The sequence below is a fragment of the Microbacterium sp. SORGH_AS_0505 genome, assembly GCF_030818715.1.
Lineage (GTDB): Bacteria > Actinomycetota > Actinomycetes > Actinomycetales > Microbacteriaceae > Microbacterium.
This window is the reverse complement of record NZ_JAUTAT010000001.1, coordinates 393,694-449,883: the sequence shown is the minus strand read 5'-3', so window position 1 is coordinate 449,883 and position 56,190 is coordinate 393,694. Positions and strand designations below refer to the sequence as shown.

Genomic DNA, 56,190 nt, shown 5'->3' with positions numbered 1-56,190 from the left:
GGACGGAAGCCTAGTGCGCACCTGGTTCTGTCAAGGCCTGTGCCTCTTCTCCCGGGCTCGCCTTGACTCGGCGCATGTCCTCCCTGTGGAAGCAGCATCCGTCCGAGACCGCCGGCACCCCGTTCGACCCCGATGCGCGTCACGATGTCGTCGTGATCGGCGCCGGCCTCACCGGCCTGGCGACGGCGTACGAACTGGCGCGGTCCGGGGTCGACGTCGCCCTCCTCGAGCGCGGCGGTGTCGGCGAGCTGGCCTCGGGGTCCAACACGGGCAAGGTGTCGCTCCTGCAGGGCACGACGCTCTCGTCGCTGCGGTCGGGGCACCCGGCATCCCTCGTCCGCGCCTACGTCGACGCCAACCGCGACGGCTTCGCGTGGATGACGGATACCGCAGAGCGGCTCGGTGTCCCGCTCACCTCGCGGACCGCCTACACCTACGCCCAGGCCGGCGAGGGACGGCGTTCCGTTGCGCAGGAATACGAGGCGGCCCGCGAGGCAGGGCTCGCCGTACGTCTCGTCGGCGAGGACGAGCTGCGCGCCGCGGCCGTGCCCATGACGGCCGCCGTCGCGCTAGACGATCAGCGGGCGATCGATCCGATGCGGATGCTCGCGGCGCTCGCCGACGCGTTCGTCGCCGCCGGCGGCACGCTCCACCTGGGCGTCGAGGTCAGTGGCGTGAAGGTCTTCCCCGAGCCGCGCGTCGAGACCGACCAGGGGACGGTGTTCGCGTCGCGGGTCGTGGTGGCCACCGGCATCCCGATCCTCGATCGCGGCCTCTACTGGGCCAAGGTGAGCGGGATGCGGTCGGCCTGCGTCTCGTTCACCCTCACCGCGCCGCTGCCGGACGGCATGTACCTCTCGGCCGACGAGCCGACGCGCTCGGTGCGCACGGTCCTCCCCGAGGACGGCCCGGCGGACGTCGCGCAGATCGTCGTCGGAGGCGCGGGCCACCCCGTCGGGCGTGCCGAGTCGGAGCGGGCGATGCTCGACGAGCTGTCTCGCTGGGCGCAGCAGACGCTGCCGGTGGGGGAGGAGACCCACCGCTGGTCGGCGCAGGACTACACGTCCCACAACCGGATCCCCTTCATCGGCACCATGCCGCGGTCGCTCGGACGGGTCCGCTTCGCGACGGGCTACGCGAAGTGGGGGCTCACGAACGCGCCGGCGGCGGCGCTGCGCATCGTCAGCGAGCTGCGCGGCGAGAAGATGAGCGAACGTCCGCGGTGGATGACGCAGATCGGCACTCGTCTCACGATGCCGGCGGACATCGCTCAGGGCGCTCTCGAGAACGCGAAGGTCGGCCTCGCCGCGGCGAAGGGGTGGGCGGGAGCGGAGACCGAGGCCGTTCCCGTGCCGCAGCCCGCCGAGGGAGAGGGTGTCGTCGCGCAGCGGGCGGGCCGTCCGGTCGCCATCTCGACCACCGGCGGCGAGACGCGCGCCGTGAGCGCCGTCTGCCCGCACCTCGGCGGCATCCTGGAGTGGAACGACCTCGAATGCACGTGGGACTGCCCCCTGCACGCGTCGCGGTTCACGGCATCCGGCGAACGCATCGAAGGTCCCGCGACACGAGGGCTTCGGCCGGTCGACTGAGTCAGGATGCCGCAGCGATGACACCGGTGATGATGAGGGTGACGAGCGTCGTCCACAGCACGATCGCGGTGCCCTGCCAGAAGAGGACGGTACGAGTGGGGACGCCCGTCCCTTTCAACGCCGCCGCCGTGAACTGCGTCGGGAGGATGAGGGGGCCCAGCAGGCTCACGCCCGGCGTCCCGTACCGGTGGTAGGCCTTCTGGAACTTCTCTGAACGCGCCGACAGTGCTTTCTCGGGAGCTCCGGCGCGGGTGGTGACCGCGCTCCGGACGCGAGCGGTCGCGAGCACGACGATCGCGACGCAGAGGAAGTTGCCCGCGGCGCCGGCGACGGCGGCGATGACGGGGTGGATGCCGCCGACGATGCCGATCGCGGCGGCACCCTCTCCCTCGATGAAGGGGACGGCGCCGGCGAGGGCGACGACCAGCGGCTGGACGAGATCGGGCATCTGCGCCACCAGGTCCTGGAAGCCGGCGACGAGATCGGAGACGGGGTTCGACATGATGTCCTCTCGGGAGTGGCGACCGGATCTCGTATCGCCGTGACCCCAGTCCACCGGCTGGGGCCCGAGCGCGGCAGTGCTTCCCCGTCACTCATCGGCGGGAGGTTCGGCGGGCCGAGGGGTGACATTCGTCATGGTCGTACTGTGGCCGTGTGAGCACGCCCGTCCCCACCCCGACGCAGACCGCGGCCTCGCTCGCGCGCGGCGTGACGGCGACTGGGTGGTACATCGCCACCTCGATGGTGTTCTTCCTGCTCGGGACCGTCGCCGTGTGGGGGCTCGTGGTCCTCATCGCCCGCGAGGGATGGCGCAACCCCGTCACCCTCCTCGTCTACGTCGTCTCGGCGGTGGTCGTCGTGGTGGCCACGGTTCTGCTCCTCACCCGCTATCGCCGCGACGGCGACCTCGACGACAGCGACCGCCCTTCCTGGCGACGCCGGTTCCTCTCCCTCCCGGTCATCGCGGCGGTCCTCGCCTCCATCGCGCTCGGCGTGGTGGCGGGCTCGGCGCTCCTCGGCGCCGCTCTCGTCGGCGCCACCCTCTGCCTCGTCCGCTGGGGCCCCGGCATCCGGTGGCGCGGTGTCGTGCTGCTGGAGATCGCCCTCGTCGCGCTCTGGCTGCTCGAGCAGGCGGGGCCGATGCCGCGGAGCGACGCGTTCGTGCTCGTGTTCTTCGCCGTCGTCCTCCCGATGACGCAGGCGCTGTCGCTCTGGTCGTGGGACGTCGTGCTCGAACTCGATCGCGCCCGCCGCACCGAGGCGCGCCTCGCCGCCGTGCAGGAGCGGCTCCGCCTCGCCGGCGAGCTCCACGACCTGCAGGGGCACCACCTGCAGGTGATCGCCCTGCAGCTCGAACTCGCCGAGCGCATGATCGAACGCGATCCGGATGCCGCCGCCCGCCAGATCGCGCTCGCGCGGACCTCGGTCGACGAGGCCCGCGACGGCACGCGCGCGCTCGCCGGACGCTTCCGCGGAGTGCCGCTCCCGGACGAGCTCGCCAACGCGGCAGACCTGCTGCGGGCAGCCGGCCTGGCGGTCACGCTCGACGTCGCCGGGGACGCGGCATCCGCTCCCGCCGACCTGCTGGGACCGGTGATCCGTGAGTGCACGACCAACGTGCTCAAGCACGGCGGTGGTGCTTGGGCGAGGCTCGGGCTCGAGCGGGTCGGCGACGTCTGGCGTCTCACGATGGCCAACGACCCCGGACCCGGATCGACGATCGGCTCGGGCGCGGGACTCGAGGGCATCGCGCACCGCATCGGGGTGGCCGGCGGCGACGTCGCCTCGAGTCGCGACGACGCATCATTCACGCTCGTCGTGACGGTGCCGGCAGACGGGAGTGCCGCATGATCCGCGTGCTGATCGCCGACGATGAGGACATGATCCGGACGGCGCTGGCCACCCTCCTCGCGCTCGAGGACGATCTCGAGGTCGTCGCCGAGTGCCCCGATGGCGAGACGGCCGTCGCCCGCGCTCTCGAGCTGCGCCCCGATGTCTGCCTGCTCGATCTCGAGATGCCGGGGATCGACGGCGTCGAGGCGGCCGCCCGCATCCGCAAGCGCATCCCGGCTCGATGCGTCGTCGTCACCCGGCACGCCCGCCCCGGAGTCCTGCGCCGCGCGCTGAGCGCCGGTGTCGACGGCTTCGTCCCGAAGACCCGGCCCGCCGGCGACGTCGCCGCGGTGATTCGCGAGGTCGCGGCGGGACGTCGCTACGTCGACCCCGAGATCGCCGCCGACGCGCTCAGCGACGAGCGTTCGCCGCTGACCGACCGCGAGCTCGACGTGCTGCGCGCCGGAGCTCGCGGCGAGACGATCGCCGACATCGCCGCATCCCTCCATCTCTCGGCCGGCACTGTCCGCAACCACGTGTCGTCGATCCTCGGCAAGCTCGGGCTCGCGACGCGTCAGCAGGCGGCGATCACGGCGCGCGAACGCGGCTGGATCTGACGGATGCCCCGCGACGAAACCCCGCACGAAGAAGGCCTGTCCGGCGGCAACGCCAGCGGCGCCGTCGTCCGCATCGGCGACACCGTCCGGAAGCCCTGGGCGGCCTCGACGCCGAGCGTCACCGCCTTCGTCGCCGCCCTGCGCGCCGGCGGTGTGGATGCGCCGGAGCCGCGGGGACGCGACGACGCGGGACGCCAGGTGATCGAGTTCGTCCCCGGCGACATCGCGATCGAGCGAGGGACGATGGCTCCCGCCAAGCTCCGCCGCGTGGGCGCCATGGTGCGGGAGATCCATGACGCGAGCGCCGGCTACGTCGCCCCGGAGGGCAGCGTGTGGGAGACCGCGATCGCCGCGCCCGGGACCGACCTCGTCTGCCACAACGACCTGGCGCCTTGGAATCTCGTGGTGGGGGAGCGGTGGGTCTTCATCGACTGGGATGCCGCGGCCCCCAGCACGCGCCTCTGGGACCTCGCCTACGCGGCGCAGTCCTTCGCGCTGAACGACACGTCGGCGGCACCGGTCGATGCCGCCCGCGGGCTGGCCGCTTTCGCCGACGGATACGGTGCCGATGCGGCGCTTCGGCGCGCGCTGCCCGCCGCGATGGCCGAGCGCACCGCCGCGATGCACGAGATGCTCCGCCGCTCCCACGCAACCGGAACCGAGCCCTGGGCGTCGATGTTCCTGGAGGGGCACGGCGACCACTGGCGGCTGGTCACCGAGTACGTCGAGCGCCATCGCGAGGTCTGGGTCGCCGCGCTGCGGGAGTGAGCCGCCCCTATCGAACGAGGGGATCGGGGCGCGGGGCACTCAGGCGCGGGTAGTAGGCTTTTCGACCGGGCGATCTCTCGACATCGAGATAATTCCGCGCCCGTCACCCCCACCGTCGCCCAGCGAAGGATTGCAGTGGACCTTTACGAGTACCAGGCACGAGACCTGTTCGAGAAGTACGAGGTGCCGGTGCTCGCCGGCATCATCGCCGACACCCCTGAGGAGGCGAAGGCGGCTGCCGAGAAGATCGGCGGTGTCGTCGTCGTCAAGGCTCAGGTCAAGACCGGAGGTCGCGGCAAGGCCGGCGGCGTCAAGGTCGCCAAGACTCCCGACGAGGCCTACGCGGCAGCTGAGGCCATCATCGGCCTCGACATCAAGGGCCACGTCGTCCAGCGCGTCATGGTCGCCCAGGGCGCCGACATCGCCGAGGAGTTCTACTTCTCCGTGCTGCTGGACCGCTCGAATCGCTCCTACCTGAGCCTCTGCTCGGTCGAGGGCGGCATGGAGATCGAAGAGCTCGCCGTCGAGCGTCCCGAGGCGCTCGCGCGCATCGAGGTCGACCCGCTGCAGGGCATCGACAAGGCCAAGGCCGTCGAGATCGCGAAGGCCGCGAACTTCCCCGAGGACCTCGTCGAGAAGGTCTCGGACGTGTTCGTCAAGCTCTACGACGTCTACAAGGGCGAGGGCGCGACCCTCGTCGAGGTGAACCCGCTCGTCCGCACGGGCGCCGGTGACATCGTCGCCCTCGACGGCAAGGTCTCGCTCGACGAGAACGCCAGCGAGGTCCGCCACCCCGAGCACGAACAGCTCGAGGACAAGGGCGCCGCCGATCCGCTCGAGGCGAAGGCGAAGGCATCCGGCCTCAACTACGTCAAGCTCGACGGTCAGGTCGGCATCATCGGCAACGGCGCGGGCCTCGTCATGTCGACGCTCGACGTCGTCGCGTACGCCGGTGAGAACCACGGCGGCGTCACGCCCGCCAACTTCCTCGACATCGGCGGCGGCGCGAACGCGCAGGTCATGGCCTCCGGCCTTGACGTCATCCTCGGCGACGAGCAGGTCAAGAGCGTCTTCGTCAACGTCTTCGGCGGCATCACGTCGTGCGTCGCGGTCGCCGAAGGCATCGTCAAGGCCCTCGAGATCCTCGGCGACGCGGCCACGAAGCCGCTCGTCGTCCGCCTCGACGGCAACCAGGTCGAAGAGGGTCGTGCGATCCTCGCCGAGGCCAACCACCCGCTCGTCACGCTCGCCGCCGGTATGGACGAGGGCGCCGACAAGGCCGCCGAGCTGGCGAACGCCTGAGACGCGCCGAGACTACCGAGACACAGGGACAACAGACATGTCTATCTACCTCAACAAGGACTCCAAGGTCATCGTCCAGGGCATCACGGGCGGTGAGGGCACCAAGCACACCGCCCTCATGCTGAAGGCCGGAACGAACGTCGTCGGCGGCGTCAACGCCCGCAAGGCCGGCACGACCGTCACCCACGAGAAGCCGCACGAGGGCGAGGTCGAACTCCCCGTCTTCGGCTCGGTCGCCGAGGCCATCGAGAAGACCGGCGCCGATGTCTCCATCGCGTTCGTGCCGCCCGCCTTCACGAAGGACGCGATGATCGAGGCGATCGACGCCGAGATCCCGTTGCTCGTCGTCATCACCGAGGGCGTCCCCGTCGGCGACACCGCCGAGGCCTGGGCCTACGCCAAGAGCAAGGGCAACAAGACCCGCATCATCGGTCCGAACTGCCCCGGCATCATCACCCCCGGTGAGGCGCTCGTGGGAATCACTCCCGCGAACATCACCGGCAAGGGCCCGATCGGCCTCGTCTCGAAGTCGGGCACCCTGACCTACCAGATGATGTTCGAGCTCCGTGACCTCGGCTTCTCGACCGCCATCGGCATCGGCGGCGACCCGGTCATCGGCACGACGCACATCGACGCCCTCGAGGCGTTCGAGGCCGACCCCGAGACCAAGGCGATCGTCATGATCGGCGAGATCGGCGGCGACGCCGAAGAGCGCGCGGCCGACTACATCAAGGCGCACGTGACGAAGCCGGTCGTCGGCTACGTCGCCGGCTTCACCGCCCCCGAGGGCAAGACCATGGGCCACGCCGGCGCCATCGTCTCGGGCTCGGCGGGCACCGCGCAGGCCAAGAAGGAGGCCCTCGAGGCCGCCGGCGTGAAGGTCGGGAAGACCCCGTCCGAGACCGCCGACCTGATGCGCGCCATCATCGAGGCGCTTTAAGTCAGACAGAACGAAGGGGCGGATGCCGAGGCATCCGCCCCTTCGTCGTTCCCGCACCCCGCCGCAACGACCGAGGTCCCGATCGGGCCGGGAACGCGCGAGGCATCTCCGGCCCGATCGGGACCTCGGGGTTTCCGCGGGGCTCAGGCGCCGACGAGCGCCTCGATCGGTCCGCGGGCGAAGTAGATCACGAAGCCGGCGGCGACGACCCACAGCAGCCAGTGGACCTGCTTGGCCTTGCCGGCGAAGACGTTCACGACGACCCAGCTGATGAAGCCCGCTCCGATGCCGTTGGCGATCGAGTAGGTCAGCGGCATGACCGTCGCGGTCAGGAACACCGGCAGCAGGACGCTGAAGTCCGACAGGTCGATGTTCTTGATCTGCGCGAGCATGAGGGCGCCGACGAGCACGAGGGCCGCTGCCGCGACGTACCCGGGGACGATCGAGGTGAGCGGCGTGAAGAACATCGCCAGGAGGAACAGGACACCCGTCACGACGTTCGCGAGGCCGGTACGAGCGCCCTCGCCGATGCCCGAACCCGACTCGACGAACACGGTCGCCGACGACGACGAGGTCGCACCACCGGCGATCGCGCCGACGCCCTCCACGATGAGCGCCGACTTGATGCGCGGGAAGTCGCCCTTGTCGTTCGCGAGGCCGGACTCCTTCGCGAGGCCCGTCATGGTGCCCATCGCATCGAAGAAGTTCGAGAACACGAGCGTGAAGACGATCATGACGACCGACACGATGCCGATCTTCGCCCAGTCGAAGCCGAAGTCGATCTTGCCGACGAGCCCGAAGTCCGGGAGGGCGACGATCTGCAGCCCGCTGACCTGGAGGCCGAGGGCGGTCGGCCAGATCGCGTTGACGATGTAGCTGATGACCGTGCCGCCGACGAGTCCGATGAGCAGTGCGCCCTTGACGCGGAGGGCCATCAGGATGCCGGAGAGGAAGAGCGTGACGACGAACATGACCGTGCTGATCGTCGTGATCGAGCCGCCGACGCCGAGGTCCAGCGGAGGGGACGCGTTGCCCGTCGCGGTGACGAAGCCGGCGTTGACGAAGCCGATGAAGGCGATGAAGAGGCCGATGCCTACTGTGATCGCGAGCTTCAGCTGCACGGGCACGGCATCGAAGATCATCTTCCGCAGGCCCGTCGCGGCGAGCAGCACGATGATCAGACCGTTGATCACGACGAGCGCCATGGCCTCGCCCCACGTGACCTGGCCGACGACCGAGAAGGCGAGGAACGCGTTGATGCCGAGTCCTGCGGCGAACGCGAACGGCAGGCGCGTGACGAGTCCGAAGAGAATCGTCATGACACCGGCGGTCAGGGCCGTCGAGGTCGCCACGGCGGTGTTGCTGAGGGTCACACCGTCGACGTCGGGGGTCGACAGGATGATCGGGTTGAGGATGACGATGTAGGCCATCGTCACGAAGGTGACGATGCCGCCGCGGACCTCCGTGCCGACGGTCGAGCCGCGGCCGGTGATGTCGAAGTAGCGGTCGAGGAAGGAGGGGGATGCCGGGGCTGCGGCACCGCGCGTGGCGCGGGAAGTCGTGCTGTTCACCCTCCGAGGGTAGTGGGTCGTCGCGCGCCCGGTGGGCGGCGCGTATCCTCGCGGCATGCACCGCATCTTCGGCACGCCCTTCGCCGCGGTCTATCCCCTCTACCTGGCGAAGGTGGAGCGCAAGGGGAGGACGAAGACCGAGCTCGACGCGGTCGTGACGTGGCTCACCGGATTCGACGACGACGCCATCGCCGCGCAGGTGGCGACGGGGGCGACCTTTGCAGAGTTCTTCGAGGCGGCGGACCTCAATCCCGCGGTGTCGATGATCACCGGTGTCGTGTGCGGAGTCCGCGTCGAGGACATCGAGGACCCCCTCATGCGCCGCATCCGGTATCTCGACAAACTCGTCGACGAACTGGCCAAAGGCACCTCGCTCGAGAAGGTGCTGCGGAGCTGACGCCGCGCCCGGTGCGGGAGCAGGGTTCGCAGGCTCGCCGCGGGTAAGGTCGGTTCGTTGTGAATCGCCTGCTCGTCTCCCTCCTCGCTGCCGTCGACGCCCTCGTGACCGTCGCGGTCGGCGTCGGTGTCGTCCTCGCGCCCGTCACGCTCGTGTGGGTGTTCGGGATCGGCGGGGATGCCGATTGGGCGGCGCTCTGGCCCGCCGCGGCGACGATCTGGCAGCTGGGACACTTCGCCCCCGTAGCCGTAGCGCTCCCGGCGGAACTGGTCGCTCTCGCGGGCCTCCCGGCGAAGGGGGCCGACTTCACGGTCTCGCTCGCGCCGACCGCGTTGGCCGTCATCACGGCCTTCTCGGCGTGGCGCTCCGGCGCTCGCGCTGCACGAGCCGGAGCGTGGCTGACGGGGGTGCTCGCCGGAACGGTCGCGGTCGCGGTCCTGTCGACGATCATCGCCCTCACCGGTCGCGCCGACGTCGCCGCCGTCGACCTCCTCGCGGCGGTCGCCGGTCCCGCGCTGGTCTTCGCGGTGCCCGCGGTGCTGGGGGCGATCGTGCGAGCGTGGAGCGACGGCGACGACGGGCTCGTCGACGCACTGTCGGAACGCCTTCCCGACGACGTGCAGAACGCCGTCGACGCCGGTGTCAGAGGTGTCGCGATCGCGGTCGCGGTGATCGTCGGTCTCGGCGCCGTCATCCTCGCCGTCCTCTTCTTCATCCGGGGCGGCGAGGTCATCGCGCTGACGCAGGCGGCGCAGACCGACCTCGTCGGTGTGGTCGTCCTCGCGCTCGGCAGCATCCTCTACCTGCCCACGCTCGTCCTCTGGTTCGCGGGGTTCGCGGTCGGGCCGGGGTTCGCGATCGGAACCGGCACGGCGGTGTCGCCGGCGGGAACGAGCCTGGGTGTCGTGCCCGGCATCCCGGTCCTCGGCGTCCTCCCCGACTCGACGTCGCCGTGGCTGCTGCTGCTGGCTCTGGTCGTGGTGGGTGCCGGTGCTCTCGCCGGTGCGGTGGCACGCGGATCGCTGCTGGTGGGTTCGCCGACGGATGCCGAGCCGCTGCGGCCGCGCCTCGTCGCCCTCACGGTGCTCGTCCTCGGAGCGGGTCTCGTCGTCGCGGTGCTCTCGTGGGCCGCACAGGGCGCGATCGGACCGGGACGCCTCGCGCAGGTAGGACCCGAGCCGTGGTCGATCGCCCTGCTCGCCGCTGTCGAGATCGGTGTCGGAGCCGCCGTGGTGCTCTTCTCTCCGCGGGGCGAGGACTCCCTCGATCGGGAAGGACGCCACGCCGACGCGGATGAAGCGGACTCGGACCGAGAGCCGGCGGCGCCCGCAGCGGCGGCATCCCGTCGTGAGCCGGCCGGCCAGGCGTCGCCCGATGAGTTCCCCACGGCCCCGCTAGACTGAGCCGGTGCTCACGGTCGCCGTCCTCATCTCGGGCACGGGATCCAATCTGCGTGCTCTTCTCGACGCCGCGAACGAGCCCGGTTTCCCCGCCCGCGTGATCGTCGTCGGCGCCGACCGGCAGGCCGACGGCTTCGCTCACGCCGAGGCGTACGGCATCCCGACCTTCATGGTCCCGTTCCAGGAGTTCGAGACCCGAGAGGCATGGGGCGGGGAGATGCTCGCCCACCTCGACGTGTGGCAGCCGGATCTCGTCGTGCTGAGCGGCCTCATGCGATTGCTCCCTGCCGCAGTCGTCGCCGCCTGGGCGCCCCGTCTGATCAACACGCACCCCGCGTACCTGCCGGAGTTCCCCGGCGCGCACGGCGTCCGCGACGCGCTCGCGGCCGGTGCCGCGCAGACCGGTGCGAGCGTCATCGTCGTGGACGACGGCGTGGACACCGGGCCGATCCTCGCGCAGGAGCGTGTTCCGGTCCTCCCCGAGGACACCGAGCACACCCTCCACGAGCGCATCAAGCCGGTGGAGCGCCGCCTGCTCATCGACGTCGTCCGCCGCATCGCGACGGGCGAGCTCGCCCTCACCCCCTGAACCGACACCGAACGCCCCCGACCCGAGGAGTTCCGCCATGGCCGGCCCGCAGATCGACCCGTCCCTCTACCGTGCACGCGATGTCGTGCCCGTCCGCCGCGCGCTCGTCTCGGTGAGCGATAAGACCGGACTCCTCGAGCTCGGTCAGGCGCTCGCCGCCGCCGACGTCGAGATCGTCTCGACGGGCGGTTCGGCGGCGATGCTGCGCGACGCCGGCATCGCGGTGAAGGACGTGTCCGAGGTCACGGGCTTCCCCGAGTCGCTCGGCGGCCGCGTGAAGACGCTCCACCCCGGCGTGCACGCAGGGCTCCTGGCCGACCTCCGCCTCGAGGACCACGAGACGCAGCTGGGCGAACTCGGCATCCTGCCGTTCGAACTCGTCGTCGTGAACCTGTACCCGTTCGTCGAGACGGTGGCATCCGGCGCCCAGGGCGACGCGGTCGTCGAGCAGATCGACATCGGCGGTCCCGCCATGGTCCGCGCGTCGGCGAAGAACTTCGCCAACGTCGCCATCGCCGTCTCGCCCGAGTCGTACCCGGCGATCGTCGACGCGCTCGGCCAGGGCGGCACGACCCTCGTCCAGCGCCGCGAGCTCGCCGCCCGCGCGTTCGCCCACACGGCTGCGTACGACCGTGCCGTCGCGGCCTGGTTCGCCGAGGAGACGCTCGAGGGCGACGGCGATCTGCCGCAGCACCTGACGATCAAGGCCGAGCGCCTCGCGACGCTCCGCTACGGCGAGAACTCGCACCAGCGCGCAGCGATCTACACGCGCGTCGGAGGTCACGGCATCGCGCAGGCGACGCAGCTGCAGGGCAAGGAGATGTCCTACAACAACTACGTCGACGCGGATGCCGCACTCCGGGCCGCGTTCGACCTCGTCAAGCCGGCTGTCGCCATCATCAAGCACGCCAACCCGTGCGGCATCGCGATCGGTGCGCCCCAGGCGCTCGACGCGATCGCGTCGGCACACCTGCGTGCGCACGAGTGCGACCCCGTGTCGGCCTTCGGCGGCGTCATCGCGGCCAACCGGACCGTGACGCTCAAGATGGCCGAGAACCTCCGCGACATCTTCACCGAGGTGATCGTCGCGCCCGACTTCGAGCCCGAGGCGCTCGAGGTGTTCCGACTCAAGAAGAACCTGCGCGTCCTGCAGCTCCCCGCCGACTGGCGCCAGGAGCCCATGGACGTGCGCCTGGTCTCGGGCGGACTGCTGCTGCAGGATGCCGACCGGTTCCCCAACGAGATCGAATCGCTCGTGGATTCGTGGCAGCTCGTCTCGGGCGAGCGCCCCGCCGACAGCGAGCTCGAGAACCTCTCGTTCGCGTGGAAGAGCTGCCGCGCGGTCAAGTCCAACGCGATCGTCCTCGCGAAGAACTCGGCGACAGTCGGGATCGGCATGGGTCAGGTCAACCGCGTCGACTCGTGCCGTCTCGCGGTCGAGCGCGCCGGTGACCGCGCCGCCGGCTCGGTCGCGGCATCCGATGCGTTCTTCCCGTTCGCCGACGGACCGCAGGTGCTGCTGGATGCCGGGATCACGACGATCATCCAGCCGGGCGGATCCGTGCGCGACCAGGAGGTCATCGACGCCGCACACGCCGCGGGTGTGACGATGTACTTCACGGGCGAGCGTCACTTCTTCCACTGAGCCGTCGCGGATCGATCGCATGAGCACCCCCGGCGTCACCGGAGCCGACTGGCTTGCCGGTGGCGCCGGCATCGGTCACGAGAGCATGCTCGCGATCGGCGCCCGGATCGTGACGGCGGCCGAGACGCTGCTGGTTCCTCCCGCAGCGCCGCCCGTGAGCGACGTGCTGTGCGACGGCGTTCCCGTCCTCTCCCGCGGTGAGGCGTGGGTCGTCCCGCTGGCGTGGCGGCGACCGACGCTAGGGCCGGCGGGGGACGAGCACCGCCGCCGTGCCGGCGAGCTGTGGCGCGGCATCCGTGTCGACTGCGAGTTCCGCCACGGCAACGGGCTGTCGGTCGATCTCGAGAGCGCATCTCCGAACGCCTACGTCGCCGCGCTGCTCGCCCAGGGCGCCCGCCGCGCCGACTGGTGGGGCTCGGACCGGAAGGCGCTGGTCCTGGTGACCCAGGGGGAGCCCGTGACGGCGTCCGCGCTGCACGTCGTCCCGCTCGGATGGGTGTCGCAGGTATCGCCGTCGCGGCGGATCCGCGCCGTCGACCTGTCCTGGGAGCCGGCGTCGGGATGACCCAGCATTGGCGGAGAAGACCCCCGCGGTCAAGGGGGAGTTCTCCCTTCAACGCGCATTCCTCCAACCGTTAGTCTCGATGCCGGGGATTCGAGGAGGTTCGATCAGGTGATCTGGGAGATCGAGGATGGTCCGCGCGCCATCGAGGGGCTCGACGAACGCGGTCGCCCGCGTCCCGAGTACGCCGCGGGGCTGGGGCTCGTGCCCGCACCGATCGGACGACGCATCCTCGCGATGGTCATCGAGGCGATGTTCATCGGGCTGCTGCAGCTGCCCATGCTCCTCGTCGCGCTCCCCGCGATCATCGGCGCCGTGGGAACGGCGGACCCCGCCGACGCCATCTTCGGACGACCGGATGCCGTCTGGATCGTCGTCTCCTTCGTCGTCCCCTACGCGCTGACGACCGTCTTCCTCCTCGTGCAGCTGATCCTCCTCGGCCGTCGCGGCGTCACTCTCGGCAAGGCCTTCACGGGCCTCCGAGCCGTCAACGTCAAGACGCTCGAACGTCCTCGGTTCTGGCGCGGAGCGGTCGTGCGCTATCTGGTCCAGGTCGCGAGCCTCCTCGTCCCGGTGATCGGGGCACTGCTGGTCGTCGCGCTCTCTCCGCTCTTCGATCCCGACCGTCGGCGCCGAGGATGGCCCGACCTCGCGGCGCAGACCTACCTCGTCGACATCCGCAAAGGCCTGAACCCGTACGACGCGAAGCGGATGCGCATCGCTCGGAAGACCCTCGCCACCGACCTCCGGGACGAGAAGGCTTCGCTGCCCTCGCTCGCGACCCCCGTCAGCGGTCCGGCGACCGACGTCTACATCCCCGTCGCACGCAACCGCGGCGGCGTCCTCGGCGCGCCGAAGGAACGGGCTGGGGGCGGCGAGCGGCCCGCCGCCGAGGAGGGGCCCTTCGCGCCCATCCAGGAGTCGCCGTTCGCCGTGGACTCCGCCCCCGCAGCGGCGCAGCCGACGCGGGAACCGGTCGCGCTCGCGCGGCAGGCAGCGGAGCCGCCGGCACCGGTCGCGTCGCCCGGACCGGCCGTTTCGCCGGCACCGGAGCCCGCCTCGGCGCCGCAGCCCATCCCGCGACCCGAGCCGATCGAGGAATCCGCGACACCCTCGTCGTCGGTAGCTCCCGCAGAGACCCTGCTTCCCGGCGCGACCTCGTCGACGTGGTCCGCCCCGGACCTGATGCCCTCGGCTGATGCCGCACCGACGGCATCCCTCGTCCTCGATTCGGGTGAGCAGCTCGATGTTCCCGCCACGGGCGCGGTCCTCGGCCGCGCGCCGTCCGTCGCCGGAGCGGATGCCGGTGCGGCACCGCTCCCGGTGGCCGACTCGACCAAGTCCGTCTCGAAGACCCACGTCGCGCTCCGGTGGGTCGACGGCGCCCTCGTCGCCGTCGACCTCGGGTCGACGAACGGCAGCGGCGTCATCCGCGACGGAGCCGAGACCGAGCTCGACGCCGGCGTCCCCGCGACACTCCGCTCCGGCGACACCCTGCGATTCGGCGACCGGCACGCGTCGGTCCGCCTCACCTGATCTCCGGCCGATGAGGACCCCCCGATGAGACTGAAACTCACCCTGCAGCGTCGCGACTCCCGGACGATCGACGTCGTGGTCACGGCGGATACGACGGCGACCGTGCAGGACGTCGCCCGCCGGATCATCGAGACCGATCCGGCTCGGGAGAACATCGCCGGTCCCGACGACATCGTCACCCTGACCGTCGCGCCGCCGACGTCGAACGACCACGTCCTCCTCGACCCGGGCACCCTCATCAGCGATGCGGCAGTCGGGTCGGGCTTCATCGCCACCGTCGTCAACCTGGGGCCCGATCACGTCCCGAACCGCGGGGGCGGCGGTCCCGCCGCGGCCATCCTCCACATCGTCGGGGGCCCCCTCGCCGGGCGCGAGATCCCTCTGCCCAAGGGGCATTTCACGATCGGGCGCGCCGCGGGCGCCGACATCGTCCTCGACGAGCCGCTCGTCTCGAAGCGGCACGCCCGCATCGAGGTGGGCTCCGGCGGCGTCGAGCTCGTCGACCTCAACTCCGCCAACGGCATCGTGGTCGACGGCGGGCTCGTCCCGCGCCTGAACGTCATCCCCGGTCAGCGATTCACCCTCGGCGACTCGGACCTCGTCGTCCAGCTCGTGCCCGACTTCGCCCCGGTGGAGAAGGACCCCGTGCTCGAGCGCGGCGGCGCGCTGCTGTTCAACCGGAGCCCGCGCGTCGAGCCGCGCTACGTCGGTGAGGAGCTCCCCGAGCCGCGCATGCCGAAGGAGCCGATGTCGCGGCTGTTCCCCTGGCCCATGCTGGTGGCGCCGATCCTCCTCGGCGTCACGATGTACTTCGTCTTCAACCGTCCGCAGGCCCTGTTCATCGTCGCGATGACGCCGATGATGATGCTCGGCAACTTCATCTCGCAGCGCACGCAGATCGGTCAGCGTACCAAGAAGGAGGGGGAGGTCTTCGAGCGTGGGTTCGAGGAGCTCGAAGAGACCCTCTACCGCGAGCGGCCCCGTGAGCGCGAGGTGCGCAACGCCGAGGTCCCGCCCGTCGCGGTCGTGTTCGAAGAGGCCATGAAGCTCGGCGGGATGCTGTGGACCCGCCGACCCGAGCACTGGAACTTCCTCTCGGTCCGTCTCGGCAGCTGCGTGGCGCCGTCCCGAACCACGATCAAGCGCGCCGATGCACCCGAGGCCCTGCAGGAGTACGTCGAGCGCGTCGATCGCCTGCGCGATCGGTACCGCATGATCGACGACGTCCCCGTCCTCGAATCGCTGCAGAGCGTCGGCGTCATCGGCGTCGCCGGCCCTGATCGCGAAGCAGGAGACGCCCTGCGCGGCATCTGCACGCAGCTGTTCGGGCTGCACTCGCCGAACGAGCTCGTCGCCGTCGCGCTCACCGAGCCCGAGTGGGCGAAGCAGCTCGACTGGCTGACCTGGCTTCCTCACACGTCGAGTGAACGCAGCCCGTTCCGCGACATGCCGCTGTCCGATTCGGCGTCGACCGGCAACGCCCTGCTGTCGGGGCTGGAAGAACTCGTCATGCGTCGCTCCCGCGCCGCGAGCGCACCGCGGTTGCCGTACGACGACGACTGGGATCCGATGCGTTTCGGCACCGACGTCCGTCGCGCCGCCGAAGAGGCGACGTTCCCCGGCCAGACCGCTGTCCTCGTCATCGTCACGGCCGATGCTCCGGTCGACCGCGCGCGGCTCACCCAGGTGCTCGAGCGCGGCGCCGACGTCGGCGTCTACGGGCTCTTCGTCGCGCCCGTCGTCGAAGCACTGCCGGCCGTCTGCCGCAGCTTCGTCGACGTCTCCCGCGGGCTCGACGAGGCCCACGTCGGCGTCGTCCGCAGCGGTGAGGACTACACCCCGGCCAAGGTCGAGGGGGTCTCCAACGACCTGATGCGCGTGCTCGCGAAGCGTCTCGCACCCGTCGTGGACTCCAGCACCGTCATCGAGGACTCGTCGGACATCCCGAACTCGGTCATGTTCCTGTCCCTGGTCGGGAACGAGACCGCGGCCGACCCCGCGTTCGCGATCGAGCGGTGGCGCGAGAACAACACCATCATCGACCGATCCGGCGCGACGCTGCCCCGGCTGAAGAAGGCGGGCAACCTCCGCGCCATCGTCGGCCAGGGCGCCACGGACGCGATGACGCTCGACCTCCGCACGCAGGGCCCGCACGCCCTCGTGGGTGGAACGACCGGTGCCGGCAAGTCCGAGTTCCTGCAGGCGTGGGTCCTCGGGATGGCCGCGGCCCACAGCCCCGACCGGGTCACATTCCTCTTCGTCGACTACAAGGGCGGGTCGGCGTTCGCCGACTGCGTCGAGCTGCCGCACTGCGTCGGTCTCGTCACCGACCTCAGCCCCCACCTCGTCCGACGCGCGCTCACGAGCCTTCGGGCCGAGCTCCACTACCGCGAGCACCTCTTCAACCGGAAGAAGGCCAAGGACCTCCTCGAACTCGAGAAGCGTCGCGACCCCGACACCCCGCCTGCGCTCGTCCTCGTCATCGACGAGTTCGCCGCGCTCGCGGGCGAGGTTCCGGAGTTCGTCGACGGCGTCGTCGACATCGCCCAGCGCGGTCGCTCCCTCGGCATCCACCTCATCATGGCCACGCAGCGTCCTGCGGGTGTCATCAAAGACAACCTGCGCGCGAACACGAACCTCCGCGTGGCGCTCCGTATGGCCGACGAATCCGACTCGAAGGACGTCGTCGACGATCCGGTGGCGGCGAGCTTCCCGCCCTCGATCCCCGGTCGCGGTATCGCGAAGACGGGACCGGGACGCCTCATCCCGTTCCAGTCGGCGTACGCGGGCGGCTGGACGACCGATGAGGTCGTCGCCGCGGACGTGTCGGTCGCCGAGCTCCGGTTCGGTTCCATCCAGAAGTGGGAGTTGGAGGATGCCGGCGAGAGCGACTCCCACGACGTCGATCCCGGCCCCAACGACCAGAAGCGCATCGTCTCGACCCTCATCGCCGCCTCGAACCAGGCCGGTATCCCGGCGCCGCGCCGACCGTGGCTCGATGACCTGCCGACGAACGTCGACATCCGCGAGCTGGCGGGCGGCAGTCGCGGGGCGATCCTGCTCGGCAAGGCGGACATCCCGGAGCGCCAGCTCCAGGAGGCGGTCTACTTCGAGCCCGACCGCGACGGCTCGCTGCTCGTCTACGGCACCAGCGGATCCGGCAAGTCGACCGTGCTCCGCACCATCGCGATCTCGGCGGCCATGGGACGCCGGACGGAGAACGTCGAGGTCTACGGCCTCGACTTCGGTTCCGGTTCGCTGAAGAGCCTGGAAGCCCTCCCGCACGTCGGGTCGATCATCCCGGGCGACGACAGCGAGCGCGTCCAGCGCATCATGCGCTCGCTCGGCGCGGTCCTCGACGATCGCGGCAAGCGGTTCAGCGCCGCCAACGCCTCGAGCATCGCGGAGTACCGCGAGATCACGGGGCGCGACGAGGCGCGCATCGTGCTGCTGCTGGACGGTCTGCCCCAGTTCCGGGCGGAGTGGGAGTCGACGACGGCGCGGATGCCGTTCTACCAGGCGTTCATGCGGATCCTCGGCGAGGGCCGCCCGCTGGGCGTCCACGTCGTGGCCACCGCGGACCGGTCGGGTTCGGTGCCGACAGCCGTCAGCTCGAACGTGTCGCGTCGCGTCATCCTCCGTCTGTCGGATGCCAACGCGTACGCGCTGCTGAACGCCCCCAAGGACGTCCTCGACGAGCGGTCCGAACCGGGCCGGGCGATCGTCGACGGCATGGAGACCCAGATCGCCGTCCTCGGCGGGACGCCGAACGTCGCCGAGCAGACCAAGCTCCTCGACCAGCTCGCGCAGGAGCTGCGTGCGCGCGGTGCCCGCGAGGTTCCCGAGATCGGCGCGCTCCCGACGCGACTGGATGCCGCCGACCTCCCGGACCGCATCGGCGAGTTCCCTGCGCTCGGCGTCGCCGAGGACACCCTCGCGGCACGCGAGTTCGACCCGGTGGGCACCTTCATCGTCGCCGGGCCGCCGCAGGCGGGTAAGACGACGGCGCTGAAGTCGCTCATCCTCTCGATGACGCGGCTCGACCCCTCGATCAAGCTGTTCCACTTCGGCGGGCGGCGCGCGCAGCTCAAGGAGTTCGCCCCGTGGATGCGGACCGCGACGACTCCCGACGACGCGAAGGAGCTCGCGACGGAACTGGCGGAACTGGTCCTGGACGAGACGCTCGGCCAGCGGCTCATGATCGTCATCGAGGACGTCCCGCAGTTCGCGGACTCGCCGGCGGAACGCCCGCTGAAGGCGCTCTTCCAGGCGATCAACCGCAGCGACCATCTGCTCATCGGCGATGCCGACGTCAACCAGGTCACGAGCGGGTTCGGCCTCATCGGAGACTTCAAGGGCGGCAGGAAGGGCATCATCCTCAAGCCCGACGCCTTCGACGGCGACGCCGTCTTCAAGGTGCCGTTCCCGAAGATCAAGCGGGCCGACTTCCCGGCCGGGCGCGGCATGTTCGTGCAGGCGGGTCGCGCCGTCGTCGTGCAGATGCCGCTCGTGGAAGCGACGGCTCTTCCGGCGGTCGAACCGGTGAATTCGTGAGGCGGGCGGCGGCGGCCGTCGAGGTCGCCGCCGCCCGCTCCCACCTCAGCGTCGAAGGGCCTGACGCAGCGCTGACGGCTGAGGCGCCGCGAAGAAGGCTGCGGCGACGAACCCGTCGAACAGCGACAGCATGAGGTTCTCGATGTCTCCGAGCGGAGTGGCCAGGCGTACGACGAGAAGCTGCTTCGTCTCGGGCACGGGGATCCAGTAGTCCGCGCTCAGCCGGCGTGTCCCGTGCACGTCTTCGTCCGGCCCCGCGTCCTCCACGCGGTGCGTGCGCAGCGCCGGTACCCCTGGCCCGCTCACCTCGACCGACGAGGCGTGCGCCTCGGGATCGAGGCGGGCCAGCGCCTCTGTCAGGACACCGAGGACGGTCCGAGGTTCGGTGCCGACGGCCGGGCTCATCCGCAGATCGGAAGGCTCGAAGACCAGGAGGGTCACGGGCAGCGGTGTCCCCGGGGTGATCTCGTGAGCGAGCATCAGGGCGCGGATGTCTCCGGCCGCGCCTGCCGCAACGGCCTCGTGGAGCCGCCGGCGCACCATGGCTCGTTCGGTCGCGCGGTCGTCGGTCGGCCCGACGGCGTCGCGGGCGATCGCCGCGATCGACGCCGTCGTCGATGCTTCGGTCGAGAGATCGACCGAGAACCAGCGACCCGGGAGGCGGAAGCGCAGTTCGCTGCCGGTCATTCGGGAGCGGTCCACGCGCCGTACCGCGCCGACATGTCGAACAGGCTCACGCCGCCCTGGCCGGCATTCGTGAAGCCCATCGGTTCGAGGTCCGCCGCCGCGTCTCGCAGGTCCACAGGTTCCGGCTCGCCGTCGCCGGCGACGCCAGCGACGAGCGCGATCGCATTGGGCTCCCAGGGCAGAGCGCGCCAGATGGCCTGCGCTGCGGCATCCAATTCGTCAGCGGTGAACGGTTCCGCCGAGTCGACCATCAGCGTCGCACTGAAGCGTTGGCCGAGGCCATTGCGGGACTGGCTCAGGCCCTCCACGCCGACGATGCGGGGGACCGCCGCCGAGAGTGCGGGGGTCAGGTTTCCGTACTCCGCCACGGGAGCCTCCTCAGTGGTCGTCCCGGGTGCGGGTGGGGATGCCGTGATCGCGCATCCCGTCAGGCTGATGGCCAGAAGCGTCCCCAGCAGGGCCGCCGCTGCTGCGGGGGATCGGCGCCGCATCCGTCTCATCGGTCACTCGTTCCATCGGTAGTAGGACACATCGGTGTAGCCATCTTCGTTGAAGAAGCTCCCCAGCTCAGGGTGGGCGGCCTGGATGTCGGCGAGGTGATCCTGATACGTGGACGAATACTTCTCCGCGTTGTGGGCTCCTACGTCGACGCCGAGGATCGGATCGGGATTCGGCGGGTCCACGCGGATGCTGGTCCAGTTCGGTCCGTGCTCGGTGCCGAGATCCCCGGTGACGATGTCGAGGTTCGGCACGGGATCCCCGTTGTGCTGCACCGAGACGACGTCCACCGAATCGGGGATCGGCATGTGATCGATGGGAGCGCCCGATGCAACCACGGCCTGCCAGTTGTAGTCGGTGTTGTAGGCGGCGAGATGACCGGCCATGATGCCGCCCTGGCTGAAGCCGACGAGCATGACAGGATCGTCCGGGCCGATGCCCTCCTGCGCCATCGCCTCGAGGACCGCGCGCTCGTACTGCGTCTGCAGCGCAGGAGTCAGCATGAGGGCGAGGTTGCTGTCGAGATCGTTCACGGCGCCCTGGTCGCCGAACCGGGACAGCCATTCCTGCGTGCTCGGGAGGGTCACGGTGTACTGCCAGCCGTCGGGACCCAGGACCTTCGTGATCCGGATGACCGATTCCTCCTCACCGCCGAGCGTGTCGACCTCGGCCGTCCCGTCGAGGACGGTCTGCATCGTCGGGGGATCGGTCCGGTTCAGGGGGTCATCGGCATAGGGGTCCGTCGGCGTCACCGTCGGAGTGGGCTTGGTGACGTCCGAGAAGATGCTGACCAGCAGGAAGGCGGCCATGAGGCCGACGACCACGGCGGCGATGATCAGTCCGATTGTGCCGAAGATCGACCCGATCGCGAGGATGAGGAGGAAGACGAGCAGGACGCCGAGGATCGCGACGATCGTGGCGAGGATCCGCTTCAGGAGCGCCACGACGTCGGCCAGGAAATCGGTGATCCACTCGCCGATACCGGCGAGCCAATCCCCGATGTCCGCGAACACATCGCCGACCCGGTCCCAGAACCCCTCGTTGGTCGCGTCGATGGCGTCGTCGATGCGACGGATCGCCTCCTCGGCGGCATCCATCATGTCCTGTCGTGCCGCCTCGATCCGCGCTCGTGCACCGTCGACGGCGGACTGCGCCGTCTCCGCCGCTCGGCGAGCCCCGGGAAGCTGATCCGTCAGCGAGGGCGGCGGGTCATCGGCGGCATCGACGCGATCGGACAGGGACCTCACGGCGTTGTCCGCCCGTGTCTGCTCCTCGAGTGCGTCGTCGAGGTCGTCCTGAGCTCGTTCGGCCGCATCGTGAGCCGCCGTCAGGGCGACGGCGTACTCGGTGACCGCCGACGCCGTGCCGGAGTACCGGGGATGGATGCGCTCGAGGTCCGAGGCGATCTGTTCGTTCTGGTCGCGCAACGCCTGTACGGCCTGCCCCTGGTCGTCGTCGACGATGCCGCGCATCTCGTTCACGACGGTGAGGATCACCTCGGCCGACGCCGTCAGACGGGCGGCGCGCGTCGTCAGCAGGTCGGGATCGCCGGGAAGCACCGTCACGGCTGACCTCCGTCCTCTGCCATCGTGCGGTCGAGGTCACGGAACGTGTCGACGATCGCCTGCATGAAGTCCGCCTGGGAACGAAGGCCTTCGCGGAGGTCCTCGCGGGCGATGTCCCATTTCCCGCCGAAGTCCTCGATCTTGTCGGCGAGTCCGCCGTGCCCGGTGAGCGAGCCCAAGTCATCCGCGAAGGACTCCGCGTCGTCGAACGTTGTGGCGAGCCCGCGTGCGCTCGCGGCGGCCGACTCGAGTCGGTCGAGGTCCATCCTGACGTCGGTCATGCGTGGCGTCTCCATCCCCTGTGTGAACGCCAGACTATGGGCGCGGTCATTCCCGGGTCCATGGGTCGTTCTCCCCATCGGTCGACATGCATGTGGTGTTTGTCAAGTGGGGACCTCTCCCCATTGGTCAATCGGTTGGTGTTTGGTTGACTCTTGGTGTCGGCCCGGGGTGGGTCGGTTTCTTCGATGTGTGGAGGTGTGGACGATGGCCGATTTCGGTGCGTCTTATGCAGAGATGGAGCAGGTGGCGTCGTCGCTGTCGCAGGCTCGTGATGACATTCAGGGTCAGTTGGACTCGCTGAAGTCGCAGGTCGACACTCTTCTGGGTGAGGACTTCAAGACGCAGCACGCGTCGGGCAAGTTCGGTGAGGGTTACGGGGAGCTGACGACGGGTCTGAAGACCGCGACCGATGGCATCAACGACATGTCCGAGGCTCTGCTGGGCATGATGCGCGCGATCCAGGACCTCGACCAGCAGCTCGCCGGCGGCTGAGTTCAGAGCATCTCGATGGGGCGGGCGCAGATGCTCGCCCCATCGTCTCGCCATCAGATCGACCCATGGAGGGAGCACCGTGAGCGTCAAAGTCAGTTATGCAGAGCTCGGTGAGTTGCAGACGCAGCTCACCAGCATCATCGGCGAGTTCGAGAGTGCCGGCGCGCGGCGCCGTGATCTCGAAGGCGCGGTCGGTAGCCCGTATGGGAAGAACGATCTCAAAGATGTCGCCCACGACTTCGAGGGCCGCTGGGATGACCGGCGGAAGCGGCTCATGGAGAGCTGCAAAGCCGTCGCGGACCAGGTCAAGGGTCTGGTCGAGGGCTTCCAGGAATTCGATGTCGAAGCCGGCAGCCGCACCGAGGAGCGATGATGAGTGTCCTTCCCTATATGCCCTCAGAGACCCCGAAGGGCAACAACCTGATCGGTGAGCTCGACGGCGACCCCACGGAGGTCAAGACGCGGGGCCAGCAGATCGTCGACCTCGGAAATCAGATGGCGGACGCCTGGGCGCTCATCGAACGTCTCGTCGCAGACGGAGCGGAGATGGAGGGCAACGCCGTCGAGAAGCTGCGCGAGGTCAGCGGCGAGGTCAGCAGTGACCTCTCGCAAGCGGCGTCGCTCTACGCCGCCGTGGGACCGCACATTCAGACGTACGGAGGTGCGCTCGAGGACTCGAAGGCGACCATCGACCCCATCGTGAGCCGCCTGCGGAACCTGTGGGACGAGTACTACGAGCTGTCCCGTGACGCCGACACTGCGGCGGGGGCCGTACCTCGCAAGCCCGACGACGACGCGGACGCCGATGAGCAGTCGGCGTACAACGACGCGAACACGCACGCTCAGTCCGTGCAGGGGCAGGCCGACGCGAAGAAGGGCGAGTGGGATGCCGCCGCCGGTGAGTACGACGATGCGTGGGACACCTGGCACGATGCATTCACCACCGCGGCGGCGAACATTCGCGAGGGCGTCAGCGGGAAGATCGAGGATTCGACGTCCGATGACATCAGGGGCGCCCTCGAGTTCCTCTCGAACGTGCTCGCGGTGGCCGGAATCGTCCTCGCCGTCCTGGCGGTCGTCATCGGTGGCCCGATCATCGCAGCCCTCGCGGCCATCGTCGCGGTGGCGACGCTGGTCGTGGCGCTCACCCGGAAGCTGGCGTACAACGACGGAAGCTGGGTCGACGTCGCCTTCGGCGTCATCGGAGTCGTCCCCTTCCTGGGGCCCGCTGCCAAGGGCATCCGCGGCCTCACGCAGGCGGGAGGCGGCCAAGCACTCCTGACCTCGTTCGGCGACGATGCCGTGAGACTCTTCGGTGTCGGCCGGGGCGGTATGAGCAACTACCTCTCCGGTCTGAACGGCCTACGCGGTGCGACCTTCGTGGACCGCGCCGCCGACTTCTCGGCCGGGTTGCTGACAGGGCGGAACATCGCCGGGTGGGGGAGTATGGGCTCCGGTGCGGGTGCCGCCGTGGACACGATGGCGACCGTCTGGTCTGCTCAGCTCTCTCTGGTCGGTCAGATTCGCGATACCGCCAACGGAGCCTTCGCTGGCGCGTTCGACCCCGACCAGAATCCGTTCTCATGACTAAGGTTTCGTTTCATGCCCATGACAGACTGAGCCGATGAGCGATCTTCGCGCGGAATTGGTCGGTGCCGGAGGCGTGGCGATACCCCGCTATCGGATGCTGCTGCCCCCCGGCTGGCAGGGCTACGACGTTGACATGGAGACCGAACGCGAGTTGGTGGCGGCGGCGCGCGAACGGCTCGCAGGGGCGGGGAGACCCGACCTCGCCGGTCGTCTCGGGGCGCAGGTGGGCGACGCGCTTCGGTCGCTGCGGTCGCAGAACGCCTTCGCCTATGCCTTCGCAGGTGAGTCGTCACCGACGTGGGCCCTCGGCGCCGCGAGTCTGGTCGGCATCAAACGCGTCGCGAGCCCCGAGGTGCCCCTGGACGCCATCGTCGAGGATGCCATCCGCAACCGGGGCGCGGCCGCTCTCGGAGATGACCACCGGATCGTCCGCTGGACGGAGAGTAGTCCCGTCGTTCTCGACGGCGTCCGCGCCGTCTCGTTCCTCGTGCACTATCTGATCGCCATACCCGGGTCGCGGCGCACGCAGGCCGTGCAGTGGACGGCGACCGTCGCCCACGCCGAAGACCTCGCCGAGGACGATCCCGTGCTCCAGGCGTGGACGGCACTGTTCGATCACCACATCGCCACGTTCACCTGGAGTGTGCGCTGACATGGACATCACACTCACGTATCGGGACACCGACTGCATCCCGGTGTCCGACGTCGGGCTGGATCCCGCTACCTGGGCGCGCGAGCGCGCGCGCCGGTTCCGCACCGTTGCCGAGCTTGACGCCGCCGCCGGGGCGCGCGTCGCGGGAGCGCTCGAAGACATCGCCGTTCTCGACAGCACGGACCACCGCGCGTTCCTGTTGGTGAGCCCCGGGGCGCGAGTTCTGGCACCGTTCGTGATCTTCGCGTCCGACGGGCCGTTGCAACGGGCGGAACAGGCGGAGTTCCTCTGGAACGGCCGGGCGCTGCTTCCGGCTACGTCGTCGCTGGTCGAGACGGCCGAACTGGGCGACGGCTTCTCGGTGACCACCGCGGAGCGCCATGAGAACGGGGACTTCGGATTCCGCCGATGGCTCTTCCTCGGGACCACGCGATCGGTAGGAATGGTGCTCGGCCCGGTCGCTCCGTACGGACTCGTGGCGGTGGAGAAGATCGCCGAGGAGATGGTGAGCTCCGTTCGGGTCGCGGGCTACACCTCGGCGGCTGACCGCGAGCGCCTCGACGAGCTCGACGGCGCAGTGAGCCGTCTTGCGGAGAGCTGGCCCGCATGACGCGGCCCTCGGTTCATCAGCTCGTCGACGAGGCCGCGGCATGGGCCCCCGAGGACTGGTGGCGTCTCGAACTGCGATCCTTCCGCGAAGCGGCGGCGACCCAACGCGAACTCGCGCTCCTCGCACCCCGTGAGGTGGCGACCTCCGAGTACCGCTCCATCACCGCGGCGAGCTGTCTCCAGGGGCTCGCCTACATCGTGTCGTTCGCTGCGCCGGTGACGGCCGCTGCGGCGATGATCAGGTGGTCCCTCTCCGGCACGGCCTACGACTTCCCGCTGGGATTCGCCGGCATCCTGACTCTCATCGCCCTTATCGTGACGGTCTGGAGCGAGATCCAGGAGCGACGGCACCCCCGAGCCGCGTCGCGGTCCGCGGTGCGCACCATCGCGTTCCTTCACATCGTCCCAGGGCTCGTGACGATCGCGATCGCACTCGGGGCGGGGGAGAGGCAGATCATCGACGCGGGGTGGTGGTGGCTCGCCGTCGTCGGCGTGGACGTGCTCGTCTACGTCGTCCTCACCTTCCTCGCCTTGCGTCGGACCCGTGGGCCGCAGAATCCGCACGAGAACGTCCAGCAGAGCATCCGGGAGATTCCCGACGCCGTCGTGCGAGACATCCTTTCGGCTCGTGACGCGGCGATCGCCCGGTTGCTGGATCGCTCTCTGATCGACGCGGCTACCGCAGCGCGGGCCACCGCGACACGTGCCGGCGAGCTCGGCCTCACGATGGCGCCGGAGGTCGGTTCGGACTACTACCGACCTGCTGACGAGGAGCGCCACTGAAGGTCGCCGTGCGGAGTCAGGGACGGGTCGATTCGGTGGAACCTGTATGCGCTCGGCCCCGGATCGCGCCGTCGGAGGTCGACTCATGATCGTCCGCGAGGTGCTCCTGGTCGGGGAACGGAGCAGATCACAGCGATTCTCGCGCTTGCGGTACGCCGAGTGCCCGACGTCGACCGCGCAGGGTGGTCGACTCAGGTCTGCGGTGTCGCGAACAAGAGATCCTCGCCCGCGATGCGGCATCCGTCAGCCACATCGTCCAAGCTCAGGCTGAACGTCTCGGCCCATTCGCCTACGTCGCCTGGGCAGCGTACTGCGGGCACGTGGACGCACCAGAGCTCGAGGAGATGATCCGGCGCGGATGACGCAGCGGCGGACTCTCCGAAGACCGCCGTATTTCGGTGCAGGGTGTTCTGGGTTCGAACGGTGTTTGTCAAGTGGGGACCTCTCCCCATTGGTCAATCGGTTGGTGTTTGGTTGACTCTTGGTGTCGGCCCGGGGTGGGTCGGTTTCTTCGATGTGTGGAGGTGTGGACGATGGCCGATTTCGGTGCGTCTTATGCAGAGATGGAGCAGGTGGCGTCGTCGCTGTCGCAGGCTCGTGATGACATTCAGGGTCAGTTGGACTCGCTGAAGTCGCAGGTCGACACTCTTCTGGGTGAGGACTTCAAGACGCAGCACGCGTCGGGCAAGTTCGGTGAGGGTTACGGGGAGCTGACGACGGGTCTGAAGACCGCGACCGATGGCATCAACGACATGTCCGAGGCTCTGCTGGGCATGATGCGCGCGATCCAGGACCTCGACCAGCAGCTCGCCGGCGGCTGAACCGTCTTCATCGCAACGAGTGGGCATCGCTTCGGTGCCCACTCGTTGTCGTTGTCATCGGGGATCGACCGGGGGCGTGACGAGTCGGACGGCTGAGTTTCGCGGTACGTGCTACGCGCGCGCCGTACGGGAGTGGGAGCCCCTCGACTGGTGGAGGCTCGAGGCTCGCGCACTCCACCACCTGCCGAGTGTTCGTCGCTCGCTCGCCGCCTTCGCCCCGCCTGGCGCCTGGAGGGACCTCTCGAAGGACGCGGCGCCGGCGTGGGGATGCCTCTAGACCTTGTCGCACATCGCCAGCTTCATCTTCCCGGTGATCGCCTGCCTCATGGTCGTCGCGTGGGTCCTCGACCCGGACGGGACCGCTCACCTCGCTGTGCCCGGCATCCTGGCGGCCGTTGCGGCGCTCGTCGGTGGATACGGCCTCGTGACGGAGAACCGCGAATCGCTCGGAACCGACCCCGGCATCCACCGGCTTCTCGGTGTCCTGCACCTTCTTCCCTCCGCCGTCGCGACCTTCGTCGGCACTCTCGCCATCGCCGGGGGTGCCACTTCCGGGGCGTTCGGCCTCGCAGGGTTCATCGCGGACTGATCGTCGGCATCCTCCATTCGCTCTCTTCGGAGGCCCCGCGGACAGCGGCACCGATCGCCGGCGTCGCGATCTGGAGAGGTCGCAGAAGGCGGTGGCGGGGATGACGCCTGGTGAGCGGGCGCAGGTCTCCACCGACCTGCAGGCGGCGTCGGTCTGTTGGGCGCTTCGATGGCACCTCGAAACGGCGGATCAACACCGTAGTCCGGTCGTGTTTGTCAAGTGGGGACCTCTCCCCATTGGTCAATCGGTTGGTGTTTGGTTGACTCTTGGTGTCGGCCCGGGGTGGGTCGGTTTCTTCGATGTGTGGAGGTGTGGACGATGGCCGATTTCGGTGCGTCTTATGCAGAGATGGAGCAGGTGGCGTCGTCGCTGTCGCAGGCTCGTGATGACATTCAGGGTCAGTTGGACTCGCTGAAGTCGCAGGTCGACACTCTTCTGGGTGAGGACTTCAAGACGCAGCACGCGTCGGGCAAGTTCGGTGAGGGTTACGGGGAGCTGACGACGGGTCTGAAGACCGCGACCGATGGCATCAACGACATGTCCGAGGCTCTGCTGGGCATGATGCGCGCGATCCAGGACCTCGACCAGCAGCTCGCCGGCGGCTGAACCTGATCTTGTGCGGGGGGCAGCCTTCGGGTCGCCCCCGCACACGATTGCGACGGTTGGGATCTGGCAGTACCTCACGAGAAAGGCGTATCGGATGGACATCATGCTCGACCTTGAGCAACTCAGGCAGGCGAGGCAAGGTCTCTCAGCGTCCATCTCTGAGTTCGACGCGGCGGCCAACGCCAATGACGACCTCGAGGGAGCGATCCAGCGTCCCGACGGGCGCGGCGATCTGCTGAACCAGGTGATCGACTTCGAGGTCGCCTGGCGCGACAAGCGCGGCAAGCTCACGGAGAATCTCACCAACATCAAGGACCAGCTCACGTCGATCATCGACGGCTGGGAAGAGTGGGATACCAGTACCGCGAGCGAGCTCGAAGGATCGACCACGACGCAGAACGTCAACGCGCCGGGAGCTGCACGATGAGATCCCCCAATACGGGCCACGAGCTCCGCCCGCTCGAGGGAACTCCTGTCGACATCTCCACCCGGGCGACTCATCTGAAGACCCTCGCGACCACCATGGAGACGACAGCCGATCAATTGAAGAACATCGGTGACTCCTCGGTGCATAAGAGCAAGGGCACCGACAAGCTCGCCGAGATGGCGAAGGAGACGCACGGCGATCTGGCGGATGCGGCGGTCCGGTACCGCGGTACCGGTTCGGCGTTGGCTACCTACGCCGATGCCCTGCAGACCGCTCAGTCGTGGTTGCGATCCAACCTCGACGATGTCGAGACCGCGGAACGCGAGTTCCAGTCGGCCGTCTCGGCCAAAGCCGAGGCTGATCAGGCGGAGATGCACGCGACGAACCTCGCATCGGGTTCCGATGACGATTCGCTCTCCCAGGCGCAGACGCAGGCGGAGTCGGAGGCCAACAGCGCCGCGTCGGCGCTGACCGCGGCCACAACGCGTCGCAACGAGATGTGGACGTCTTTCGACGACATGTTCGGAACCTGGTCGGATGCCTACGATGACGCTGTCGACGGCATTGAGAACGCGATCGACACCGCCGGGAACAACGACGGGTTCTGGGAGTTCGTCGACGATCTGCTGGACGTCATCGCCATCGTCCTCGTCGTCCTCAGCATCATTGCTCTCGTCATCGGCGCGCCCCTGACCGGACTCCTGGGCATGGTCATCTTCGCGCTTGCGGCGGCGTCTTTCCTCCTCACTGCTCTGCAGTTCGCCTTCGGGCGGGCAAGCCTCAGCGACCTCGCGTGGAGCGCGGTGGGGCTCCTGCCCTTCGGAGTGGGCAAGCTGCTGGCGCGGGGCGTCCCCACGCTCGGAACCGTCGTCCAGGGTGGGCGCGGAGCCGTGACGACGGCCATCCGCGCCGGTTTGCCCCGCTTCTCCTTGCTGCGTCCCACGACGTGGGCGACGCCCGCTCAGTCGCTCTTCGCTCCGGTGCGCTCGTGGCTGGCTCTGCCGTCGCCGAGCATGTTGACGAATCCGCTCACGGCCATTCGTCTGGGCAGTGCGGAGACCGCCCAGGTGTCGACGTTCCTGAACACGATGCGCAACAGTCCGTGGGCGACGAATCCGGGGGTGCAGCAGTTCATCTCCTCGACGGTCTCCTCCCTGCCCGGGGGGCTCCGCCAGGGCGCGAACATCATCTCCTTCGGAGGTTTCAGTACCGTCGACATCCTCGGACTCGCCGATGCGCAACCGGAGATCCCTGGTCTCCGAGACATCCGCGTAGGCTGACGCCGTGCCACAGCCGACCGCTTCCGCGCGCAACGCGCACTCCGCGACCCGAACGCTCTATGTGGTGATCACCGTGATCCCACCGATCGCGCTGGTGGTCTACCTCATCGGGTCGCTTCTGCTGTCGGGCGGTCAGGTGAGCGCATCGATGGACACCAAGTGGGACCCCGTCATCCCGTACCCGCTCTTCCCCGTGCCGACGGCAATCCTGGTCGGCCTCGCCGTGATCTCCGCGGTGCTCGCCCTGATCGTCGCTGTCAGCGCGCGAGCCGGCGACGAGCTCGGGCAACGGGGTCTGCTCGGTCCGACGGCGGCGGCCATGGTCAGTGCCTTCGGTTTCTCACTCCTCGTCCCCGATGGGGGGACCCGGTCGGGTGACACCGTTTTCGGCCAGCAGTGGGTGGCAGCAGTCGTCTACACCGCCGCACTCGTCCTGCTGCTCGTCGGTGTGGCTGCGTCGACAGCGAAGAGTCGTCGTCGCCGAGGCGCAGACGCATGACCCAGTTGTCGGGGTTTCACATCATGCTCCCGCCCGGGTGGTCCCGCTACCGCGTGGATGATGAAGGACGAAAGCAGTTCACGTCGCGACTCGCCGCGCGCATGAAGGAGGTCGCCAACCCCGAGCTCGACGTCAGGATGAGGATGCTGGCCGCCGGACGGTGGAAGGAGCTCGAGCAGTCGGGGACCCACAGCATCTATCTCGCGGATCGGCAGGTCGATGGCCTTGCCCACTTGCCGATCTCGCTTGCCGTCCGTCAGCATGTCGCGCCGGCCGGGGTCATTTTCGCGGACGGCGTCCAGGCGCTGACGCGTGCGCCCGTCGATTCCATCGACTCCGCCATCGGCCCCATCCTTCGCTGGCAAGGCGAGAAGGGCGGCGAAGGGGACACCGCCGGGATCACCACGCGGACAATCGGCTACGGCTTCGCCGTGCCCGATGCGGATGGGCGACGAGGCCTCGTCTTCACCGCCGCCGTCCCCTATCCGGACGGCGCGGATCCCGCGCTCATCGACGGCGCGACCGAACTCGTGGACTCGATCATGGAGACGTTCAGATGGCGGTGACCTCCGGATACGCGCTGTCGCTGCCGGCGACCTGGATTCCGATTCCGACGGGCTTCCCGTGGCAGTCGTTCGATGACCCGACTGCGTGGGCGACCGAAGTGGCCGACAGCCTTCTCGAAGGGCTCGACGCACCGCAGGAGGTGCGTTCGGGTGTGCGCGAGGCGGCGGAAGCCCTGCAGACCATGCCCTCCCCGCTGCCGGGGGCGCTCGAGAGGTTCTGGCGAGTCGAAGGGATAGGCGGGCCGACAGTCGTGGCCCACCTGTACGTCACGGAATCCGACGTCGACTCGGCCGAGGGCCTGATGGACATGGTGCGAGCGGGCATCGGGGGTCGTGTGCAGACCTGGCGAGTATGGACCGACACCGCCTTCGAACACGCCATCGAAGCAGTGATCGTCGCTGAGATCGACGGCGCCACCGTCGCTTCCGTGCGACAGATCGGCGTGCGGGCCGGGCTGGTCTACCTGCTCGACTTCCTGACGGAGGATCCCCTCCTCCTCGAGGCCGTGCAGTCGGAGCTGCAGGACATCTTCCGCTCGATTCATTTCGCCACCGGAGTCTGACGACGTCGTCTGCCATGTCCGATTCCCGCGAGATCATGTCGGGGGGACGTGCCAGGCTGAGGTCATGACGATCGCGATGACCTTCGACGAGCGGTACCGTGCGATCGACGCGCGCGACGCTCGCTTCGACGGCCAATTCGTCACTGCGGTGCACTCGACCGGCATCTACTGTCGACCGAGCTGCCCGGCGCGGACGCCGAAGGCAGCCAACGTCAGCTTCTTCCCGACGAGTGCCGCCGCGCACGAAGCGGGCTTCCGGGCATGCAAGCGGTGCCTCCCCGAAGCGACGCCCGGCTCTCCGCAGTGGAATCTGCGAGGCGACGTCGCGGGGCGAGCGATGCGCCTCATCGCGGACGGTGTGGTCGACCGCGACGGCGTCCCCGGGTTGGCCGAACGGCTCGGGTACTCGGACCGGCACCTCACCCGTCTGCTGACCGCGGAGCTCGGCGCCGGGCCCCTCGCCCTCGCGCGCGCCCACCGCGCGCACACGGCGCGCACTCTCCTCGTCGACACCGACCTGTCGATGCCCGATGTCGCCTTCGCGGCAGGGTTCGGCAGCATCCGTCAGTTCAACGACACGATGACGGAGGTCTTCGCCCTGTCGCCGACCGAGCTGCGCGCGCGTCGCCGCGGCGGCACGTTGGCGACGCCGGGCCGCATCGACCTCGTCCTCCCGGTCCGAGAACCGTTCGACGCAGTGGGGCTCTTCGGGTGGATGCGGGCGCACGCGATCCCGGGCGTCGAAACCGGCGATGCGGCATCCTTCGCGCGCACGATCCGCCTCGACGGCGGTCCCGCCTGGTTCGAGGTGAGACAGGATGCCGCCGGCCGGCTCCGCCTGCGCGCCGAGCTGACCTCGCTCCGCGACCTCGCCCCGCTCATCTCCCGGGTGCGTCGCCTGTTCGATCTCGACGCGGATCCGGCGGCGATCGACGCGGGGCTGTCGCGGCATCCCGAACTGGGGCCCCTCGTCGCCCGCATCCCGGGTGTGAGGCTGCCTGCGGCCATGGACGCCGACGAGATGCTCATCCGGGCGATGATCGGGCAGCAGATCAGCGTCGCATCGGCGCGCACCGTCATGGGCCGGCTGGCCGCCGCGCTCGGGGACCCCGTCGACTCGCCTTCGGGGCCGTCGTTCCTGTTCCCGACGCCCACCGTCATCGCCGAACGCGGCGCCGAGGTGTTGCGCGGCCCCGGGGCTCGCATCCGCGCCATCGTCCACGCGGCGGGGGCGCTCGCCGAGGGGTCGCTCCGGCTGAGTCCGGGGGACGACACCCTCGAACAGCGCGAGCGGCTGCTGGCGCTTCCCGGTATCGGCCCCTGGACGGCCGACTACGTGCGGATGCGGGTCCTCGGCGACCCGGACGTCCTGCTTCCGGGCGACGTGGCCGCCCGGGCGGGAGCGGCGGCGGTCGGCATCCCGTCCGACGCCACCGGACTCACCGCGTGGTCGACCCGGGTCGCACCCTGGCGCAGTTACCTGATGGCGCACCTCTGGTACGCCGCGCCCGTCACGCAGGCATGGCGTGCGGTGCCCCCTGAACCCTCACTCCGGAAGGACGACCGATGAGCGCGATCCTGCAGACCCTCGACACCCCCGACGGCGCCTTCACCGTCCTCGAAGAAGACGGTCGCGTCCTCGCCTCAGGGTGGACGGCGGATGCCGACGCGATCCTCGGACGCTTGCGTCCGGGTCGCGTGCCCGCCGACGTGACGACCGGTCGAGTCGGCTCCGCGGACGCCGTCGCCGCCTACTACGACGGCGACCTCGCGGCGATCGACGACGTGCCCGTCAGCCAACACGGCACGGCGATGCAACTCGCGGGATGGAGCGCGCTGCGCGGGATCCCGGCGGGCCGTCCCCTCACGTACGCCGAGTTCGCGGCCCATCTCGGGTCGCCGACCGCCGTCCGGGCCGCGGCATCCATCTGCGCCCGCAACGCCCCTGCGCTGTTCGTCCCCTGCCATCGCGTGCTGCGCACCGGGGGAGCCCTCGGCGGATTCGCCTGGGGCCTCGACGTCAAGATGCGACTGCTGGAGCGCGAAGCCGTCATCTGACCCGGTTTTTTCGAGTAAGCGCTTGCTTACAGCGAAATCACAGGGATATCCTGGAGGGCTCCCGCACGATGCGGGCGCCCTGTCCGGCCCCATCAAGGAGGAAGCCATGTCCCCGGAGATCGTCAACACGAAGTCCGCCGCCTTCCTCGTCGCCGGACGCCCCGTCCGTCAGGGATGACACCGAAGGTCTGACTCGCGCGGAAGCTTCCCGCGCACCTCTCCGTTCTCCCTCGACGGGTCCCCGCGACCCTGATCGTCCGCGCCTCGCTGCGCTTCTCGCCGCCCGGCATCCGCTCCTCTCCTGTGCAGGATCATGACCTCCTCGACGCATCCCCGTCTGTCCACCGCCCGCTCCCTCGCCCGCCTGATCCCCTTCGCGAAGCCCGTTCTTCCGCGTCTCGGGCTCGGCGCCCTCAGCGCGCTCATCGCGAGCCTGCTGGGCCTGTCCATCCCCCTCGTCCTCGAGCAGATCGTCGGCACGAACGGCCCGATCGCCTCCGGTGACCCGTGGCTGATCGCGCTCGGCGGCGGCGCCGTGCTGCTGCTCGGACTGCTCGAAGCACTCATGGTGTGGGCGCGCCGCTGGTTCGTGCTCGCTCCCGCCACCGCCGTCGAGTACGAACTGCGCACCGACTTCTACGGCCGACTGCAGCGCCTGCCGGTCGCCTTCCACGACCGCTGGCAGTCGGGGCAGCTCCTCAGCCGCATGATGCAGGACATCGGCCTCATCCGCCGGTGGATGGCGTTCGGCGTCGTGCTGCTCGTCGTGAACATGATCACGATCGTCGTCGGCTCGGCGATCCTGTTCAGCTGGCACTGGCTGCTCGGCACGATCTTCGTGGTCGTCTCGGCACCCCTGTGGATCGCGGGCTTCGTGTTCGAGAACCGCTACGGCATGCTGTCGCGGCAGAGCCAGGATCAGGCCGGCGACCTGGCGACAGCCGTCGAGGAGTCGGTGCACGGCATCCGCGTCCTCAAGGCCTTCGGCCGCGGCAGCCACGCGCTGCGCAAGTTCACCCGTCAGGCCGAGACGCTGCGCGAGACCGAGATCAGCAAGGCCAAGGCCGTCGGCTGGATCTGGTTCTGGCTCGTCCTGCTGCCCGACATCGCCTTCGCGCTATGCCTGGGCGCGGGCATCTACCTCGTCTCGGTCGGTGAGATCGACACCGCGGCGCTCATCGCGTTCTTCGCGATGGCGACGATCCTCCGTTGGCCCGTCGAATCGATCGGGTTCCTCTTCTCGTTCCTCGTCGATGCGCGCACCGCGACGGACCGCATCTTCGAGGTGTTCGACGAGCAGAACACGATCGTCGACCCCGAGAACCCCGTCTCGATCGCGGAGCCCCGCGGCGAGCTCGTCTTCGAGGGGGCGCGGTTCCGGTACCAGGATGCCGCTGCCACCGAGCGCGACCTGCTCGACGGCATCGACCTGTCGCTGCGACCGGGCGAGACCATGGCCCTCGTCGGTCTGACGGGCTCGGGCAAGACGACGCTGACGACCCTGCCCGGTCGCCTGTACGACGTCACCGGCGGTCGCGTGCTGCTCGACGGCGTCGACGTCCGCGACCTGCCGCTGACCGAGCTGCGCCGTCACGTCGGCATGGCCTTCGAGGACGCGACGCTGTTCTCGCAGACCGTGCGCGAGAACGTCCTGCTCGGCCGAGAGGACCTCGACCCGCAGAGCGCCGAGGGGGAGCGCGTGCTCCGCGAGGCCCTTCAGGTCGCGCAGGCCGCGTTCGTCGACGATCTGCCGAACGGCGTCGACACCGTCATCGGCGAGGAGGGGCTCAGCCTCTCGGGCGGTCAGCGCCAGCGTCTCGCGCTCGCTCGCGCCGTCGCGGCACGTCCCGCCGTCCTCGTCCTCGACGACCCGCTGTCGGCGCTCGACGTCGACACCGAGGCGCTCGTCGAAGACGCCCTCCGGGTGGTCCTGGCCGAGACGACGGCACTCGTCGTCGCGCACCGGCCCTCCACCGTCACGCTCGCCGACCGCGTCGCGCTCCTCGAAGAGGGCCGCGTCACCGCCGTCGGCACGCACTCCGAGCTCCTGCGCACCAGTGAGCACTACCGGCACGTCATCTCGAGCCTCGAGGACGAGCAGGAACGTCAGCAGAAGAGGGAGGTGTCCCTGTGAGCACCGTCACGGGCACCAGCGGTGAAGACCGCTCCGATTACACCCGCGAGGAGAGCCGGCAGATCCGGCGTCGCTCGCTGCGACTGCTCGGGTCGCTCGTCACGCCGCTCAAGATGCAGCTCGTCCTCGCGGGGATCGTGCTCGTCATCTCGACCGTCCTCCGCGTCGCCGGTCCCGCCCTGGTCGGCTGGGGCATCGCGAACGCGCTCCCGGCGGTGCAGAAGGAAGCCGACTGGATGCCGACGATCGTCGTCGTCATCATCTTCCTGATCACCGCGATCGGCGGCGCCGCGCTCATCGGCTGGTATGCCGTGGTGGTGGCGCGCCTGACTCAGGCGGTCATGCTGGACCTCCGAAAGCGGATCTTCCTGCACACGCAGAAGCTCAGCCTCGAGTTCCACGAGTCGTACACGTCGGGCCGCATCATCTCGCGTCAGACGAGCGACCTCGACACGATCCGCGAGCTGCTCGACGGCGGCCTGAACGAGCTCGTGTCGGGCCTGCTCTACGGCGGGTTCACCCTCGTGGCGCTCATCCTGCTCGACTGGCAATCCGGCCTGGTTCTCGCCGCGATGGGCATCCCGCTGTTCTTCCTCATGCGCTGGTTCTACCTGCGCTCGCAGGTCGTCTACCGCGAGTCCCGCGTCGTGAGCGCCAAGGTGATCGTCAAGTTCGTCGAGACGATGACCGGTGTCCGCGCCGTCAAGGCGTTCCGCAAGGAGCCCGCGAACGACCGCGAGTTCGGCGGCCTGGCGAGCGACTACCGCGACATCAACATGCGCTCGATCCGCCTGTTCGGCACGTTCGAGCCCGCGATGATGGCCCTGGCATCCTTCGCCCTCGCGGCGGTCCTGCTCTGGGGCGGTCTGCGCGTGGTGAGCGGGGCGCTCGAGCTCGGCTTCCTGCTGTCGGCCGTCCTGTACGTGCGGAACTTCTTCGCTCCCATGCAGGAGGTGGCGTTCTTCCTGAACTCCTACCAGTCCGCCACGGCCGCGCTCGAGAAGGTGTCGGGTGTCCTCGAGGAGTCGCCGACCGTCCCCGACCCCGCGAAGCCCGTCGACCTGCCCGAGGCGACCGGCCACCTGCGCTTCGATGACGTGACCTTCGGGTATTCCGAGACGAAGACGATCCTGCCCGACTTCCGGCTCGACATCCCGGCCGGTCAGACGATCGCCCTCGTCGGCACGACGGGTGCCGGAAAGTCGACGCTCGCCAAGCTGGTCGCGCGCTTCTACGACCCGACGAAGGGCGCGGTGACGCTCGACGGCGTCGACCTGCGGGAGCTGCACCCGAAGGACCTGCGGCGCGCGATCGTCATGGTCACGCAGGAGGCGTACCTGTTCAGCGGGACCGTCGCCGACAACATCGCGCTCGGCAAGCCGGACGCGACGATGGACGAGATCGAGGCGGCGGCGCGCGCCGTCGGTGCGCACGCCTTCATCGAGAGGCTCCCGGACGGGTACGGCACCGACGTCAACAAGCGCGGCGGCCGCGTGTCGGCGGGCCAGCGTCAGCTGATCTCGTTCGCGCGTGCCTTCCTCGCCGACCCCGCCGTGCTGATCCTCGATGAGGCCACGGCGTCGCTCGACATCCCGAGCGAGCGCCAGATCCAGGAGGCTCTCGGCACCCTGCTCGCCGACCGGACCGCGATCATCATCGCCCACCGCCTGTCGACGGTCGCGATCGCCGACCGCGTGCTGGTGATGGAGCACGGGCGCATCATCGAGGACGACACCCCCGACGCGCTCATCGCGGGTACGGGCAAGTTCGCCCAGCTGCACCGCGCCTGGCGCGAATCGCTCGTCTGAGCCGGCGCTGAGCCGCTGACGGATGCCGGGGCCCGAAGTCGGGGCCCCGGCATCCGTCGTTCGTGGTCTGCCGTTCGTGCCGGATGCAGGTTCAGGCGGCCGTCACCGCGCGCAGCCTGCGGTCGGAGTCTTCTGAACCTGCACTCGGCACGCCGGACGCCGGCCGCGGGTCAGATCGCGCCGGCGCGGTGGACGGCCGCACCCAGGGGGTGGGCCGTCGTGATCTCGGCCAGGGCGAGGGCGCCGTCGATCCCGACGCCCTGCGGGGCGACGAGCCGCAGTCCCGCGCCCTCGCCGAGCGCGGCCTCGAAGGCGTCGTGCAGCGTCCGCGAGGCGAACACCCCGCCGATCGCGCAGACGTCGAACACCGGCTCGTCGGTGCGCACGCGGCGGACGGCGGTCCGAGCGGACGAGGCAAGTTCGTGCGCCGCGCGGTGAGAGATGTCGATCGCGACCTGGTCCCCGGCATCCGCTGCCGCCGCGACCTCGCGCGCGAGCGAGGCGACGACGCGCACGCGATCGTGGTCGGCCTGCAGCGCCATGTAGGCCTGAGTGAGGTCCGGCCAGCGCGACACCGCCGCGTCGGTGAGCATCGTCGCCGGGCCCCGTCCGTCGTATGCGCGCATGACGGCGTCGAGCGCCTCTCGACCGATCCAGTAGCCGCTGCCGGCGTCGCCCATGATCCAGCCCCACCCGTCGACACGGGCCGTGTCGGTCGCGCCGACGGCCAGGGTGACCACTCCCGTTCCGGCCGCGACGACGGCGCCGTGCCGATCGCCGAGCGCACCGAGGAACGACGTCGTCGAGTCGTGCGCGAGCATCGTGGCCCGCACGCCGTCGGCGTGGACGAGCGAGAGCAGCGCGTCGGCATCCGCGTCGCGGTCGGTGAGTCCCGAGATCCCCGCCGTCACGACGTCGAGGTCGGAGCCCGTCCGCGTGAGGGTCTCTCGGACGACGTCGGCGAGCTGCGGCAGCAGAGGGATGCCGGTGTGGATGCCGCGGAACGTCAGGTCCTCGCGGCGGTTCCCGTCGTCGACCCGCACCTTGATATCGCTCTGTCCCGCATCGATGGCGAGCACTCGGCGCGCGTTCATCGTCCTCCTCCGGTGGTGGCGCCCGCCAGCGCCCGGTACCGCTCGCGCAGGAACTCTCCCGCCGGCTTGCCATACGGACAGTAGTCGTCGTTGCGGTCGGCTGCGTCCGGGTCGTAGAGCTCGGCAGGCCAGTCCCAGAGGAAGTACCCCGACATCCATTCCCTCTCCGCGCACGCGTCGAACATCGCGCGGTAGTAGTCGAGCTGCGCCTGTCCCGACGGAGCGCCCTCGAGAGCCCAGTCGTTGGGTCGCATCGGGGAGTTCTCGCGCGAGGGGCATCCTGCTTCGAGGAAGACGAACGGCTTGCCGGATGCCGCGACCACCGCCTCGATCCGGTCGAGGTTCTCCTGCCACTGATCGATCGGGTAGTAGCCGCTCGAGGAGATCACGTCGACCGCGTCCCACCAGGCGACCCGGTCCTCCTGGTACTTGTCGCAGTTGTACGTCACGAGTCCGGAGTACACCTCCCGCACCGCGCGGATCAGGTCGCGCCAGTGCGCCTCCTGCCCGTCGGCGCGCACCATCTCGCACCCGATGCAGAGCATCGCGCAGCCCTCGGCCTCGGCGATGCGCGCCGCGTCGAGGATGAAGGCGCGGTACGAGGCGAACCACTCCGTCCAGCTCGGCTCACCGGGCACATCCCAGTCGAAGAAGCCGATGAAGGCGCGCCACGTCCCGTCGGCGACGTTGACGACCGGTTTCAGGCAGACCTTCAGCCCGCGGTCGTGCGCCGCGCGTATCGCATGGACGATCTCGTCCTCGGTGACGGTCGGCTCGTCTCGGAACGGGATTTCGGTCGAGAACGCCGTCGCCTGCTGCGCGGCGTACGCGAGCGCCGTCCAGGTCACACCGTGGTCGGCCATCGCGTCGAGGGATGCCGCGGCTGCCGGTGTCGTCCATGTCCCGCGGACGCCCGTCCACCCCCACGTCATCCCGCAGACGGGTCCGCCGGGCAGACTCATCCGGACACCAGCTGGTTGGCGGAGCGGAGCACGCGCGGGTGCGCGAGGGCATCCGTGTCGAGCGCGACGCCGGCGTCGTGGTGCACGACGATGCGTCCGGTCTCGCCGGGCAGCAGCGTGAGCAGGCCGTCGGCCGGCTGGGCGGAGGCGTGCACCTTGTCGGCGAGCAGTGAGACGTCACGGGCGAAGCCCTCCGCCGTGATGCTCACCTCCGTGCCGCCCTCGACCGTGCGCGTCGAGACGGTCAGGCCGGGGTCGCCGAGCGTCGACTCGCGCGGCTCGGCGAAGTACCAGACCCCGCGCGCCGCGTCGGCGTCGATCACGAGCGCCTCGGAAGCGGCATCCGTCGCCGTCGCGAGGTCGGCGTCGATGTCGGCCACCAGCGTTCGGCGGGCCTCGACGGTCACCTCGACCGTCCGGTCGGCGAGCACGTCGCCGCCGAACGTGACGCGTCGGATGCGCAGGGGAGCGCTCCATGCCTCGTCGGTGTCGTTGCCGAGGACGGCGACGAGCCTGCCGTCGCGCGGCTGAACGGTCGCGACGCGGGGTGCGAAGGCGTTCTTGAGCGCGTGGAACAGCGGCTTGACGCGCTCGGCCCCGTCGATCGCGGCCCACGAGGTGACCGGCCAGCAGTCGTTCAGCTGCCAGACGACGGCGCCCATGGTGTGCGGCGCCCACGAGCGGAAGTGATCGAGCGCGGCACCGACGGCCAGAGCCTGGTTGAGCTGCATCGCCCAGTGCCAGGTCTCCATGTCGGCCGGCATCCGGAAGTGGGGGAGCAGCCCGTTGGTGAGCTTCGCATTCCCCTCCATCGCCTTCTGATGCACGATCATGCCCGGCGATTCCGGCGTCAGCGGCGCGTCGTCGACGGACTCGACGAGCGTCGTCCACGCCGGCGGCGCCTGCCAGCCGAACTCCGCGACGAACCGCGGAGTGTGCTCGCGGTACGTCGGCCAATCACGGCGGTTCCACTGCTCCCAGAGGTGCATGCTGCCGTGTTTCTCGTCGTTCGGGTGAGGGCCCGTCTGGCGACCGGATGCCGCGTCCCAGCCGGTCTCCGGGCTGAAGGGGCTTCCGGGTGCGTACGGGACGTGCGGGGCGAGTTCGGCGATGAGAGCGGGGAACAGCTCGTAGTAGTACGTCGCGCCCCAGCTCTTGCCGTCGAGGCTCAGCTTCCAGCCCCAGTCCTCGAATCCCCAGAGGTTCTCGTTGTTGCCGACGAGCTGCGCGAGCGATGCATGCGAGGAGAGCCGGACGATGTTCTCGCGCGCCTCGGCCTCGATCTCGGAGCGCAGCGGCTCCTCCTCGGGGTACGCCGCGCAGGCGAAGAGGAAGTCCTGCCAGACGAGCAGGCCGAGTTCGTCGGCGAGGTCGTAGAAGTCGTCGGACTCGTAGAGCCCGCCGCCCCAGACTCGGACGAGGTTCACGTTCGCGTCGATCGCCTGGCGGAACCGGCGCTCGTAGCGGTCACGGTCGACGCGTACGGGGAGGGCGTCGTCGGGGATCCAGTTCACGCCCTTCACGAAGACGGGCCGGTCGTTGACGACGAGCGTGTACGGCGTGCCTGCGGCATCCGGTTCGGTGTCCCAGCGGACGGTCCGGAAACCGACCCGTCGGGTCGTCGCATCAACGGCCTCGCCCTGCGCGTGCAGCGAGACCTCGACCGTGTAGAGCGGCTGGTCGCCGTGTCCGACGGGCCACCAGCGACGCGCCGCAGGGAGCTCGACGTCGACGTGACCGTCCTCGCCCACGACGGCGGCGACCGCGGTCGCGTCGTCGTCCAGACCCGGGCCGCTCACGACCGCGCGGACCTCGAGCGGTGTGCCACCGGCATCCGTCCGGTCGATGCGGACGTCCACCGACACGCGTCCGCCGTCGCCGTCCGGCGTGGCGACGACGCGCGTCTGTGCCAGGCGGGCGGTCGACCACGACTCGAGGCGCACGGGCTTCCAGATGCCGCTCGTGTAGGTCGCGATGCCCCAGTCCCAGCCGAAGCTGCAAGCGGACTTGCGGATCGCTTCATAGGGCAGCGGATACGGGCGCGGCCGGGCGCCGAGTTCGAGGCTCGCCTGGTTCGCGTACGGGACGGGTGCGCGGAAGGCGACCTCGAGGTCGTTGTCGCCGTCTCGCAGCAGCGCAGCCGCCTCGTACCGGTAGGAGCGGTGCTGGTTGGCGACCTCGCCGATCACCGTGCCGTTGAGGCGGACCGTGGCGACCGTGTCGAGTCCTTCGAACACGAGGTCGTGGCGCTCGTTGCCGTCGGGTGTCCAGGCGAACGTCGTCCGGTACGTCCAGTCGACGAGGCCGATCCACGCCAGCAGCGACTCGTTGTCGCCGTGGAACGGGTCGGGGATGAGACCCTCCGCCAGCAGGTCGACGTGGATGCTGCCGGGCACCGCCGCAGGCACGGTGAGACCTTCGAGGGTCTCCGGTGCGGGGCCGGCGGCGACATGGACGGTCCACCCGTCGTGAAGGGGGCGGCGGGAGAGGTGGGTCACTTGACGGCTCCTGAGGTGAGGCCCTGGTAGATCCATCGTTGCAGCACGAGGAAGGCGACCAGTGTCGGGATGATCACGACGAGCGTCCCGGCTGCGATCACCTCCCACTGCGCGCCGAACGGTCCTTTGAATCGGAAGAGGGACGTGGAGATCATGCCCTCGGAGGGCAGGTAGAGGAAGGGAGCGTAGAACTCGTTGTAGACCGCGATGCCCTTGATGATGACCACCGTCGCGATCGCGGGGCGCAGGAGCGGGAGCACGACGCGCCAGTAGATCGTCCAGCGGTTGGCGCCGTCGATCATCGCCGCCTCGTCGAGAGAGATCGGGATCGACTGCATGAACTGGATGAACAGGTAGATCGCGATGATGTCGGTGCCCATGAAGAGCAGGATCAGGGCGGCCTTCGTGTCGTAGAGGCCGAGGCCGTTCACGAGCTGGAACGTCGCGACCTGACTGGTCACGCCCGGGATGAGGGTCGCGAGCAGGAACAGACCCATGACGAGCTTCTTGCCGCGGAAGGCGAACCGATCGAGGGCGTACGCGGCCATCGTCCCGAGCGCGATCGTCCCGACCAGGGACACGGCGAGCACGATCGTCGTGTTGATGAAGCCCTCGAGCATCTTGCCGCTCGTGAAGGCGGTGACGAAGTTGTCGAAGTTCAGCCAGTTCGACGGCGGATCGAAGGGACCCGTCGCGGCGTACTCGCTCGAGCTCTTCATCGATGCGAACAGCAGCACCGACAGCGGGAGAAGGGTGACGATCGCGGCGATCACGAGGCTCGTGTACTTGGCCGCGGTGGCGCTCATGCTGCCGAGGCGCTGGAGCGGCGTCCGCCCCGAACGGCGGCGGGGGAGCGGGGTGGGCCGCGTCGGCGGCATCAGGGTGGCGGTCATGTCAGGTCCACCTTCTCGTCGGGGAACACGCGTCGCTGGATCCAGGTCACGACCAGCACGATCGCCAGGAGGACGACGGCCATGGCCGAGGCGAGGCCCACTTGACGGAAGGAGAACGCGGTCTGCAGGGTCTGGATCACGAACGTCGCCGAGCCGTTGGCGCCACCGGTCATGATGAACGGCACCTCGAACACCGACAGGCTGCCGGCGATGGCGAGGATGAACGACAGTCCGATGATGCGACGGATGCCGGGGGCGATGATCGACCAGAACTGCTGCCACTTGTTCGCGCCGTCCAGCTCCGCGGCTTCGTACAGCTCACGGGGGATCGACTGGATCGCGCCCAGGAAGAGCACGAAGTTCAGCCCGGTGTAGCGCCAGACGGACGTTCCTGCGAGCGACCAGTTGACGACGTCCGGGTCGCCCAGCCACTTGGGCGGGTCGGCGAGGCCGAACCATCCGAGCACGGTGTCGAGGGTGCCCCCGGGCTGGAACAGGTACAGGAAGACGAACCCGATCGCGACGCCGTTGATCAGGTACGGGAAGAAGAGGATGCCGCGGAAGAGGTTCGAGAACCGGGTCGAGAAGCTGAGGATCACCGCGAAGTAGAGCGCGATGGCCATCTGGAGGAAGGATGCGGCGAAGTAGTACAGGCTCACCCAGAAGACGCTGAAGATGCGCGGGTCGGTGAAGACCTGGATGTAGTTGTCGATTCCGACGAGATTCTTCTCGAGGTCGATGCCGTCCCAGTCGGTGACCGAGTAGTAGAAGAGGTTCAGCGCCGGCCAGTAGGTGAACAGCAGGAGGAGGCCGACCGCCCCGGAGAGGAACAGCCACGGCGTGAGCCGTTGAACGATCCCGCGTCCCGCCCGGCGCGTCCCGGCGCCGGGGGCACCGGACGCGCGGCGTGAGCCGCGCATCCGACGCCCCCGGGCGGGTGCGGACAGGACCGCAGGGGCATCCGCGGGTGCGGAGCCGGGTGCTGCGATCGCCATCGGGGAACCGTCCTCAGCCGAGCTTCTTCGCCGATGCGCCCCAGCGCTCGTTGAGTTCGGCGAAGTAGCTGTCCTTGTCGCCGTCGGCCGCGCCGCGGGCGATGTCGACGATCTTCTGGCGGTAGAGCGGGCCGTACAGGTCGATCTGCGAATCGTCGGCGATCGCGTTGATCAGGCCCTCCTTGCCGGCGGGAGCGGGGTTGATCTCCATGAGTTCGACCCCCGAGTCCTCGAACCCGGCGAGGTTGGTGGGGAGCGGCTTGTCGATGACGGGTGAGAGCATGCCCTGCGCCTCGGTGTAGCCGGAGTCGGCGACGACCCACTGGATCCACGCCCACGCGGCGGCCTTCGCCTTCGAGTGCTTGCTCACGGCGAGGTTGTAGTCGCCGCCGATGACGGCGTACTGGGTGCCGTCGACGTTGGCGGGGAACGCCATGTATCCGATGTCGTCGGCCGAGCCGCCGTTCGCCTCGGCGGCCGCCTGCATCTGCGAGATGGCCCAGGAGCCGAGGGGCATCGTGGCGATCTTGCCGGTGCCGAGGTCGACCTTCGACTGCTCCCAGTTGGTGGTGAGCGGGTCCTCTTCGGTGAGGCCCGCCGCGACCGTGTCGTAGAGGAAGGAGTCGACCGCGTAGGTGTCGGTGCCCTCGGTCCACGGTGCGGGGTTCTCGGCCATCGTGATGGGAGCGTCGGGGTCGTGGGTGATCGAGCCGAGGTTCCCGAAGGCCTGCGTCAGCGGCCAGCCGTCCTTGTAGTTGGTGTACATCGGGATCGCGTCGGTGTTGTCCTTGACCTTCTGCAGTGTCTCGAGCCAGCCTGCTTCGTCGGTGGGCAGTTCGGTGATGCCCGCCTCGTCGAAGACCTTCTTGTTGTAGACGATGCCGTTGGCGTTGCCGCCGAAGGCGATGCCGTACTGCGTGCCGTCGAAGCTCGCGGCGGGGAGGAACCGGTACGTGTCCTCGAAGGACGAGGTCTCGCCGAGCGGCTCCAGGAACTGCTCGTACTGGTCGGGCTTGATCGCCGGGATGCCGATGACGTCGCCGTAGTTCGTGGTCGACATGCGGGTGAGCATCTCGCCGGCGTAGTCCGTGATCCCCTCGAAAGTCACGTTGACGTCGGGATACTTCTTCTGGAACTCCTTCGCGTATTCGTCGAAGGTGCCGTCCTCGACCAGGTCGGTGCGCCAGGTGACGACCTTGATGTCGCCGGCCACCTCTCCGTCGATCGTGTTGTCGCCAGCGGATTGCGCTCCGCCGCCGGCGCAGCCGGCGAGGGCGATGCCGGCGACGGTGAACGTCGCGATCACGACGCCGATCCGTGTACGTGCCATGTGTGCGTCTCCTGTCAGGTTCGTCTTCGAAACCACTCGGGTGCGGGTCGGCAACGGCGCCGACGCGGCTCACGTTAGCCCTCGGAGCCACGGCTCACAAGACATGAATGTCAGCGCTGTCTGAAGCTGTCCTGCTTCGGGAATGTGATGTCGATTTGTCTCTGATCTCGTATTTATCAACCCGTATGACGGTCCATTCGCGGGTTGATGTCGCAGAAATGTCTATCGTCGTCATTTCGGTCGGACTGGTAGCCTGGCGCGGAGGAGGCACGATGACGGTGCAGCAACGGGCCACGCTGGACGATGTCGCACGTCTGGCCGGCGTCAGTTCGAAGACGGTCTCGCGCGTGTTCGCCCAACGCGAGCTCGTCGCCCCCCAGACGGTCGAACGCGTACTCGCCTCGGCGAAACGGCTGCGGTTCCGGCCCAACAGCCTCGCGCAGGGGCTCCGTCGAGGCGGGAGCCGTACGGTCGGCTTCATCATCGGCGAGCTGAGCAACCCGTTCTACTACAAGGTCGCCGCGGGCATCGAGAAGGAGCTCTCCGCCCACGGGTTCAGCCTCGTCGTCGCCACCACGGACGACACCGAGGAAGGGGAGGGCCGCGTGGCCGACGCGTTGCTGGCGCAGCGGGTCGGAGCGCTCCTGCTCATCCCGGTCGGCGAGGACCAGTCCTACCTCGAGGGCGAACGCCAACTGGGAACCCCGGTGATCGCGATCGACCGCCCGGCGCGCAACCTCGCGGCCGACTCGATCGTCCTCGACAACCGCGTCGCCGTCCTCGAGGCGACCCGGCGGCTGACGACGCGCGGTCACCGTCGCATCGCCTACGTCTGCAACCCGGCGTCCGTCTGGACGCAGTCCGAGCGGCTCGCGGGCTACCGGCAGGCGATGTCGGAGATCGGCGTCGACTCGGCCCGATGGGAGATGCTGGGCGACGACCTCACGATCCCGCCGCTCGATCTCGTCCAGCGTCTCTGGCGGGAGGATGCGGCGCCCACCGCGATCATCGCCGGGAACAACCGGGTGACGGTCGGCGCACTCCGCGCCCTGCGAGCGCGCGGCGACGAGCAGACGGCACTGATCGGCTTCGACGACTTCGACACGGCCGACGTCCTCGGCGTCTCGGTGATCTCCTACGACCCGCTCGAACTCGGCAGACGCGCGGCGACGCTCGCGATGGAGCGGATCGGGGACCCCTCGGGCTTCGTGCGCCAGATCACGCTGCCGACGTGGATCATCGAGCGAGGAACGGGCGAGCGCCCGCCCGCGGACGGCTGATCAGATCCGCGCCGCGAGGAACTCCGCCTGCCGCTGCCACTGGTAGGCCTGACCGCCCTCGTGCTCATTGAAGGGGAACACCTCGATCTCCTTGTCCGCTCCCGCCCAGGCGTTGAACGCCGCGAACACGGTCGACGGCGGGCAGATCGGGTCGAGCAGGGCGACGGAGAAGAGGGATGCCGCCTGCGCCCGCGCCGCGAAGCTCACCCCGTCGAAGTACGACAGGGTCTCGAAGACGCGCTCCTCCGCACCGCGGTGGACTGCGAGGTAACGGGCCACCTCCTCATAGGGGTCGCGCCCGGTCATGCCCACGGCTCGCTCGAAGTGGCAGAGGAACGGGACGTCGGGCATCGCCGCGACGAGGTCGTCGCTGAGCGCAGCCGCAGCGATCGCGATGCCGCCGCCCTGGCTGCCGCCGCAGACGGCGACGCGGGAGGCATCCACCTCGGGAAGGGAGCGCACCGCGTCGATCGCCCGCACCGCGTCGGTGAAGACGCGACGGTAGTAGTAGGTCTCCGGGTCGTCGATGCCCCGCGTCATGAACCCCGGGAACGCCGGTCCGGCACCGTGCGGATCGGGGGTCGCGCCGCCCGATCCCCAGGCGCTGCCCTGACCGCGGGTGTCCATGAAGAAGTGCGCGTATCCGGATGCCGCCCACCCGAGGCGTTCGAAGGGGAGGCCGCGGCCCCCGCCGTACCCGTTGAACTCGACGACCGCGGGCAGGGCACCGTCGCGCTGGGCCGGAAGCAGCAGCCATCCCTTCACCGGGTCGCCGGCGAACCCGGGGAAGGTGACGTCGAAGGCGTCGATCCCGCGGAGAGGGGTCTCGATCGGGGTGACGACGGGTGATCCGCCCGCCTCCCGTGCACCGGCGACGGTGCTCGACCAGAAGTCGTCGAAGTCCGCGGGGATGCGGATCTCGGGGCGGTAGTCGCGGAGGTCGGACAGGGGCAGATCGAAGCGCGGCACGGCCTCACCCTAGCGGTCGGCGGTCACGGCTGGAGATATCTCGACATCGAGAGAAACCGGGGCGGTGCGATACGCTGAGGAGCATCCGCGACGCCCTTTTCTTGGAGACGACACGTGCCTGATTCCACCATCATCTACACCTACACCGACGAGGCCCCCGCGCTGGCGACGGCGTCCTTCCTGCCGATCGTCGAGGCGTTCGCAGGCAAGGCGGGCGTCGGCATCGACACGCGCGACATCTCGCTCGCGGGCCGCATCCTCGCCCTGTTCCCCGAGAAGCTCACCGCTGAGCAGCAGGTGGGCGACGCGCTCGCCGAGCTCGGGGCCCTCGCGACCCAGCCCGAGGCCAACATCATCAAGCTGCCGAACATCTCGGCATCCATCCCGCAGTTGAAGGCCGCGATCGCCGAGCTGCAGGCCGCCGGCTACGACGTGCCGAACTACCCGGACGAGCCGAAGGACGACGCCGAGAAGGACCTCCGCGCGCGCTACGACCGCGTCAAGGGGTCGGCGGTCAACCCCGTCCTGCGCGAGGGCAACAGCGACCGTCGCGCGCCCCTCTCGGTGAAGAACTACGCCCGCAAGCACCCGCACCGCAACAAGCCCTTCGCCGACGGCAGCAAGACCCGCGTCGCGACCCTGGGGCACGACGACTTCGCGTCGAACGAGGCCTCCACGGTCCTCGAGGGCGACGACGTCCTGTCGGTCCGTTTCACGGGCGAAGACGGCACCGTGACGGAACTCAAGTCCGGCCTGAAGGTCCTCGCCGGCGAGGTCGTCGATGCGACGTTCCTCTCGGCGACCGCACTCGACGCGTTCCTCGCCGACACCGTCGCACAGGCGCAGGCGGAGGACGTGCTCTACTCCGTGCACCTCAAGGCCACCATGATGAAGGTCAGCGACCCGATCATCTTCGGTCACGTCGTCCGCGCATTCTTCGCCGACGTGTTCTCGCGCTTCGGCGACACGCTCGCGGCGGCGGGGCTCACTCCCAACGACGGGCTCGGCGCGATCCTCGCCGGTCTCGCCCACGTCGAGGGCGGCGAGGAGATCCGCGCGGCGTTCGATGCGGCGATCGCCGCCGGCCCGCGGCTGTCGTACGTCAACTCCGACAAGGGCATCACGAACCTGCACGTCCCGTCCGACGTGATCGTGGACGCCTCGATGCCGGCGCTCATCCGCAACGGCGGCAAGTTGTGGGGCGCCGACGGCGGCGAGGCCGACACGATCGCCGTGATCCCGGACTCCTCCTACGCCGGGGTCTACCAGGCGACCATCGACGACGTGATCGCGAACGGTCCCCTCGACCCCGCCACGATCGGCTCCGTGCCGAACGTCGGCCTCATGGCGCAGGCCGCCGAGGAGTACGGCTCGCACGACAAGACGTTCGAGATCTCCGCGGCGGGCACCGTCGAGGTCGTCTCGGCCGCCGGCGAGGTCCTCCTCTCGCACGCCGTGCAGCCGGGAGACATCTGGCGCGCGACCCAGACCAAGGACATCGCGATCCGCGACTGGGTGAAGCTCGCCGTCACGCGCGCCCGCGCGACCGGCGATCCGGCCGTGTTCTGGCTCGACGAGAGCCGTGCCCACGACGCGAACCTCATCGCCAAGGTGAAGGCCTACCTCGCCGACCACGACACCGAGGGGCTCACGATCGAGATCCTCGCGCCGGCCGACGCGACCCGGTACTCGCTCGAGCGCATCCGCCGCGGCGAGGACACCATCTCGGTCACCGGCAACGTGCTCCGCGACTACCTGACCGACCTGTTCCCGATCCTCGAGGTCGGCACGAGCGCCAAGATGCTCTCGATCGTCCCGCTGCTCGCCGGCGGCGGACTGTTCGAGACCGGTGCGGGCGGCTCCGCCCCGAAGCACGTGCAGCAGCTCGTGGAGGAGAACTACCTCCGGTGGGACTCCCTGGGTGAGTTCTTCGCGCTGGCGGCATCCTTCGAGCACCTCGCCGATTACACCGGCAACGCGCACGCCAAGGTCCTCGCCGATACGTTGGACGCTGCCACCGGCACCTTCCTCGAGGAGAACAAGTCGCCCGGCCGCGCCCTCGGCACGATCGACAATCGCGGCAGCCACTTCTACCTGGCCACCTACTGGGCGCAGGAGCTCGCCCGTCAGACGGCCGACGCCGAGCTGGCTGCGGCGTTCGCCCCGGTCGCCGAGGCGCTCACCTCGAACGAGGAGACGATCGTCGCCGAGCTGGTCGCCGTCCAGGGTTCGCCCGCCGAGATCGGCGGGTACTACCGTCCCGACACCGCGCTGGTCGAGAAGGTCATGCGCCCGTCGGCGACGCTGAACGCAATCATCGACGGACTCTGATCCGACGGACGGATGCCCCGGCCGCGAAAGCGGGCCGGGGCATCCGTGCGTTGGGGGGAGTGTCAGAGACGGATCTGCGCGACGACCTCGCCGTACTCGGTCTCGTCGACGGGGGTGAAGCCGACGCGGCGGAAGAACGCGTCGGGTCCGCCCTCGCCGGCTTCGTAGATCACGTTCACGTGATCGAAGCCGCGGGCGCGCGCCTCGTCGACGAGCTGGTCGACGGCGTAGCGACCGACGCCGCGGCCCTGATCGTCGGCATCCACGTTGATCCGCCACAGAACCGAGCGGAAGTGCTCGTGCGGGGCGTCCTCGTCGAAGCCGGCGCTCACGAAACCGACGACCTCGTCGCCGTCGAGGATCACTCGCTGCCACGACGTGGCGGGATCGACGACGGTCGCTGCGATCGCATAGCTCTCGGGTGCGATGAAGCGTTCCTGGCCCGGCTTGAGCGAGAGGGTGTTCACGGCGACGATCGTCGACGCCGACAGTTCTTCCACGCGGAGGTCAGCCATGAGCACAGGCTAACCGTGATCGGTGTCCTGCGCACAGGACGGATGCCGAGGATCCGGAATGTGTCAGGCGTGGATCCAGACGTCGCCGCCGTCGGGCATCCAGTCGTACAGCTTCTTCGCGAGGGCGGGCGGCATGTTGACGCAGCCGGCGCTCATCTGGTTACCGAAGTTGTCGTGCCAGTACGCGCCGTGGAAGGCCTGATTGCCGTTGAAGTACATGACCCAGGGGACGTCGGGCTGCGTGTACTTCGAGCCCGTGTCGCGCGACGTGCCCTTCATGTCCTGGAGCGGGGTGCGCCATCCGATCGAGTAGTGACCCTGATAGGTGACGGCGCCGTCCCGGCCGCTCGAGATGAGCCAGGTGTCGACGACCTTGCCGTTCTCCTTGAGGTACAGGCGCTGCTCTCCGAGATCCACTTCGGCCAGGCGGACGGTGCTGACCGTGCTGCGCGCCGTGACATCGGCAGCCAGATCGTACGAGGCATCGCCGGCGGCGAGCTGGTCGGCGAAGTCGCGCGCCACATTCGACGTGTCGCCCAGCGCTCGGCCGTCCTGCCCCTCGACCAGCGTCGCGAGAACCGTTCCGGCCTCGTTCGAGAGGACGTTCGCGTCGACCGGGTCCTGGTTGACCTGGTCGGGAAGGGTGTCGACGGCGGTCTGGATCGCTGCGGCATCCACCCTGAAGGAGAACGTGCCGGTCTCGTCGGGCTGCCACATCCACCCACGACGCGAGCGTGTCGGCGGTCACGGGGACGGCGCGGTCGTCGCCCACGTAGAAGCCCGCCTCGGCGATCATGTCGTTCAGGCTCGAGGCGGTCGTCTCGGCCGCGGCCGTCGTGACGACGGAGGCGACGGCTTCCGGGGTGGGGTCGACGGTCGCCGTGCCGGCGCCCGTCGTCAGGGCCGACTGGAGGGCGCCGCGCACGGCGTCGAGCGAGACGCCCGTCCCGTCGACGGCAGGCGTCACCGCATAAGCGCCGTCCTGGAACGTCACCGCAGCGGGAGTCGGGTCGGTGTAGGCGTCGGGCAGGGCCGCGCGCAGCGCATTCGCCGCCCGGTCGGCGTCGAGGCTCACGTCGGGGGTGCCGTACTCGGCGAACCACGCGGTCACGTTCCACATCGGGCTGCCCGCGAACGCCGCGTCCGCCAGAGCTGAGGCGTCGACGGTCGCACCGAGGTCGGCGGCCGAAACGGTGGGACCGCCTTCACCGAGGGTCACCTCGATGTCGGCCAGGCGGGACGAGATCGACTCCGCCGCTGCACCGGACGTCTGTCCCCCGACAGGAACGCCGGCTGCGGTCGTGCCCGGTGCGATCAGGACGAGCGAGCACACGGTCGCCGCGGCCACGACGGCGGCTGCCGGGACGCCGATCTTCAGCCACAGGCGGCGGGGCTTGCGGGCCGGCTCGGTGGGCGCCCAGCGCACGTCGACGGGGGCGTCGGAGACGACGGTGGCGTCGGCGTCCTGGCGTGTGATGGTCTCGGACATCGATCTCCCCCGAGCTGCTGCCCGGCGTCCCGGACGCCACGGGGATCCGGGGTCTCGTCGCCAGGGCGAATGTCGCTTCACAAAAGGGTACGCGACCAGGGGTGCGTCCGGCTCACCGCGCGCACAGATCGTGATATTCGGAGACGCCGGAACGGATGCGGTCGGTCGCCTCGCCGAGACCCGTGACGCCGTCGAGGTCGCCGTCCGCGGCGGCGGAGGTCGCCGTCGCGAGGACGTCGAACCCCGACCGGAGGTCGGCGACGACGGCGGCCACACGGGCGTTGTGGATCGACGGCGCGAGCTCCTCCAACTGCGCGCGGACGCTCGCGGTGGCGTTCGCGGCGGTGGACGGGTCGGTGGCATCCGCATCGGCGAACGCCGTCATCGCATCGTCGACGGCGGTGGCGACGGCCTCGCATGCGGAGGCGACACTCTGCTTCTCGCCGTGGTGGTCCGCGGGTGAACACGCCGCGCAGACGGCGGCGACGCATCCGGCGGTCAGGAACACGCCGACGGCGCGGGCGGAGCGGGATGCGGACACGTCGGGCCTCCTCGGGGTCGGGACCGTTCGAGCCTGCCACGGCTTCGCTGGAGGAACCGTGGACCCGGGTGTGCACGGCGGGTGGCATCGGCCGTCCTCCGGGCTTATGGTGTGCCCATGCAGCGCACAACGGTGTGGTCGTGGCTCTTCGGCGGGTTCCTGCTCCTCGGGCAGGGCCTCCTCGGGGTGCTCGCCGCCATCGCCGCCGGATCGGGGAACGCGGCGGCCGTGCCGTACGAGGTGGGGGCCGCCGTCCTCGCCGCCGGAGCCTGCGTCGTCTACGCCTTCGGGCTGCGGCCCGCGGACAGTGTGGTCGCACGCCGACCCGCCGGTATGGCGATACTGCTCGCCCTCGGAGGGTTCGTCCTCGTCCGCGCCGTCTGGTGGGCGGGGCCGACCGGGTACGCCGCGGGCCCCGCTGCGGAGCCGACGGCCGCGCTGGGTGCGATCGTCTCCTACATCCTCGCGATCGGCGGCGCGATCGCGATCCTGCGCATCGGTGTCATCCCTCGCCCCTGGAGCTGGATCCCGCTCGCGGCGATCACGCTCGGGTTGGGGCTCGCCGTCGTCTTCGCGGCCGTCACCATCGTCGCTCCCGGGATCGGAGGCCCCGTCGGCGTCCTCCCCGCGACCATTCCCGCGGTCGTCGGCATCGTGTCGATGGTGCTCGCCGTCACGACCCAGCCGGCACCGGATCGGGGATCGCGGACGCCGTCGGGCGCGGCCGTGCGTCACGGCTGAGCGGCGAACACCTTCCCGGGGTTGAGGATGCCGGCCGGGTCGAAGACCGTCTTGATCCCTCGCTGCAGGGTCCACTGATCCGCGCCGAGTTCGTCGGCGAGCCAGCGGCTCTTGAGGACGCCGATGCCGTGTTCGCCCGTCAGGGTGCCGCCGAGGGCGATGGCCGCGCGGAAAAGGGCATCCGCTGCCTGCCACACGCGCTCGGGAACCTCGTCCCCGTCGAAGACGAAGTTGGGATGCAGGTTGCCGTCGCCCGCGTGGCAGACGGTCGGGATAGTCAGGTCGTACTGCGCCTCGATGCGGGCGATCTCGTCGAACATCGCGGGGAGCGCGCTCCGCGGCACGGAGACGTCCTCGATGAGCGCCGTGCCGAGGCTCTCCATCGCCGGATGCATCGCGCGACGCACCGCCCACAGCTGCGCGGCTTCCGCGTCGTCGGCGGCAAGGCGGACCGCACCGCCGGCTGAGGTCAGGACGGCCGCGATCGCCGCCTGCTCCGCGGCGGCGGCGACGCCGTCGGTCTGCACCGTCAGCTGGGTCGCGCCGGGTGTCGGGGCGGGAAGGCCCAGGAGCGCATGCGCGGCCGCCAGGCTCACGGCATCCATCAGCTCCATGATCGCGGGCTGCGCGCCGGACGCGGTCACCGCCGCGGCGCCGGCGGCGGCCGTCCGGACGTCGGGGAACTGCGCGGTCACGGTGCGGGTCTCGCCGGGGACGAGACGGCGGAGCTTGAGGGTCGCGCCGACGACGACGCCGAGGGTCCCCTCGGATCCGATCATGAGCGCGGTGAGGTCGTATCCGGTGACCCCCTTCACGCTGCGGTGGCCCGTCGAGATGAGCCGGCCGTCGGCGAGGACGACGTCCAGGGCGAGGACGGCGTCGCGGACGACTCCGTACTTGGCGCACAGGAGCCCGCCCGCGCCCGTCGCGATGTTGCCACCGACGGTCGAGATCTCGCGGCTGGCCGGGTCGGGCGCCCACCATACGCCGTACGGCGCGAGAGCGCGCCCGAGGTCGGCGTTGAGGATGCCGGGCTCCACCACGGCGAGGAGGTCGTCGGGGCGGACCTCGAGGACGCGGTTCATGTCGCGCACCGACAGGGCGATCTCGCCCTCGCCGGTGTTCGCTCCGCCGGCGAGGCCCGTCCCGGCGCCGCGGGTCACGACCGGCGTTCCGGTCTCGGAGGCGATCCGCATCGTGGTCTGCACATCTGAGACGGATGCCGCGTGCACGACCGCGAGCGGCCGTCCGGCCGCGCGGTGACCCGACTTGTCCGCCCGGGCCGCATCGAGAGCCGCCGCCGACGTGTCGACGCGCTCGCCGAGCGCATCGCGGAGGAGGGCGGCGACGTCGGTCACGACAGGCGTCGGCGTCCCGCGAGGACGCCGACCACGACGGCAACCACCGCGAAGCCGAGTCCGATCCAGGCCTGCCCCGCGCTCCACCAGGCGATCGTCGCCGACAGGTAGATGAGCAGTTCGACGAGTCCGCGCACGAAGGGGTGCACGCGGATGACGGCGCGCGGCGAGGCGAACAGGCCCCACACGATGAGCGTCGCGAGGGGCGCGGCGATGCCGAAGACGATGTTCCAGGGGAGCTCCCACGCGGTGAAGCCCCAGATGGCGAGCGACGCGACCGCGAACAGGGTGCACAGGAAGCTGAGGAGATCGAGGGCCGACAGCCTCTCGGCACGGGCGGCCGGTGCGGGCTCCGCGGGTCGTTCGGGCCGGACGTGGGGGAGCTCGGACATGCCTCGATTCTACGGGGGCGGCGGCGGCGACCGGAGTGTAACGAGTTTGTTAAGACTGCTTGCAAATAGGGGGCGGGCACTTGCGTGGTGACTATTGGTAAGGCTTACTAACAAACATGCCGACGCCGACCCGATCCGCCGCCGTAACCCGTTCCAGACGCGCCGCGGGCAAGATCCTTCCGGAGCACGCCCGGGCGCACAACCGCGCGCTCGTGCTGCAGTCGCTCTTCTCCGAGGGTGCGATGAGCCGGGCCGACCTCGCGCGTGAGACCGGGCTGACGAGGGTCACCGTGTCGGACCTCGTCGGGTCGCTCATGGACGACGGGTACGTCGTCGAGCGGGGTCTGCGGGAGGCATCCGGTCCCGGAAAGCCCGCCATCCTCGTGGACATCGCCCGCGACGGTCACCGCATCGTCGGGCTCGATCTGTCGGGCAGCGAGAGCTTTCTCGGCGCGGTGCTCACCCTCGACGGCGAGATCGTCGCGCGACACAGCGTCCCCGTCCCCGCACGCCCGTCCGACGTCCTCGAGGCGATCATCGGCCTCGCTCGCACGGTCGTGGCCGACGCCCATGCGCCCGTCCTGGGGCTCGGCGTCGGGACTCCCGGCGTCGTGGACGACCGCGGCGTCGTCCTCGCCGCACCCGGGTTCGGCTGGTCGGATCTGGACCTCGCCGCAGCCCTCGAGGCGGAGGTCGGACTCCCCGTACTCGTCGCCAACGACGCGAACGCCGCGGTCCTCGCCGAGCACACGTTCGGCGGCGCCGGCGACGACGTGATCCTCGTGCGCGTCGGCCGCGGTGTCGGTGCGGGCCTGCTGACCGGGGGAGAGCCGCTCGCCGGCGCCCGCTTCGCCGCCGGCGAGATCGGTCACGTCACCGTCGGCACAGACGGCGGTCCCGCCTGCGCCTGCGGCAAGATCGGATGCCTCGAAGCGTGGCTCGCGGTCCCCGCCCTCACCGCGCGTCTGGCCGCGACCGACGACCCCGACA

Annotated in this window: 54 protein-coding genes and 1 pseudogene (1 of these 55 only partly in view); 36 read left to right on the top strand and 19 right to left on the bottom strand. The window is 69.6% G+C overall.

All coding sequences use genetic code 11. The annotated features are described in order from the left end of the window. Positions 1-74: 74 nt before the first annotated feature. A complete protein-coding gene (locus QE428_RS02265) occupies positions 75-1,589 on the top strand; it encodes an FAD-dependent oxidoreductase (protein WP_307462603.1) in 1,515 nt (504 codons plus the stop codon). Position 1,590: 1 nt separating this feature from the next. Here the strand turns inward: QE428_RS02265 and QE428_RS02260 are convergent, their stop codons facing one another. Continuing rightward, positions 1,591-2,091, bottom strand: coding sequence for a small multidrug efflux protein (locus tag QE428_RS02260; protein ID WP_307462602.1), 501 nt, complete (start codon positions 2,089-2,091; stop codon positions 1,591-1,593). A gap of 152 nt (positions 2,092-2,243) precedes the next feature. Here QE428_RS02260 and QE428_RS02255 point away from each other — a divergent pair, with 152 nt between their 5' ends. The 5 genes from QE428_RS02255 to sucD all read left to right on the top strand — a co-directional run bounded on the left by QE428_RS02255 (position 2,244) and on the right by sucD (position 7,049). Continuing rightward, positions 2,244-3,440, top strand: a complete 1,197-nt coding sequence (locus QE428_RS02255; RefSeq protein ID WP_307462600.1) for a sensor histidine kinase — start codon at positions 2,244-2,246, stop codon at positions 3,438-3,440. Further along, positions 3,437-4,039 (top strand): response regulator transcription factor, encoded by a 603-nt coding sequence (locus QE428_RS02250; RefSeq protein ID WP_307462598.1) that lies wholly within the window; start codon positions 3,437-3,439, stop codon positions 4,037-4,039. The genes QE428_RS02255 and QE428_RS02250 overlap by 4 nt, the downstream gene beginning before the upstream one ends. Positions 4,040-4,042: 3 nt before the next feature. Then, positions 4,043-4,807 carry a phosphotransferase gene (locus tag QE428_RS02245; protein WP_307462596.1) on the top strand — a complete coding sequence of 255 codons (765 nt, stop codon included), beginning with the start codon at positions 4,043-4,045 and terminating at the stop codon, positions 4,805-4,807. A 135-nt stretch (positions 4,808-4,942) separates the two neighbouring features. Further along, the gene (gene sucC / locus QE428_RS02240; protein ID WP_307462595.1) at positions 4,943-6,109 is read left to right on the top strand and encodes an ADP-forming succinate--CoA ligase subunit beta; all 1,167 of its coding nucleotides are present in this window, start codon (positions 4,943-4,945) and stop codon (positions 6,107-6,109) included. 37 nt (positions 6,110-6,146) lie between these two features. Next, the gene (gene sucD, locus QE428_RS02235) at positions 6,147-7,049 is read left to right on the top strand and encodes a succinate--CoA ligase subunit alpha (RefSeq protein WP_018188891.1); all 903 of its coding nucleotides are present in this window, start codon (positions 6,147-6,149) and stop codon (positions 7,047-7,049) included. 143 nt (positions 7,050-7,192) lie between these two features. Here sucD and QE428_RS02230 read toward each other — a convergent pair whose 3' ends face one another. Continuing rightward, on the bottom strand, positions 7,193-8,620 hold the full coding sequence (locus QE428_RS02230; RefSeq protein WP_091356371.1) for an NCS2 family permease: 1,428 nt from the start codon (positions 8,618-8,620) through the stop codon (positions 7,193-7,195). A gap of 55 nt (positions 8,621-8,675) precedes the next feature. Between QE428_RS02230 and QE428_RS02225 the strand changes: the two genes are divergently transcribed. From QE428_RS02225 to QE428_RS02195, 7 genes are all read left to right on the top strand, one after another. Next, positions 8,676-9,017 (top strand): DUF2200 domain-containing protein, encoded by a 342-nt coding sequence (locus tag QE428_RS02225; RefSeq protein ID WP_091359716.1) that lies wholly within the window; start codon positions 8,676-8,678, stop codon positions 9,015-9,017. A 59-nt stretch (positions 9,018-9,076) separates the two neighbouring features. After that, positions 9,077-10,420 (top strand): DUF6350 family protein, encoded by a 1,344-nt coding sequence (locus QE428_RS02220; protein ID WP_307462592.1) that lies wholly within the window; start codon positions 9,077-9,079, stop codon positions 10,418-10,420. Between the two features lie 4 nt (positions 10,421-10,424). Further along, complete coding sequence (purN, locus tag QE428_RS02215) at positions 10,425-11,006, top strand: phosphoribosylglycinamide formyltransferase (RefSeq protein WP_307462591.1); 582 nt, start codon at positions 10,425-10,427, stop codon at positions 11,004-11,006. A 37-nt stretch (positions 11,007-11,043) separates the two neighbouring features. After that, positions 11,044-12,651 carry a bifunctional phosphoribosylaminoimidazolecarboxamide formyltransferase/IMP cyclohydrolase gene (gene purH, locus QE428_RS02210; protein ID WP_307462589.1) on the top strand — a complete coding sequence of 536 codons (1,608 nt, stop codon included), beginning with the start codon at positions 11,044-11,046 and terminating at the stop codon, positions 12,649-12,651. Positions 12,652-12,670: 19 nt separating this feature from the next. Then, positions 12,671-13,216, top strand: a complete 546-nt coding sequence (locus QE428_RS02205; RefSeq protein WP_307462587.1) for a hypothetical protein — start codon at positions 12,671-12,673, stop codon at positions 13,214-13,216. Between the two features lie 108 nt (positions 13,217-13,324). Continuing rightward, positions 13,325-14,749, top strand: a complete 1,425-nt coding sequence (locus QE428_RS02200) for an RDD family protein (RefSeq protein ID WP_307462585.1) — start codon at positions 13,325-13,327, stop codon at positions 14,747-14,749. A 24-nt stretch (positions 14,750-14,773) separates the two neighbouring features. Further along, positions 14,774-19,303 carry an FtsK/SpoIIIE domain-containing protein gene (locus QE428_RS02195; RefSeq protein ID WP_307462583.1) on the top strand — a complete coding sequence of 1,510 codons (4,530 nt, stop codon included), beginning with the start codon at positions 14,774-14,776 and terminating at the stop codon, positions 19,301-19,303. 45 nt (positions 19,304-19,348) lie between these two features. On the opposite strand, the gene QE428_RS02190 is transcribed toward QE428_RS02195, so the two are convergent. The 4 genes from QE428_RS02190 to QE428_RS02175 are packed head-to-tail and all read right to left on the bottom strand — an operon-like array spanning position 19,349 to position 22,334. Further along, the gene (locus QE428_RS02190) at positions 19,349-19,990 is read right to left on the bottom strand and encodes a hypothetical protein (RefSeq protein WP_307462581.1); all 642 of its coding nucleotides are present in this window, start codon (positions 19,988-19,990) and stop codon (positions 19,349-19,351) included. Beyond that, positions 19,987-20,481 carry a hypothetical protein gene (locus QE428_RS02185; RefSeq protein WP_133400310.1) on the bottom strand — a complete coding sequence of 165 codons (495 nt, stop codon included), beginning with the start codon at positions 20,479-20,481 and terminating at the stop codon, positions 19,987-19,989. The genes QE428_RS02190 and QE428_RS02185 overlap by 4 nt, the downstream gene beginning before the upstream one ends. Before the next feature lie 12 nt (positions 20,482-20,493). After that, positions 20,494-22,053, bottom strand: a complete 1,560-nt coding sequence (locus QE428_RS02180) for a hypothetical protein (protein WP_133400309.1) — start codon at positions 22,051-22,053, stop codon at positions 20,494-20,496. Then, complete coding sequence (locus QE428_RS02175) at positions 22,050-22,334, bottom strand: hypothetical protein (protein ID WP_091356354.1); 285 nt, start codon at positions 22,332-22,334, stop codon at positions 22,050-22,052. Before QE428_RS02175 ends, QE428_RS02180 begins: the two co-directional genes overlap by 4 nt. Before the next feature lie 205 nt (positions 22,335-22,539). Between QE428_RS02175 and QE428_RS02170 the strand changes: the two genes are divergently transcribed. The 18 genes from QE428_RS02170 (at position 22,540) to QE428_RS02085 (ending at position 37,812) form a co-directional block, all read left to right on the top strand. After that, complete coding sequence (locus tag QE428_RS02170) at positions 22,540-22,827, top strand: WXG100 family type VII secretion target (RefSeq protein WP_083199385.1); 288 nt, start codon at positions 22,540-22,542, stop codon at positions 22,825-22,827. A gap of 79 nt (positions 22,828-22,906) precedes the next feature. Beyond that, entirely contained in the window at positions 22,907-23,200 is a 294-nt protein-coding gene (locus QE428_RS02165) for a hypothetical protein (RefSeq protein ID WP_307462577.1), read from the top strand. A gap of 17 nt (positions 23,201-23,217) precedes the next feature. Further along, positions 23,218-24,414 carry a hypothetical protein gene (locus tag QE428_RS02160; protein WP_307462575.1) on the top strand — a complete coding sequence of 399 codons (1,197 nt, stop codon included), beginning with the start codon at positions 23,218-23,220 and terminating at the stop codon, positions 24,412-24,414. Between the two features lie 37 nt (positions 24,415-24,451). Beyond that, complete coding sequence (locus QE428_RS02155) at positions 24,452-25,069, top strand: hypothetical protein (protein ID WP_307462573.1); 618 nt, start codon at positions 24,452-24,454, stop codon at positions 25,067-25,069. A 1-nt stretch (position 25,070) separates the two neighbouring features. After that, positions 25,071-25,679, top strand: a complete 609-nt coding sequence (locus QE428_RS02150) for a hypothetical protein (RefSeq protein ID WP_091356343.1) — start codon at positions 25,071-25,073, stop codon at positions 25,677-25,679. Further along, positions 25,676-26,461, top strand: a complete 786-nt coding sequence (locus QE428_RS02145) for a hypothetical protein (protein WP_133400306.1) — start codon at positions 25,676-25,678, stop codon at positions 26,459-26,461. The genes QE428_RS02150 and QE428_RS02145 overlap by 4 nt, the downstream gene beginning before the upstream one ends. Positions 26,462-26,994: 533 nt before the next feature. Beyond that, a complete protein-coding gene (locus QE428_RS02140; protein WP_083199385.1) occupies positions 26,995-27,282 on the top strand; it encodes a WXG100 family type VII secretion target in 288 nt (95 codons plus the stop codon). A gap of 280 nt (positions 27,283-27,562) precedes the next feature. Then, complete coding sequence (locus QE428_RS02135) at positions 27,563-27,871, top strand: hypothetical protein (protein ID WP_307462570.1); 309 nt, start codon at positions 27,563-27,565, stop codon at positions 27,869-27,871. A gap of 318 nt (positions 27,872-28,189) precedes the next feature. Beyond that, positions 28,190-28,477, top strand: coding sequence for a WXG100 family type VII secretion target (locus tag QE428_RS02130; protein WP_083199385.1), 288 nt, complete (start codon positions 28,190-28,192; stop codon positions 28,475-28,477). A 94-nt stretch (positions 28,478-28,571) separates the two neighbouring features. Then, positions 28,572-28,904 carry a hypothetical protein gene (locus QE428_RS02125; RefSeq protein WP_091356334.1) on the top strand — a complete coding sequence of 111 codons (333 nt, stop codon included), beginning with the start codon at positions 28,572-28,574 and terminating at the stop codon, positions 28,902-28,904. Continuing rightward, positions 28,901-30,184: a putative T7SS-secreted protein gene (locus tag QE428_RS02120; RefSeq protein ID WP_091356331.1), complete on the top strand. Its 1,284-nt coding sequence runs from the start codon at positions 28,901-28,903 to the stop codon at positions 30,182-30,184. Before QE428_RS02125 ends, QE428_RS02120 begins: the two co-directional genes overlap by 4 nt. A 4-nt stretch (positions 30,185-30,188) precedes the next feature. Beyond that, positions 30,189-30,683 (top strand): hypothetical protein, encoded by a 495-nt coding sequence (locus QE428_RS02115; protein ID WP_307462566.1) that lies wholly within the window; start codon positions 30,189-30,191, stop codon positions 30,681-30,683. Positions 30,684-30,826: 143 nt separating this feature from the next. Further along, positions 30,827-31,249, top strand: a complete 423-nt coding sequence (locus QE428_RS02110) for a hypothetical protein (RefSeq protein WP_133400302.1) — start codon at positions 30,827-30,829, stop codon at positions 31,247-31,249. Further along, complete coding sequence (locus tag QE428_RS02105; protein ID WP_133400301.1) at positions 31,240-31,812, top strand: hypothetical protein; 573 nt, start codon at positions 31,240-31,242, stop codon at positions 31,810-31,812. Before QE428_RS02110 ends, QE428_RS02105 begins: the two co-directional genes overlap by 10 nt. A gap of 64 nt (positions 31,813-31,876) precedes the next feature. Beyond that, the gene (locus QE428_RS02100) at positions 31,877-33,382 is read left to right on the top strand and encodes a DNA-3-methyladenine glycosylase 2 family protein (RefSeq protein WP_307462563.1); all 1,506 of its coding nucleotides are present in this window, start codon (positions 31,877-31,879) and stop codon (positions 33,380-33,382) included. Then, positions 33,379-33,870: a methylated-DNA--[protein]-cysteine S-methyltransferase gene (locus QE428_RS02095; protein ID WP_307462561.1), complete on the top strand. Its 492-nt coding sequence runs from the start codon at positions 33,379-33,381 to the stop codon at positions 33,868-33,870. The genes QE428_RS02100 and QE428_RS02095 overlap by 4 nt, the downstream gene beginning before the upstream one ends. Positions 33,871-34,183: 313 nt before the next feature. Beyond that, positions 34,184-36,004, top strand: coding sequence for an ABC transporter ATP-binding protein (locus tag QE428_RS02090; protein WP_091356311.1), 1,821 nt, complete (start codon positions 34,184-34,186; stop codon positions 36,002-36,004). Continuing rightward, on the top strand, positions 36,001-37,812 hold the full coding sequence (locus QE428_RS02085) for an ABC transporter ATP-binding protein (protein ID WP_307462559.1): 1,812 nt from the start codon (positions 36,001-36,003) through the stop codon (positions 37,810-37,812). The genes QE428_RS02090 and QE428_RS02085 overlap by 4 nt, the downstream gene beginning before the upstream one ends. Positions 37,813-37,982: 170 nt before the next feature. Here QE428_RS02085 and QE428_RS02080 read toward each other — a convergent pair whose 3' ends face one another. The 6 genes from QE428_RS02080 to QE428_RS02055 are packed head-to-tail and all read right to left on the bottom strand — an operon-like array spanning position 37,983 to position 45,584. After that, positions 37,983-38,906: an N-acetylglucosamine kinase gene (locus QE428_RS02080; RefSeq protein WP_307462556.1), complete on the bottom strand. Its 924-nt coding sequence runs from the start codon at positions 38,904-38,906 to the stop codon at positions 37,983-37,985. Further along, complete coding sequence (locus QE428_RS02075) at positions 38,903-39,838, bottom strand: 1,4-beta-xylanase (RefSeq protein ID WP_133400353.1); 936 nt, start codon at positions 39,836-39,838, stop codon at positions 38,903-38,905. Before QE428_RS02075 ends, QE428_RS02080 begins: the two co-directional genes overlap by 4 nt. A gap of 26 nt (positions 39,839-39,864) precedes the next feature. Further along, on the bottom strand, positions 39,865-42,366 hold the full coding sequence (locus QE428_RS02070) for a glycoside hydrolase family 2 protein (protein ID WP_307462555.1): 2,502 nt from the start codon (positions 42,364-42,366) through the stop codon (positions 39,865-39,867). Then, on the bottom strand, positions 42,363-43,259 hold the full coding sequence (locus QE428_RS02065) for a carbohydrate ABC transporter permease (RefSeq protein ID WP_091356293.1): 897 nt from the start codon (positions 43,257-43,259) through the stop codon (positions 42,363-42,365). The genes QE428_RS02070 and QE428_RS02065 overlap by 4 nt, the downstream gene beginning before the upstream one ends. Next, positions 43,256-44,254, bottom strand: a complete 999-nt coding sequence (locus tag QE428_RS02060; RefSeq protein ID WP_091356290.1) for a carbohydrate ABC transporter permease — start codon at positions 44,252-44,254, stop codon at positions 43,256-43,258. Before QE428_RS02060 ends, QE428_RS02065 begins: the two co-directional genes overlap by 4 nt. A 13-nt stretch (positions 44,255-44,267) precedes the next feature. Further along, on the bottom strand, positions 44,268-45,584 hold the full coding sequence (locus tag QE428_RS02055) for an ABC transporter substrate-binding protein (RefSeq protein WP_307462549.1): 1,317 nt from the start codon (positions 45,582-45,584) through the stop codon (positions 44,268-44,270). A gap of 272 nt (positions 45,585-45,856) precedes the next feature. On the opposite strand from QE428_RS02055, the gene QE428_RS02050 reads away from it, so the two are divergent. Next, positions 45,857-46,864 (top strand): LacI family DNA-binding transcriptional regulator, encoded by a 1,008-nt coding sequence (locus QE428_RS02050; protein ID WP_133400294.1) that lies wholly within the window; start codon positions 45,857-45,859, stop codon positions 46,862-46,864. Here the strand turns inward: QE428_RS02050 and QE428_RS02045 are convergent, their stop codons facing one another. Further along, complete coding sequence (locus QE428_RS02045) at positions 46,865-47,833, bottom strand: acetylxylan esterase (protein WP_307462547.1); 969 nt, start codon at positions 47,831-47,833, stop codon at positions 46,865-46,867. Positions 47,834-47,947: 114 nt separating this feature from the next. Here QE428_RS02045 and QE428_RS02040 point away from each other — a divergent pair, with 114 nt between their 5' ends. After that, positions 47,948-50,164 (top strand): NADP-dependent isocitrate dehydrogenase, encoded by a 2,217-nt coding sequence (locus QE428_RS02040; RefSeq protein ID WP_307462544.1) that lies wholly within the window; start codon positions 47,948-47,950, stop codon positions 50,162-50,164. A gap of 62 nt (positions 50,165-50,226) precedes the next feature. Here QE428_RS02040 and QE428_RS02035 read toward each other — a convergent pair whose 3' ends face one another. Both QE428_RS02035 and QE428_RS02030 read right to left on the bottom strand, forming a co-directional pair. After that, positions 50,227-50,679 carry a GNAT family N-acetyltransferase gene (locus QE428_RS02035; protein WP_091356275.1) on the bottom strand — a complete coding sequence of 151 codons (453 nt, stop codon included), beginning with the start codon at positions 50,677-50,679 and terminating at the stop codon, positions 50,227-50,229. A gap of 63 nt (positions 50,680-50,742) precedes the next feature. After that, positions 50,743-51,396, bottom strand: a complete 654-nt coding sequence (locus QE428_RS02030; RefSeq protein ID WP_307462541.1) for a L,D-transpeptidase — start codon at positions 51,394-51,396, stop codon at positions 50,743-50,745. A 77-nt stretch (positions 51,397-51,473) separates the two neighbouring features. Between QE428_RS02030 and QE428_RS02025 the strand changes: the two genes are divergently transcribed. Next, on the top strand, positions 51,474-51,653 hold the full coding sequence (locus tag QE428_RS02025) for a hypothetical protein (RefSeq protein ID WP_307462539.1): 180 nt from the start codon (positions 51,474-51,476) through the stop codon (positions 51,651-51,653). On the opposite strand, the pseudogene QE428_RS02020 reads toward QE428_RS02025, so the two are convergent. Together QE428_RS02020 and QE428_RS02015 are read right to left on the bottom strand one after the other, a co-directional pair. Further along, positions 51,629-52,168 (bottom strand): annotated as a pseudogene (locus QE428_RS02020) (hypothetical protein); the annotation flags it as partial. The gene QE428_RS02025 and the pseudogene QE428_RS02020 sit on opposite strands and share 25 nt — an antisense overlap. 112 nt (positions 52,169-52,280) lie before the next feature. Beyond that, a complete protein-coding gene (locus tag QE428_RS02015) occupies positions 52,281-52,709 on the bottom strand; it encodes a hypothetical protein (protein ID WP_091356271.1) in 429 nt (142 codons plus the stop codon). A 117-nt stretch (positions 52,710-52,826) separates the two neighbouring features. On the opposite strand from QE428_RS02015, the gene QE428_RS02010 reads away from it, so the two are divergent. Continuing rightward, the gene (locus QE428_RS02010; protein ID WP_307462537.1) at positions 52,827-53,450 is read left to right on the top strand and encodes a hypothetical protein; all 624 of its coding nucleotides are present in this window, start codon (positions 52,827-52,829) and stop codon (positions 53,448-53,450) included. On the opposite strand, the gene QE428_RS02005 is transcribed toward QE428_RS02010, so the two are convergent. Further along, the gene (locus tag QE428_RS02005) at positions 53,441-54,808 is read right to left on the bottom strand and encodes an FAD-binding oxidoreductase (RefSeq protein ID WP_133400291.1); all 1,368 of its coding nucleotides are present in this window, start codon (positions 54,806-54,808) and stop codon (positions 53,441-53,443) included. The two genes, QE428_RS02010 and QE428_RS02005, sit on opposite strands and share 10 nt — an antisense overlap. Then, positions 54,805-55,200 carry a YrdB family protein gene (locus QE428_RS02000; protein ID WP_091356265.1) on the bottom strand — a complete coding sequence of 132 codons (396 nt, stop codon included), beginning with the start codon at positions 55,198-55,200 and terminating at the stop codon, positions 54,805-54,807. Before QE428_RS02000 ends, QE428_RS02005 begins: the two co-directional genes overlap by 4 nt. A 116-nt stretch (positions 55,201-55,316) precedes the next feature. Between QE428_RS02000 and QE428_RS01995 the strand changes: the two genes are divergently transcribed. After that, positions 55,317-56,190: the 5' portion of an ROK family transcriptional regulator gene (locus tag QE428_RS01995; protein ID WP_091356260.1), read on the top strand. It continues 263 nt past the right edge of the window; only the first 874 of its 1,137 coding nucleotides appear in the window; it begins with the start codon at positions 55,317-55,319; its stop codon lies off the right edge, out of view.

Excerpts from the sequence above, each read along its gene's own strand:
- QE428_RS02060 (WP_091356290.1), bottom strand. The coding sequence starts at position 44,254 with ATGGCGATCGCAGCACCCGGCTCCGCACCCGCGGATGCCCCTGCGGTC.
- QE428_RS02010 (WP_307462537.1), top strand. The coding sequence starts at position 52,827 with ATGCAGCGCACAACGGTGTGGTCGTGGCTCTTCGGCGGGTTCCTGCTC.
- QE428_RS02245 (WP_307462596.1), top strand. The coding sequence starts at position 4,043 with ATGCCCCGCGACGAAACCCCGCACGAAGAAGGCCTGTCCGGCGGCAAC.
- QE428_RS02175 (WP_091356354.1), bottom strand. The coding sequence starts at position 22,334 with ATGACCGACGTCAGGATGGACCTCGACCGACTCGAGTCGGCCGCCGCG.
- QE428_RS02150 (WP_091356343.1), top strand. The coding sequence starts at position 25,071 with ATGGACATCACACTCACGTATCGGGACACCGACTGCATCCCGGTGTCC.
- QE428_RS02160 (WP_307462575.1), top strand. The coding sequence starts at position 23,218 with ATGCCCTCAGAGACCCCGAAGGGCAACAACCTGATCGGTGAGCTCGAC.
- QE428_RS02035 (WP_091356275.1), bottom strand. The coding sequence starts at position 50,679 with ATGGCTGACCTCCGCGTGGAAGAACTGTCGGCGTCGACGATCGTCGCC.
- QE428_RS02265 (WP_307462603.1), top strand. The coding sequence starts at position 75 with ATGTCCTCCCTGTGGAAGCAGCATCCGTCCGAGACCGCCGGCACCCCG.
- QE428_RS02250 (WP_307462598.1), top strand. The coding sequence starts at position 3,437 with ATGATCCGCGTGCTGATCGCCGACGATGAGGACATGATCCGGACGGCG.
- QE428_RS02075 (WP_133400353.1), bottom strand. The coding sequence starts at position 39,838 with ATGACGTGGGGGTGGACGGGCGTCCGCGGGACATGGACGACACCGGCA.
- QE428_RS02120 (WP_091356331.1), top strand. The coding sequence starts at position 28,901 with ATGAGATCCCCCAATACGGGCCACGAGCTCCGCCCGCTCGAGGGAACT.
- QE428_RS02050 (WP_133400294.1), top strand. The coding sequence starts at position 45,857 with ATGACGGTGCAGCAACGGGCCACGCTGGACGATGTCGCACGTCTGGCC.
- QE428_RS02155 (WP_307462573.1), top strand. The coding sequence starts at position 24,452 with ATGAGCGATCTTCGCGCGGAATTGGTCGGTGCCGGAGGCGTGGCGATA.
- QE428_RS02105 (WP_133400301.1), top strand. The coding sequence starts at position 31,240 with ATGGCGGTGACCTCCGGATACGCGCTGTCGCTGCCGGCGACCTGGATT.
- QE428_RS02025 (WP_307462539.1), top strand. The coding sequence starts at position 51,474 with ATGTCGTTCAGGCTCGAGGCGGTCGTCTCGGCCGCGGCCGTCGTGACG.
- QE428_RS02100 (WP_307462563.1), top strand. The coding sequence starts at position 31,877 with ATGACGATCGCGATGACCTTCGACGAGCGGTACCGTGCGATCGACGCG.
- sucD (WP_018188891.1), top strand. The coding sequence starts at position 6,147 with ATGTCTATCTACCTCAACAAGGACTCCAAGGTCATCGTCCAGGGCATC.
- QE428_RS02095 (WP_307462561.1), top strand. The coding sequence starts at position 33,379 with ATGAGCGCGATCCTGCAGACCCTCGACACCCCCGACGGCGCCTTCACC.
- QE428_RS02260 (WP_307462602.1), bottom strand. The coding sequence starts at position 2,091 with ATGTCGAACCCCGTCTCCGATCTCGTCGCCGGCTTCCAGGACCTGGTG.
- QE428_RS02080 (WP_307462556.1), bottom strand. The coding sequence starts at position 38,906 with ATGAACGCGCGCCGAGTGCTCGCCATCGATGCGGGACAGAGCGATATC.
- QE428_RS02000 (WP_091356265.1), bottom strand. The coding sequence starts at position 55,200 with ATGTCCGAGCTCCCCCACGTCCGGCCCGAACGACCCGCGGAGCCCGCA.
- QE428_RS02185 (WP_133400310.1), bottom strand. The coding sequence starts at position 20,481 with ATGCGGCGCCGATCCCCCGCAGCAGCGGCGGCCCTGCTGGGGACGCTT.
- QE428_RS02170 (WP_083199385.1), top strand. The coding sequence starts at position 22,540 with ATGGCCGATTTCGGTGCGTCTTATGCAGAGATGGAGCAGGTGGCGTCG.
- QE428_RS02195 (WP_307462583.1), top strand. The coding sequence starts at position 14,774 with ATGAGACTGAAACTCACCCTGCAGCGTCGCGACTCCCGGACGATCGAC.
- QE428_RS02225 (WP_091359716.1), top strand. The coding sequence starts at position 8,676 with ATGCACCGCATCTTCGGCACGCCCTTCGCCGCGGTCTATCCCCTCTAC.
- QE428_RS02125 (WP_091356334.1), top strand. The coding sequence starts at position 28,572 with ATGGACATCATGCTCGACCTTGAGCAACTCAGGCAGGCGAGGCAAGGT.
- QE428_RS02030 (WP_307462541.1), bottom strand. The coding sequence starts at position 51,396 with ATGTGGCAGCCCGACGAGACCGGCACGTTCTCCTTCAGGGTGGATGCC.
- QE428_RS02055 (WP_307462549.1), bottom strand. The coding sequence starts at position 45,584 with ATGGCACGTACACGGATCGGCGTCGTGATCGCGACGTTCACCGTCGCC.
- QE428_RS02145 (WP_133400306.1), top strand. The coding sequence starts at position 25,676 with ATGACGCGGCCCTCGGTTCATCAGCTCGTCGACGAGGCCGCGGCATGG.
- QE428_RS02190 (WP_307462581.1), bottom strand. The coding sequence starts at position 19,990 with ATGACCGGCAGCGAACTGCGCTTCCGCCTCCCGGGTCGCTGGTTCTCG.
- QE428_RS02110 (WP_133400302.1), top strand. The coding sequence starts at position 30,827 with ATGCTGGCCGCCGGACGGTGGAAGGAGCTCGAGCAGTCGGGGACCCAC.
- QE428_RS02090 (WP_091356311.1), top strand. The coding sequence starts at position 34,184 with ATGACCTCCTCGACGCATCCCCGTCTGTCCACCGCCCGCTCCCTCGCC.
- QE428_RS02140 (WP_083199385.1), top strand. The coding sequence starts at position 26,995 with ATGGCCGATTTCGGTGCGTCTTATGCAGAGATGGAGCAGGTGGCGTCG.
- QE428_RS02065 (WP_091356293.1), bottom strand. The coding sequence starts at position 43,259 with ATGACCGCCACCCTGATGCCGCCGACGCGGCCCACCCCGCTCCCCCGC.
- QE428_RS02205 (WP_307462587.1), top strand. The coding sequence starts at position 12,671 with ATGAGCACCCCCGGCGTCACCGGAGCCGACTGGCTTGCCGGTGGCGCC.
- QE428_RS02130 (WP_083199385.1), top strand. The coding sequence starts at position 28,190 with ATGGCCGATTTCGGTGCGTCTTATGCAGAGATGGAGCAGGTGGCGTCG.
- purH (WP_307462589.1), top strand. The coding sequence starts at position 11,044 with ATGGCCGGCCCGCAGATCGACCCGTCCCTCTACCGTGCACGCGATGTC.